This window comes from Kribbella sancticallisti (genome assembly GCF_039530625.1).
Lineage (GTDB): Bacteria > Actinomycetota > Actinomycetes > Propionibacteriales > Kribbellaceae > Kribbella > Kribbella sancticallisti.
This window is the reverse complement of sequence record NZ_BAAAOS010000017.1, coordinates 296,654-351,059: the sequence shown is the minus strand read 5'-3', so window position 1 is coordinate 351,059 and position 54,406 is coordinate 296,654. Positions and strand designations below refer to the sequence as shown.

General features: G+C 68.5%; 58 protein-coding genes (2 of these 58 cut by a window edge). 24 read left to right on the top strand and 34 right to left on the bottom strand.

Features of this window, described 5'->3' with window-relative positions; genetic code table 11:
• Positions 1-79: the 5' portion of a pyridoxal-phosphate dependent enzyme gene (locus ABD255_RS09360; protein WP_344211931.1), read on the bottom strand. 926 nt of this gene lie to the left of the window's left edge; 79 of the gene's 1,005 nt are visible here — the first part of the coding sequence; its start codon is at positions 77-79; its stop codon lies beyond the left edge, outside the window.
• Between the two features lie 3 nt (positions 80-82).
• The gene (locus ABD255_RS09355) at positions 83-424 is read right to left on the bottom strand and encodes a helix-turn-helix domain-containing protein (protein WP_344211929.1); all 342 of its coding nucleotides are present in this window, start codon (positions 422-424) and stop codon (positions 83-85) included.
• Positions 425-572: 148 nt separating this feature from the next.
• Here ABD255_RS09355 and ABD255_RS09350 point away from each other — a divergent pair, with 148 nt between their 5' ends.
• On the top strand, positions 573-1,151 hold the full coding sequence (locus tag ABD255_RS09350; protein WP_344211927.1) for a ClpP family protease: 579 nt from the start codon (positions 573-575) through the stop codon (positions 1,149-1,151).
• A 12-nt stretch (positions 1,152-1,163) separates the two neighbouring features.
• On the opposite strand, the gene ABD255_RS09345 is transcribed toward ABD255_RS09350, so the two are convergent.
• Complete coding sequence (locus ABD255_RS09345; protein WP_344211925.1) at positions 1,164-1,658, bottom strand: Lrp/AsnC family transcriptional regulator; 495 nt, start codon at positions 1,656-1,658, stop codon at positions 1,164-1,166.
• Positions 1,659-1,785: 127 nt separating this feature from the next.
• On the opposite strand from ABD255_RS09345, the gene ABD255_RS09340 reads away from it, so the two are divergent.
• Positions 1,786-2,940 (top strand): trans-sulfuration enzyme family protein, encoded by a 1,155-nt coding sequence (locus tag ABD255_RS09340; RefSeq protein WP_344211923.1) that lies wholly within the window; start codon positions 1,786-1,788, stop codon positions 2,938-2,940.
• A 180-nt stretch (positions 2,941-3,120) separates the two neighbouring features.
• Here the strand turns inward: ABD255_RS09340 and ABD255_RS09335 are convergent, their stop codons facing one another.
• The 3 genes from ABD255_RS09335 to ABD255_RS09325 form a co-directional block, all read right to left on the bottom strand.
• Positions 3,121-4,131: an LLM class flavin-dependent oxidoreductase gene (locus tag ABD255_RS09335; protein ID WP_344211921.1), complete on the bottom strand. Its 1,011-nt coding sequence runs from the start codon at positions 4,129-4,131 to the stop codon at positions 3,121-3,123.
• 141 nt (positions 4,132-4,272) lie between these two features.
• Positions 4,273-4,806: an NADPH-dependent FMN reductase gene (locus ABD255_RS09330; RefSeq protein ID WP_344211919.1), complete on the bottom strand. Its 534-nt coding sequence runs from the start codon at positions 4,804-4,806 to the stop codon at positions 4,273-4,275.
• Between the two features lie 48 nt (positions 4,807-4,854).
• Positions 4,855-6,111 carry a M4 family metallopeptidase gene (locus ABD255_RS09325; protein WP_344211917.1) on the bottom strand — a complete coding sequence of 419 codons (1,257 nt, stop codon included), beginning with the start codon at positions 6,109-6,111 and terminating at the stop codon, positions 4,855-4,857.
• A gap of 138 nt (positions 6,112-6,249) precedes the next feature.
• On the opposite strand from ABD255_RS09325, the gene ABD255_RS09320 reads away from it, so the two are divergent.
• The gene (locus tag ABD255_RS09320) at positions 6,250-8,496 is read left to right on the top strand and encodes a HelD family protein (RefSeq protein ID WP_344211915.1); all 2,247 of its coding nucleotides are present in this window, start codon (positions 6,250-6,252) and stop codon (positions 8,494-8,496) included.
• Here the strand turns inward: ABD255_RS09320 and ABD255_RS09315 are convergent.
• A complete protein-coding gene (locus ABD255_RS09315) occupies positions 8,493-9,053 on the bottom strand; it encodes a hypothetical protein (RefSeq protein ID WP_344211913.1) in 561 nt (186 codons plus the stop codon). The two genes, ABD255_RS09320 and ABD255_RS09315, sit on opposite strands and share 4 nt — an antisense overlap.
• Entirely contained in the window at positions 9,050-10,840 is a 1,791-nt protein-coding gene (locus ABD255_RS09310) for a PHP domain-containing protein (RefSeq protein WP_344211910.1), read from the bottom strand. Before ABD255_RS09310 ends, ABD255_RS09315 begins: the two co-directional genes overlap by 4 nt.
• A 175-nt stretch (positions 10,841-11,015) precedes the next feature.
• On the opposite strand from ABD255_RS09310, the gene ABD255_RS09305 reads away from it, so the two are divergent.
• Positions 11,016-11,783 (top strand): M23 family metallopeptidase, encoded by a 768-nt coding sequence (locus tag ABD255_RS09305; RefSeq protein ID WP_344211908.1) that lies wholly within the window; start codon positions 11,016-11,018, stop codon positions 11,781-11,783.
• Between the two features lie 17 nt (positions 11,784-11,800).
• Here ABD255_RS09305 and ABD255_RS09300 read toward each other — a convergent pair whose 3' ends face one another.
• The 6 genes from ABD255_RS09300 to ABD255_RS09275 form a co-directional block, all read right to left on the bottom strand.
• Positions 11,801-12,934: an epoxide hydrolase family protein gene (locus tag ABD255_RS09300; RefSeq protein WP_344211906.1), complete on the bottom strand. Its 1,134-nt coding sequence runs from the start codon at positions 12,932-12,934 to the stop codon at positions 11,801-11,803.
• Positions 12,897-13,508, bottom strand: coding sequence for a DUF4386 family protein (locus tag ABD255_RS09295; protein WP_344211904.1), 612 nt, complete (start codon positions 13,506-13,508; stop codon positions 12,897-12,899). The genes ABD255_RS09300 and ABD255_RS09295 overlap by 38 nt, the downstream gene beginning before the upstream one ends.
• Positions 13,509-13,580: 72 nt before the next feature.
• Positions 13,581-14,228 carry a response regulator gene (locus tag ABD255_RS09290; protein WP_344211902.1) on the bottom strand — a complete coding sequence of 216 codons (648 nt, stop codon included), beginning with the start codon at positions 14,226-14,228 and terminating at the stop codon, positions 13,581-13,583.
• Positions 14,225-15,379 (bottom strand): sensor histidine kinase, encoded by a 1,155-nt coding sequence (locus ABD255_RS09285; protein ID WP_344211900.1) that lies wholly within the window; start codon positions 15,377-15,379, stop codon positions 14,225-14,227. Before ABD255_RS09285 ends, ABD255_RS09290 begins: the two co-directional genes overlap by 4 nt.
• A 113-nt stretch (positions 15,380-15,492) precedes the next feature.
• Positions 15,493-15,858 carry a VOC family protein gene (locus tag ABD255_RS09280; RefSeq protein WP_344211898.1) on the bottom strand — a complete coding sequence of 122 codons (366 nt, stop codon included), beginning with the start codon at positions 15,856-15,858 and terminating at the stop codon, positions 15,493-15,495.
• A 205-nt stretch (positions 15,859-16,063) separates the two neighbouring features.
• Positions 16,064-16,294, bottom strand: a complete 231-nt coding sequence (locus tag ABD255_RS09275) for a hypothetical protein (protein WP_012924486.1) — start codon at positions 16,292-16,294, stop codon at positions 16,064-16,066.
• Between the two features lie 266 nt (positions 16,295-16,560).
• On the opposite strand from ABD255_RS09275, the gene ABD255_RS09270 reads away from it, so the two are divergent.
• Together ABD255_RS09270 and ABD255_RS09265 are read left to right on the top strand one after the other, a co-directional pair.
• Positions 16,561-17,118 carry a MarR family transcriptional regulator gene (locus tag ABD255_RS09270; protein WP_344211896.1) on the top strand — a complete coding sequence of 186 codons (558 nt, stop codon included), beginning with the start codon at positions 16,561-16,563 and terminating at the stop codon, positions 17,116-17,118.
• A gap of 131 nt (positions 17,119-17,249) precedes the next feature.
• Positions 17,250-17,615, top strand: a complete 366-nt coding sequence (locus tag ABD255_RS09265; protein WP_344211894.1) for a VOC family protein — start codon at positions 17,250-17,252, stop codon at positions 17,613-17,615.
• Positions 17,616-17,706: 91 nt separating this feature from the next.
• Here ABD255_RS09265 and ABD255_RS09260 read toward each other — a convergent pair whose 3' ends face one another.
• Both ABD255_RS09260 and ABD255_RS09255 read right to left on the bottom strand, forming a co-directional pair.
• Positions 17,707-18,528, bottom strand: a complete 822-nt coding sequence (locus ABD255_RS09260) for a DUF3152 domain-containing protein (RefSeq protein WP_344211892.1) — start codon at positions 18,526-18,528, stop codon at positions 17,707-17,709.
• Between the two features lie 101 nt (positions 18,529-18,629).
• Positions 18,630-19,385, bottom strand: a complete 756-nt coding sequence (locus tag ABD255_RS09255; protein ID WP_344211890.1) for an SDR family oxidoreductase — start codon at positions 19,383-19,385, stop codon at positions 18,630-18,632.
• A gap of 155 nt (positions 19,386-19,540) precedes the next feature.
• Here ABD255_RS09255 and ABD255_RS09250 point away from each other — a divergent pair, with 155 nt between their 5' ends.
• On the top strand, positions 19,541-20,530 hold the full coding sequence (locus ABD255_RS09250; RefSeq protein ID WP_344212340.1) for a LacI family DNA-binding transcriptional regulator: 990 nt from the start codon (positions 19,541-19,543) through the stop codon (positions 20,528-20,530).
• A gap of 2 nt (positions 20,531-20,532) precedes the next feature.
• Here the strand turns inward: ABD255_RS09250 and ABD255_RS09245 are convergent, their stop codons facing one another.
• A complete protein-coding gene (locus tag ABD255_RS09245; protein WP_344211888.1) occupies positions 20,533-21,300 on the bottom strand; it encodes an SDR family NAD(P)-dependent oxidoreductase in 768 nt (255 codons plus the stop codon).
• Positions 21,301-21,331: 31 nt separating this feature from the next.
• Positions 21,332-21,928 carry a TetR/AcrR family transcriptional regulator gene (locus ABD255_RS09240; RefSeq protein ID WP_344211886.1) on the bottom strand — a complete coding sequence of 199 codons (597 nt, stop codon included), beginning with the start codon at positions 21,926-21,928 and terminating at the stop codon, positions 21,332-21,334.
• Between the two features lie 127 nt (positions 21,929-22,055).
• On the opposite strand from ABD255_RS09240, the gene ABD255_RS09235 reads away from it, so the two are divergent.
• From ABD255_RS09235 to ABD255_RS09220, 4 genes are read left to right on the top strand one after another with little or no spacing between them, the layout of a single operon-like run.
• Positions 22,056-23,642, top strand: a complete 1,587-nt coding sequence (locus ABD255_RS09235; protein WP_344211884.1) for an ABC-F family ATP-binding cassette domain-containing protein — start codon at positions 22,056-22,058, stop codon at positions 23,640-23,642.
• A complete protein-coding gene (locus ABD255_RS09230) occupies positions 23,629-24,498 on the top strand; it encodes a virginiamycin B lyase family protein (protein WP_344211883.1) in 870 nt (289 codons plus the stop codon). The genes ABD255_RS09235 and ABD255_RS09230 overlap by 14 nt, the downstream gene beginning before the upstream one ends.
• A 58-nt stretch (positions 24,499-24,556) precedes the next feature.
• Positions 24,557-25,465, top strand: coding sequence for a UbiA prenyltransferase family protein (locus tag ABD255_RS09225; protein WP_344211881.1), 909 nt, complete (start codon positions 24,557-24,559; stop codon positions 25,463-25,465).
• A gap of 34 nt (positions 25,466-25,499) precedes the next feature.
• Positions 25,500-26,171, top strand: coding sequence for a 2OG-Fe(II) oxygenase (locus ABD255_RS09220; protein ID WP_344211879.1), 672 nt, complete (start codon positions 25,500-25,502; stop codon positions 26,169-26,171).
• On the opposite strand, the gene ABD255_RS09215 is transcribed toward ABD255_RS09220, so the two are convergent.
• Positions 26,168-26,623 carry a MarR family winged helix-turn-helix transcriptional regulator gene (locus tag ABD255_RS09215; protein WP_344211877.1) on the bottom strand — a complete coding sequence of 152 codons (456 nt, stop codon included), beginning with the start codon at positions 26,621-26,623 and terminating at the stop codon, positions 26,168-26,170. The genes ABD255_RS09220 and ABD255_RS09215 overlap by 4 nt on opposite strands.
• Positions 26,624-26,674: 51 nt before the next feature.
• Between ABD255_RS09215 and pip the strand changes: the two genes are divergently transcribed.
• Positions 26,675-27,637 (top strand): prolyl aminopeptidase, encoded by a 963-nt coding sequence (pip, locus tag ABD255_RS09210; RefSeq protein WP_344211875.1) that lies wholly within the window; start codon positions 26,675-26,677, stop codon positions 27,635-27,637.
• Positions 27,638-27,681: 44 nt separating this feature from the next.
• Positions 27,682-28,497, top strand: coding sequence for a phytanoyl-CoA dioxygenase family protein (locus tag ABD255_RS09205; RefSeq protein WP_344211873.1), 816 nt, complete (start codon positions 27,682-27,684; stop codon positions 28,495-28,497).
• Here ABD255_RS09205 and ABD255_RS09200 read toward each other — a convergent pair whose 3' ends face one another.
• Positions 28,498-28,992, bottom strand: coding sequence for a VOC family protein (locus ABD255_RS09200; RefSeq protein WP_344211871.1), 495 nt, complete (start codon positions 28,990-28,992; stop codon positions 28,498-28,500).
• 54 nt (positions 28,993-29,046) lie between these two features.
• Positions 29,047-30,012 (bottom strand): helix-turn-helix transcriptional regulator, encoded by a 966-nt coding sequence (locus ABD255_RS09195; protein WP_344211869.1) that lies wholly within the window; start codon positions 30,010-30,012, stop codon positions 29,047-29,049.
• Positions 30,013-30,101: 89 nt separating this feature from the next.
• On the opposite strand from ABD255_RS09195, the gene ABD255_RS09190 reads away from it, so the two are divergent.
• Both ABD255_RS09190 and ABD255_RS09185 read left to right on the top strand, forming a co-directional pair.
• Positions 30,102-31,076: an ATP-binding cassette domain-containing protein gene (locus ABD255_RS09190; RefSeq protein ID WP_344211867.1), complete on the top strand. Its 975-nt coding sequence runs from the start codon at positions 30,102-30,104 to the stop codon at positions 31,074-31,076.
• Positions 31,073-31,813 (top strand): ABC transporter permease, encoded by a 741-nt coding sequence (locus tag ABD255_RS09185; protein ID WP_344211866.1) that lies wholly within the window; start codon positions 31,073-31,075, stop codon positions 31,811-31,813. Before ABD255_RS09190 ends, ABD255_RS09185 begins: the two co-directional genes overlap by 4 nt.
• Before the next feature lie 47 nt (positions 31,814-31,860).
• On the opposite strand, the gene ABD255_RS09180 is transcribed toward ABD255_RS09185, so the two are convergent.
• From ABD255_RS09180 to ABD255_RS09170, 3 genes are all read right to left on the bottom strand, one after another.
• Positions 31,861-33,246 carry an erythromycin esterase family protein gene (locus tag ABD255_RS09180; RefSeq protein ID WP_344211864.1) on the bottom strand — a complete coding sequence of 462 codons (1,386 nt, stop codon included), beginning with the start codon at positions 33,244-33,246 and terminating at the stop codon, positions 31,861-31,863.
• Between the two features lie 114 nt (positions 33,247-33,360).
• Positions 33,361-33,792: an SRPBCC family protein gene (locus ABD255_RS09175; protein WP_344211862.1), complete on the bottom strand. Its 432-nt coding sequence runs from the start codon at positions 33,790-33,792 to the stop codon at positions 33,361-33,363.
• Positions 33,793-33,832: 40 nt separating this feature from the next.
• Positions 33,833-34,684 carry an AraC family transcriptional regulator gene (locus ABD255_RS09170; RefSeq protein ID WP_344211860.1) on the bottom strand — a complete coding sequence of 284 codons (852 nt, stop codon included), beginning with the start codon at positions 34,682-34,684 and terminating at the stop codon, positions 33,833-33,835.
• Between the two features lie 60 nt (positions 34,685-34,744).
• On the opposite strand from ABD255_RS09170, the gene ABD255_RS09165 reads away from it, so the two are divergent.
• The gene (locus tag ABD255_RS09165) at positions 34,745-35,317 is read left to right on the top strand and encodes a TIGR03086 family metal-binding protein (protein ID WP_344211858.1); all 573 of its coding nucleotides are present in this window, start codon (positions 34,745-34,747) and stop codon (positions 35,315-35,317) included.
• A 1-nt stretch (position 35,318) separates the two neighbouring features.
• Here the strand turns inward: ABD255_RS09165 and ABD255_RS09160 are convergent, their stop codons facing one another.
• Genes ABD255_RS09160 through ABD255_RS09150 form a run of 3 tightly spaced genes read right to left on the bottom strand, consistent with a single transcriptional unit; the run spans position 35,319 to position 37,600 of the window.
• Positions 35,319-36,176 (bottom strand): alpha/beta fold hydrolase, encoded by an 858-nt coding sequence (locus tag ABD255_RS09160; protein ID WP_344211856.1) that lies wholly within the window; start codon positions 36,174-36,176, stop codon positions 35,319-35,321.
• Between the two features lie 51 nt (positions 36,177-36,227).
• Positions 36,228-36,758 carry an anthrone oxygenase family protein gene (locus tag ABD255_RS09155; protein WP_344211854.1) on the bottom strand — a complete coding sequence of 177 codons (531 nt, stop codon included), beginning with the start codon at positions 36,756-36,758 and terminating at the stop codon, positions 36,228-36,230.
• Positions 36,755-37,600, bottom strand: a complete 846-nt coding sequence (locus ABD255_RS09150; protein ID WP_344211852.1) for an NAD(P)H-binding protein — start codon at positions 37,598-37,600, stop codon at positions 36,755-36,757. Before ABD255_RS09150 ends, ABD255_RS09155 begins: the two co-directional genes overlap by 4 nt.
• Positions 37,601-37,691: 91 nt before the next feature.
• Between ABD255_RS09150 and ABD255_RS09145 the strand changes: the two genes are divergently transcribed.
• A complete protein-coding gene (locus ABD255_RS09145; protein ID WP_344211850.1) occupies positions 37,692-38,633 on the top strand; it encodes an AraC family transcriptional regulator in 942 nt (313 codons plus the stop codon).
• A gap of 26 nt (positions 38,634-38,659) precedes the next feature.
• Here the strand turns inward: ABD255_RS09145 and ABD255_RS09140 are convergent, their stop codons facing one another.
• Positions 38,660-39,367 carry a dienelactone hydrolase family protein gene (locus ABD255_RS09140; RefSeq protein ID WP_344211848.1) on the bottom strand — a complete coding sequence of 236 codons (708 nt, stop codon included), beginning with the start codon at positions 39,365-39,367 and terminating at the stop codon, positions 38,660-38,662.
• Positions 39,368-39,520: 153 nt separating this feature from the next.
• On the opposite strand from ABD255_RS09140, the gene ABD255_RS09135 reads away from it, so the two are divergent.
• Entirely contained in the window at positions 39,521-40,597 is a 1,077-nt protein-coding gene (locus ABD255_RS09135; RefSeq protein ID WP_344211846.1) for an ABC transporter ATP-binding protein, read from the top strand.
• On the opposite strand, the gene ABD255_RS09130 is transcribed toward ABD255_RS09135, so the two are convergent.
• Positions 40,598-42,706 (bottom strand): galactose oxidase-like domain-containing protein, encoded by a 2,109-nt coding sequence (locus ABD255_RS09130; RefSeq protein ID WP_344211844.1) that lies wholly within the window; start codon positions 42,704-42,706, stop codon positions 40,598-40,600.
• A 282-nt stretch (positions 42,707-42,988) separates the two neighbouring features.
• Here ABD255_RS09130 and ABD255_RS09125 point away from each other — a divergent pair, with 282 nt between their 5' ends.
• Positions 42,989-43,387, top strand: a complete 399-nt coding sequence (locus ABD255_RS09125) for a RidA family protein (RefSeq protein ID WP_344211842.1) — start codon at positions 42,989-42,991, stop codon at positions 43,385-43,387.
• A gap of 33 nt (positions 43,388-43,420) precedes the next feature.
• On the opposite strand, the gene ABD255_RS09120 is transcribed toward ABD255_RS09125, so the two are convergent.
• Both ABD255_RS09120 and ABD255_RS09115 read right to left on the bottom strand, forming a co-directional pair.
• Complete coding sequence (locus tag ABD255_RS09120) at positions 43,421-43,828, bottom strand: hypothetical protein (protein WP_344211840.1); 408 nt, start codon at positions 43,826-43,828, stop codon at positions 43,421-43,423.
• A complete protein-coding gene (locus tag ABD255_RS09115) occupies positions 43,819-44,367 on the bottom strand; it encodes a DoxX family protein (RefSeq protein ID WP_344211839.1) in 549 nt (182 codons plus the stop codon). Before ABD255_RS09115 ends, ABD255_RS09120 begins: the two co-directional genes overlap by 10 nt.
• Positions 44,368-44,407: 40 nt before the next feature.
• On the opposite strand from ABD255_RS09115, the gene ABD255_RS09110 reads away from it, so the two are divergent.
• Complete coding sequence (locus ABD255_RS09110) at positions 44,408-45,118, top strand: MerR family transcriptional regulator (RefSeq protein ID WP_344211837.1); 711 nt, start codon at positions 44,408-44,410, stop codon at positions 45,116-45,118.
• 111 nt (positions 45,119-45,229) lie between these two features.
• Positions 45,230-46,555 carry a hypothetical protein gene (locus ABD255_RS09105; RefSeq protein WP_344211835.1) on the top strand — a complete coding sequence of 442 codons (1,326 nt, stop codon included), beginning with the start codon at positions 45,230-45,232 and terminating at the stop codon, positions 46,553-46,555.
• On the opposite strand, the gene ABD255_RS09100 is transcribed toward ABD255_RS09105, so the two are convergent.
• Entirely contained in the window at positions 46,552-50,397 is a 3,846-nt protein-coding gene (locus tag ABD255_RS09100) for a replicative DNA helicase (RefSeq protein WP_344212338.1), read from the bottom strand. The two genes, ABD255_RS09105 and ABD255_RS09100, sit on opposite strands and share 4 nt — an antisense overlap.
• A gap of 470 nt (positions 50,398-50,867) precedes the next feature.
• Here ABD255_RS09100 and ABD255_RS09095 point away from each other — a divergent pair, with 470 nt between their 5' ends.
• Together ABD255_RS09095 and ABD255_RS09090 are read left to right on the top strand one after the other, a co-directional pair.
• Positions 50,868-52,193 carry an MATE family efflux transporter gene (locus ABD255_RS09095; RefSeq protein ID WP_344211833.1) on the top strand — a complete coding sequence of 442 codons (1,326 nt, stop codon included), beginning with the start codon at positions 50,868-50,870 and terminating at the stop codon, positions 52,191-52,193.
• 137 nt (positions 52,194-52,330) lie between these two features.
• Entirely contained in the window at positions 52,331-53,059 is a 729-nt protein-coding gene (locus ABD255_RS09090) for a hypothetical protein (RefSeq protein WP_344211831.1), read from the top strand.
• An 83-nt stretch (positions 53,060-53,142) separates the two neighbouring features.
• Here the strand turns inward: ABD255_RS09090 and ABD255_RS09085 are convergent, their stop codons facing one another.
• Complete coding sequence (locus ABD255_RS09085) at positions 53,143-53,520, bottom strand: YrdB family protein (protein ID WP_344211829.1); 378 nt, start codon at positions 53,518-53,520, stop codon at positions 53,143-53,145.
• A 108-nt stretch (positions 53,521-53,628) separates the two neighbouring features.
• Here ABD255_RS09085 and ABD255_RS09080 point away from each other — a divergent pair, with 108 nt between their 5' ends.
• Positions 53,629-54,321, top strand: a complete 693-nt coding sequence (locus ABD255_RS09080) for a TetR/AcrR family transcriptional regulator (RefSeq protein WP_344211827.1) — start codon at positions 53,629-53,631, stop codon at positions 54,319-54,321.
• 27 nt (positions 54,322-54,348) lie between these two features.
• Here the strand turns inward: ABD255_RS09080 and ABD255_RS09075 are convergent, their stop codons facing one another.
• Positions 54,349-54,406, bottom strand: the 3' end of a protein-coding gene (locus ABD255_RS09075) for a DUF4913 domain-containing protein (protein WP_344211824.1). It continues 317 nt past the right edge of the window; only the last 58 of its 375 coding nucleotides appear in the window; its start codon lies beyond the right edge, outside the window — the gene reads right to left on this strand; it ends in the stop codon at positions 54,349-54,351.

Below are 54,406 nucleotides of genomic sequence, written 5' to 3'. Positions count from 1 at the left end.
TCTGGTGGAACGCCAGCACCTCGGCGGGCGCGGCCGTAGTACGCCAGGCCCTGGCAGTCGGGTTGTGGTGCCAGAGCACTACCTAGGCGACCAGCGCGAAGGCCTGCGCGGAGGTCGAGTAGGCCCCCGGCGAGGAGATCGTGCGCTGCGGCGCCGACTCGGTCACCCGGATCGACGAGGTCTGCAGGCGCAGCGGCAGCGTGGAACGGACCGCGGTGGCCAGGTCGAACTGCACCTCGGCCAGCAGGTCGGTCAGCTCCAGGTCCAGCGCCCGGCAGATCGCGGCGAGGATCTCCGAGGACGGCTCCTTGCGGCCGCGCTCGATCTCGGACAGGTACGGCACCGACACCTGAGCCAGCTCGGCCAGCTCGCGCAGGGTGATGCCCCGCTCGCGCCGCAGCCGGCGGAATACGTTTCCGATCACCTGGCGTAGCAACACGTCTGGCCCTCCCAGTGATGTCCTGGTCCGTTGTCCTGTACCGAGTGTGCCATCCCGGCCAGGTCTGCGGAGGGCAGATCTGCCACGGGCAGATTCCGGCGACTACCGGACGCCGCGCGGCCACGCTGGAGACATGAGCGAGACCACCGCACCGAATGCCCTCGACAACCACATCTACCAGCGCCTGCTCTGGCAGCGCATCCTCGTCCTCGGCGACGAGATCAAGGACGAGAACGCGAACGCGCTGTGCGCCCAGCTGATCCTGCTGAACGCCGAGGACCCGAAGGCGGACATCTCGCTCTACATCAACTCACCCGGCGGCTCGGTCTCGGCCGGGCTGGCGATCTACGACACGATGAACTTCATCAGCAACGACGTCGCGACGTACGCGATGGGGCTGGTCGCCTCGATGGGCCAGGTGCTGCTGAGCTGCGGTGCGCCGGGCAAGCGGTACTCGCTGCCGCACGCCCGCATCATGATGCACCAGCCGACCGGCGGGATGGGTGGTACGGCGACCGACATCAGGATCCAGGCCGAGCAGTCCATCCTGGCCAAGAAGGACCTGGCTCAGCTGATCAGCGCACGGACCGGCCAGCCGCTGGAACGGATCGAGGCCGACTTCGACCGGGACCGCTGGTTCACCCCGGACCAGGCGCAGGACTACGGCATCATCGACAAGGTCCTGACCCAGCCGGTGAGCGTGCCGGCTTAGGCGACAGGTGGTTCAAGGGCCGCCGCGGACGTGTTCGAAGATGAGGCTGGTCTCGGCGTGGCTGACCGCGGGATCCGCGGTCAGGTAGTCGAGGACGAACTCACGAAGCGCGTCGGGGGACGCGGCGGCCACGTGCAGCAGGTAGTCGTTGACGCCGGTCACGTGGAAGAGAGCCAGCACGCCCGGTAGACGTGGAGCGGCGGTCCGGAAGCGGTCGACCTCGTCGCGCGAATGAGCGCCGAGCCTGATCGCCACCAGCGCCTGGATCGGCTGACCGAGCGCGGCCAGGTCCACCTCCGCGTGGAAGCCGCGGATCACTCCCCGGTCGCGGAGCGCGCGGACCCGGGTCAGGCAGGTCGAGGGCGCGATCCCGGTCGCCTCGGCCAACGCGTTGTTCGGCATCCGGCCGTCGGCCGTCAGCAGCCGGACCAGCTCCAGATCGACCTCGTCGAGGGCAGCGGGTACCGGCCGCGGGGCCGGTCCAGGCGTCCGACGATCCTTCGGCATGACCCCACTGTAAGTGTCATCCACAGAATCCACAGCGTGTGGACAAGCCTGTGGACGAATTTTCTTCGGATCTATTGCACTCAATCTGCAGAAGATTCCATCCTCGCTGCAACCCGAGGAGGCCTGGATGACCCAGCTCGACACCCGCTCAGTGCACGCCGGCCGCGACGACCTGACCGCGCTGGGCGTCCACGTGCCGCCGATCGACCTGTCCACGACGTACCCGCTACCCGGTGTGGAGCGCGGCGGCGCCTCGTACGACCAACTGGCGCTCGGGAACGGGCCAGGCGGCGGCAGCCTCGTCTACCAGCGGCTGTGGAATCCGAACGTCGCCCGGTTGGAGGAGGCACTCGCCGAACTCGAACACTGCGATGGCGCGGTCGCCTTCGGTTCGGGCATGGCCGCACTCTCGGCCTGCCTGCTGGCGACCGTTGCCGCGGACCGCCCGCACGTGGTCGGCGTCCGGCCTCTGTACGGCGGTTCGGACCACCTGTTATCCACAGGCCTGCTCGGTACTGCGGTCTCCTGGGTGAGCCCGGGCGATATCGCTGACGCCATCCAGCCGGACACCGGACTGGTGCTGGTGGAAACCCCGGCCAATCCCACGGTGGAGCTTGTGGATATCGCCGACGCGGTACGCCAGGCGAACGGCGTACCGGTGCTTGTGGACAACACCTTCGCCACTCCGGTGCTCCAGCAGCCCGCTCTGCAGGGGGCCACGCTCGTTCTGCACTCGGCGACGAAGTACCTCGGTGGGCATGGCGATGTGATGGGCGGGGTGGTCGCCGCGAACACGGAGTGGACCGCGAGGCTTCGGCAGGTACGGGCGCTGACCGGCGGGCTTCTGCATCCGTTGGCGGCGTACGAGTTGCATCGGGGGCTGCAGACGTTGCCGGTGCGGATCCGGGCACAGCAGGCGTCGGCAGCGAAGGTCGCCGACTGGCTGAGCACTCACCCGGCTGTGGACAAGGTGTTCTACCCCGGCTTGCCTGAGTGCGACCCGCTCGGGTTGGTCGGCCGCCAGCAGGCGGGTCCGGGCGCAGTACTGGCTTTCACCACGAGCGGCGGCTACGAGGTGGCCGCCCGGGTGGCGGCGTCGCTGCGGCTGATCACGCATGCGGTGTCGCTGGGTGGTGTCGACACCCTGATCCAGCACCCAGCCGGCCTGACCCATCGCTTGGTAGCCGAGCACGCGAAGCCCGATGCCGGCCTTCTCCGCCTCAGCATCGGCCTGGAAGACCCAGAAGACCTCACGAACGACCTCACCCAAGCCCTCAGCTGATAACGACAGCGCCGTCACCCGACCACCACAACCGCGAGCTCACGTACCCAGCCACAGGCAAAGGATCAGACACCAAGAGGCACTGCCCCGGGATCTGGCTGTTGTTCTGATCGAAGTCTCTGGCTGGGTACGCGAGCTCGCGGGTGTGGTTTGGGTGGCGGTCTACAGACCCCTGCCGGTCTACAGGCCCCAGGCCTTGGCTAGTAGGGCGTAAGACTGGCGGCGTTCGGCTGGGTTGTGGATGTTGGTGGTGATGATCAGTTCGTCGGCGCCGGCGGAGGTGGCTCGGTGGGATAGGTCGGTGGCTACCTGGTCGGGGGTGCCTACTGAGGTGAGGTTGGCCCACTCCTCGACGGCTGCGCGTTCTGCGTCTGACCAGGGGTAGGCGGCGGCTTCCTCTGGGGACGGGAGCGGGCCGGGGCGGCCGGAGCGGAGGCGGAGCATGGAGAGTTGGTTCGCGAGGCTCAGAGCCTGGGCGCGTTCCTCGGTCTCGGCGACGATCGCGGACAGCGCGAGGATGGCGTGCGGCTCGAGCTGGTCGGGTGACGGCTGGAACTGCTCGCGGTACGAGCTGATCACACCGGCCGGGTCGAGCGTGCCGAAGTGCCCGGCGTAGGCGAAGCCCGTGCCGAGTGCGGCCGCCGCCTGGCCGCCGTACGCGCTGGAGCCGAGGATCCACACGGGCGGCAGCGGTACGTCGTCCGGCTGGGCCGAGATCGGGGCGAACGGGTGGCCGGCGGGGAAGCCCTCGGCGTACGCGCGCAGTTCGGTGTACTGCTCGGGGAAGTCGTCAGCGCCGAGCGCCTCGCGGCTACGGCGGAGCGCTAGCGCGGTCCGCTGATCCGTACCGGGTGCACGGCCGATGCCGAGGTCGATGCGGCCGGGGTAGAGCCCTGCGAGCACACGGAACGTCTCGGCGACCTTCAGCGGCGAGTGGTTCGGCAGCATGATGCCGCCAGAGCCGACCCGGATGCTGGACGTCGCGGCGGCAACGGCCGCGATCATCACCTCAGGGCTGCTGCTGACCACGCTGGGGATGTTGTGGTGCTCCGCCAGCCAGTAGCGGTGGTACCCCGCTGCCTCGGCGGAGCGGGCCAGCTCCAGAGTCTCGTGGAGCGCCTGGGACGGTCGAGTCCCCGTCGGCACCGGCGAAAGGTCGAGCACGGACAGGGGCATCGCTTCAGCACTCACGTACAACGCCAACTACCGCTGGCGCCGAGCTATTCCGAACACAGGTAGCTAGGGCGTGTCTCTCGATCCCGAGCAGTCGCGAGCAGGTGCGAGGTGCCGTGCCGAGTGTCGCGCAGCACGCTCGGGACCGAGAGACACGCCCTAGGCGGGGTACGGCGTGCTGCTGCGGGCCTCGCGGAGAGGACGGGCCCACCAGGCGAGCTGGTCGAGGAGTGCGGCGGCTGCCAGAGAGGTGGTGGGGTCGAGGGGGTCTCCGTCGGCGCCGAAGTGGTCGGTGGGCTGGTGGAAACTGAGGGTGTCGCGGGTGGTGACGGCGTGGAGCTCGCCGAAGACCTGACGAAGCTGCTCGGCCGCCCGCAGACCACCCGAGCGGCCGCCGTACACGATGAAGGCGATCGGCTTGGCGAACCAGGGTCGCCGTACTGCGTCGATCGCCGTCTTCAGGTCGCCGGGGTAGCCGTGGTTGTACTCCGGGCAGACGATCACCACCGCGTCCGCCCCCTGGATCCGGCGGGGCAGGGCAGTCAGCGGCGTGCTCTCGAGATCCACCAGGTCGAGTTTGAAGTCGTCCCGCTGCTCGACCTGCCGGGCGAACCAGTCGGCGGCCACCGTGCCGAACTTGCCGGGCTCGGTGTTGCGGACCAGCAGGACGAGTCGGAGCGGGTGAACTGTCACGTCGTGGGACGGTATTACCTCAACAAACCTTGAGGTCAAGCTCGCGGCTTAGCCCGGGTCGCGTGAAGGAGGGTCGGCGGCCGGGTTGGCCGGCGTGTCCGGGGTTGGTGCGTCCTCGTCGGCGGGGCCGGGCTCGGCGGGCGGCTCGGGCGCAGGCGGCGCGGACGCGGGTGGTGCCGGTGGAGTGGGCGTCGACAGCGCCGTCTTGGCAGCCCGCATCAACTCCACCGACTCGGCCGACTCCCCACCCGGCTCAGCCGGCGCGCCTTCTACTTCTTCGAGAGAGACTCCGACGGATTGCCAGGCGGTGGCTACCGCTTCCGCCTCCGAAGATGTCGGCCCGAAGAGCGTGACGGCCGCGGCGTGGGTGACCTGGGCGAAGTCAGGGAAGGTAGCGGTGGTGGAGAGCGATCCGGAGGTGAGCGTGGCGTACCAGATCTTGCCGGCGGCCCCGTAGGCGTTGCCGCCCAAAGCCGTGGCCACGAGATAGAACGCGTGGTTGGGGATGCCCGAGTTGATGTGGACGCCGCCGTGATCGTCCTCGGTCTCGACATAGGACGACATATGCGCCGGCTGCGGATCACGCCCGAGCCGAGGATCGTCGTACGCCGTACCGGGCGCCTTCATCGAGCGCAGGGCGACGCCCTGGACACCCGGCCGGAAGATCCCGGCCCCGATCAGCCAGTCGGCTTCGGCAGCGGACTGGCCGAGGTGATGCTGCTTGGCCAGCGATCCGAACACGTCGGAGATGCTCTCGTTCAGCGCGCCGGACTGGCCTTCGTAGACCAGATCAGCCGTGTACTGCGTGACGCCGTGGCTGAGTTCGTGCCCGGTCACATCCACAGACCCGGTGAAGTTTCCGAAGATCTCGCCGTCGCCGTCGCCGAAGACCATCTGCGCGCCGTCCCAGAAGGCGTTCGCGTAGCCGCGGTCGAAGTGCACGGTCGAACTGAGTGGCAGGCCCGCGTCGTCGATCGAGTCGCGGCCGAAGCACTCCTTGAACATGGTCCAGGTCGCGCCGGTCCCGTCGTAGGCCTGGTTCACCGCCTGATCGTCGACCTCGTCGTCGCCTTCGGACCGAACCACGACGCCCGGCAGCGAGGTGCCGTTCTCCGCATCGTGGACGACCCGTCGCGCACCTTCCCCGGCGGGTTCACGCTGGGTGGATGGTGCCGCGGCAGGGCGGGCTCGCAGTACGGCGTCGTGCTGCAGCGACTGGCGGTAGCGAGCGCGCAGGTTCGGGTCATCCGCGGTGCGCTCGAGGTGCTCGAGCAGGTACGGCGGGACGATGTGGTGGACCGTCATCCCCAGATCGTGCCTGCTGCGACGGGTTCCGCAAAGGGCGAAATGCGGTAAACTCGAGGATTTGTGGCTACTACCAGAGAAATAGCGGAAAACCACTCTGGGAACCGACGCGAGGCAGTTTATCACAAGGGGTTGGAATTGCAGAATCCAGTCCAGGCTGAACAGGTTTACCTGACAGCTTTCTATACGGCTCTCGACCGTGAGCGCGAGCGCACGGAGGGTCGTCGCCGCGACGAGCAGGTGGCGGGCACGCGCAACGCGCAGGCCCTGCACCAGCGGGACGGCCGGGTCCGCGACCTGAACGCGCGGCTGGCCCGGCTGAACGCGGCCGAGGGTGGCCTGTGCTTCGGTCGCCTCGACAGCGAGGCCGGCGAGATCCTGCACATCGGCCGGATCGGCCTGCACGACGACGACTACGAGTCCCTGCTGGTGGATTGGCGCGCTCCCGCGGCCAGGCCCTTCTACATCGCCACGGCGGTGGTGAACGAGGGCGTCGTGCGGCGGCGGCACATCCAGACCCGGCTCCGCCAGGTGGTCGACGTCCAGGACGAGCAACTGGACCTGGACCGGACCGCCGACGGCGCGTCACAGCCTGGCACCGGCGTGGTCGGCGAGTCCGTACTGCTCAACGCCCTGGAGGCTCGCCGGACCGGCACGATGGAGTCGATCGTGCGCACGATCCAGGCCGACCAGGACCGGATCATCAGGTCGGAACTGCCCGGCATCCTGGTGGTTCAGGGCGGTCCCGGCACCGGAAAGACGGCAATCGCGCTGCACCGCGCCGCCTTTCTTTTGTATACGCACCGCGATCAGCTCGAAAAGCGCGGAATTCTGGTTGTCGGGCCCAATCCGACGTTCTTGAAGTTCATCGGCCAGGTGCTTCCGTCGCTGGGTGAGGACGGCGTCCGGCTCGTCACCGTGGCCGAGCTCTATCCCGGCCTGACCGCGACCCGGCCCGAGCCGGCCGAGGTGACCGAGGTCAAGGGCCGCGCGGTGATGGCCGAGGTGATCGAGACCGCTGTCGCCGACCGCCAGTGGGTGCCGGACCGGCCGATCGAACTGACCGTCGACCGCACCGTACTGCGGCTGGATCCGTCCGTCTGCGACACCGCTCGCGCCAGTGCCCGCGCCCGCCGGCTGACGCACAACCAGGCCCAGCCATTCTTCGCCACCGACATCATCGACGCGCTGACAGCGCAGTACGCCGAACTGATCGGCGCGGACCCGCTCGGCGGCGAGAACCTGCTGGACGAGTACGACCTGGCCGAGCTGCGCAAGGAGGTCGTCGCCGAATCCGCGGTACAGGACCTGCTCTATCGCCTCTGGCCGGTGCTCAGCCCGCAGGATCTCCTGGTCGATCTGTACGGCGACGAGGCGCGGCTCGCCTCGGCCGCGCCGCAGCTCAGCGCGCTCGACCGCGAGCACCTCCTCCGGTACGGCGACGACTGGAGTCCCGCCGACGTCCCCCTGCTCGACGAGGCGGCCGAGCTACTCGGCGACGACGGGCAAGAACTGGCCCGGGAGCGGGCGGAGCGAGCTCGGGCGATCGCCTACGCGCAGGGTTCGCTGGACGTGCTTTCCGGATCGGGTTCGACCGACTGGGACGAGGACGACGAGGCGGAGATCCTCAGCGCGAAGGACATCCTGGACGCCGAGGCGCTGGCGGCCCGCTACGAGGCCGACGACGACCGGACGCTGGCCGAGCGGGCCGAGTCCGATCGCCGCTGGACCTACGGGCACGTGATCGTGGACGAGGCGCAGGAGTTGTCGCCGATGGCGTGGCGGGCGATCGGCCGGCGGTGCCCGCTTCGCTCGATGACGCTGGTCGGGGATGTCGCCCAGACAGGCGCCGCTGGTGGTGGGACGAGCTGGCAGCAGGCGCTCGGATCGTCGTTCGGGGATCGCTGGCGGCTCGCGGAGCTGACGATGAACTACCGGACGCCCGCCGAGGTGGCGGATCTCGCGGCCCAGGTGCTGTCGGAGGTCGACCCGACGGCGAAGGCGCCGCGCTCGGTGCGGTCCACCGGGGTCAAGCCGTGGCACGTGGACGTCCCGGCCGCCGAGCAGGCGTCGTACGTGAGCAAGGTGGCGCACGAGGAGCGGCAGCACGGGCAGGTCGGCGTGATCACCTCGCGGCATCGGCTCGAGCTCGTCCAGGAGTCGATCGGCGACGTACCGGACGTCACCGTGCTGACGGTGGCGGGGGCGAAGGGACTCGAGTTCGACTCGGTCCTGGTCGTCGACCCGGACGGCATCCTGATCGAGTCGCCCCGCGGTCTGCGCGACCTCTACGTCGCCCTGACCCGCTGCACCCAACGCCTCGGCGTCATCGGCCCCCTCCCCGACGTCCTGCAGAGCTCCTCAGCCTGGGACGAGCGACGTTAGTGGTCGGCGCAGCACTTCTGTTGGTGTTCGACCTCGAAAGGGATCAGTACTCCGCCCACGGCCGGCTGGACCAGGAGGGTGACCTGACCGTTGCGGCGGATCGGGCGGATGAAGTCGCGCGTGTCGATCAGCGTGGTGTCCTCGATAATGAGCCCGCCGAGGGCTTCTACCTGGTCGATTCCGCAGTGGGTGCGGAGCTCGGCCGCGGTGAGAACACCCCGGGCGTTCTCCTGACCGGGGAACGCGACCAGGCGGCCCGCAGTTCCGAGGGCTGTTTCCACGGCGGCCACATAGGCGCCGCGGACCAGTTGGCTCGGTCCTGCCACGACAGGCTCTGCCGCACCCGGGCGGATGATCGCGGAGCCGACGTCGTGGGTCAGGGCTGCCGGATCGAAGTCCGCCGGAGTACTGACCGAGACGGCGAGGTGCGGCCGGTCGCCGCCCGACACCACGTGGGTGCAGGCGACGACCGGACCTGGCACGGACTCCAGGAGATTGTGGAGGAGGTGTTCGGCCTCCACGGTGTCAGCGGAGTCCGCGTCGACGGCGATGATCACTTCGTCGGCAGAACCCAGATCGGGTTCGTGTAGAACCACAGGTCGGCCCACGGGTCGGCGTCACCGACGACGTCGAGCTTCGGACCGGCAGGGTCGATCGCCGCGCCGAGGTAACCCGGCTGGCTGCGGTTCCCGTCCGTACCGCGAACGCGCACGTAGAACGCCTCCTCCGCCTTGCCGAGCGGCAGCACCAGCTCGAACGTGCCGCGCTTGCCGGAGGTGTCCCACTGCCGGACCACCTTGGTGTCGGGCGCCTTGAACGAGTCCCGGTCGGTGACCGCGCCCTTCACCGAGCCACGGATCGCGTCCACCCGGTTCAGGTTGGGTACGAAGTTCGCCCAGTTCGGCATCGTCTGCGCGGTGATGCGAACCACCAGCTCAACCGCGCGCCCACGGCGTACGGGCAACGCGCCACCCAACGGCTCGCCGTACCGCTGCCCGCTCTCGCGGACCTCGACCTCGACGCCCTTGACCAGCGCGCCGTGGTCGACCCACATCCGGCCGTTGCGCAGGCCCTCCATCACCGACAGGTAGTCGCGCCGGTTCGCGCCGACATGGGTGCGGCTGTAGTAGCCCGGCCAGAAGTCACCCGCGCTCTTGTTCACCGCGTTGCCGTAGACCGGGTCCATGTAGCGGCCGTCGCGGTCGAACTGGGCCTGGTTCGAACCGTCCGGACGGCGCGCGGTCTCGTTCCAGTTCACATGGCTGTCGGAGTTCGCGCTGATCCACCACGGCTTGCCCTCGGCGAGCAGGCTGTCCCACAGGCCGCCCACGGTCGAGGTCATCCAGTCGAAGCCACCCCAGGTGCGGTAGCTCTCGGGCGGGTAGCCGGGGAACGAGTTCGCGCCCGGCGCGTTGCCGTAGAAGCCGCGCGCGGACCCGGCACCGATGGCGGCCGGCAGACCCGCGGCCTGGTGACCGGGAGCGCCCTCGAAGCCGACGGCGATCCGGGGGTCGGCGTCGCGCCAGTTGCGGATCTCGTGCGGGCTGTCGATGCCGTTGCGGGCCGGATGGTTGGCCAGGAACAAGGCGTCCTGGACCCGGCGCCGGTCGACCTGCCCGCCGAGCCACTGGATGCCCGACACGGCGAGCGCCTCGTTGGCCGGAGTGTTGCCTCCGGCCCCCTTCACGCCGCCGTCGTAGCTGTTCTCGAACTGCTTCAGTACTTCGACCTCCCGGCTGCCCGGCGCGACGAAGACCGTGCCGTGCTCGGCGGCCGGGATGTTCCACTCCAGCCCCTGGAAGATCAGCGTGTCCTTCAGCTCGGACCGGGCCGCCTTGATCTGCGGGTTGACCAGGTCGACGCCGATCCGGGCGTGGGTGGCGCCGCCGTGGTCGGTGATGACGAGCCAGTCGAGACCGTACGCGGCCGCGTGCCGGGCCTGGTCGATCACCCGGTACATGCCGTCCGAGCTCAGCTGGGTGTGAATGTGGTGGTCGCCCGCGAGCCAGACGTTCGGACGCTTGCCGGACTGGAAGACGGGCGTGCTCGGCGCGGTCGCGGCCGCGAACTGCGCGCCGGAGACGGCGAGCGCGGCGGTACCGCCGAGGATGCCGGCGGACCGGAGCAGGCCGCGGCGGGACAGCTCGGCCGGCGACAGGTCGCTGTCCGGGATCGACTCGTCCAGCGCCGTGGTGCTGGCGGCGTCCAGTTCGGTGTTCGGGTGGTGATGGTCGTGATCGTGGCCGTGACCGTGGCCGTGGCCGTGCCCATGACCGTGACCATGGCTGTGGCTGTGGCTGTGGTCATGGTCAGGCTCGTGGGAGTGATCGTGGGAGTGTCCCATCGTGCGTCCTCTCGGATGGCGGAATCCGCCGGGATCATCGCCTTTCCGGGTGACGTGAAGGTGTTGTCCGGATGAACCTCCGGCCCCGCCATTGGCCCGATCCGCCTTGTTCTGCGACGATGTCGCATTTGCCGCGCGGTTGGACAGGACCGCCCCAGGGCCGTTGAATGGCGCGATGAGACGTCACGTCTGGGCAGCAGTCCTCGCGACCGTGCTGGTCGCGGCGGCGGGAGGCGCGGTCGCCTACGTCTCCGGCCGGGATGCCGACGACGCTCCGGCGGGTACTCCGCTGGCGCGGCCGGCCACGAATCCGCCGGCTCAGCCGCAGCCGCCCGGACAGGGGACCGAGCCGACGCAGTCGGCCGGCCCTCGCGCCACACCCGGGCAGAGCGGATCGCGGACGACCCAGGCCCGGCCGGTCACGTACGTGTTCCCGATCGGCGGCTGCAAGGCGTCGGCGTCGCAGAGTCACCACGACTACCCGGCGTCGGACATCTTCGCCGACAAGGGATGCCAGTTCGTCTCGCCGGTGGACGGCCAGGTCGACGAAGTGATCCGGGTGGACAGCTGGGATCCGGAGACCAACGTCGGCAAGGACCGCAGCGGCCTGTCCATCTCGGTGGTCGGCGTCGACGGCGTCCGGTACTACGGGTCGCACCTCTCCGCGATCGGCGCCGGGATCGAGCCCGGCGTGAAGGTACGAGCCGGGCAGACCCTCGGCCTCACCGGCAACACCGGAAGCGCCCGGCCCACGCCACCACACCTGCACTTCGGCATCAGCTGGCCGACTCCGCCCGGCAAGTGGTGGATCCGTCGCGGGTCCGTACCGCCGCAGGCGTTCTTGAACAGCTGGCGAAAGGGCGGCTCGCTCTCCCCTGTCACCACCGTCGCCAAGGCGAAACGCGCCTACGGCACCGACCGCGGCTGCCGCTCCTACTGCTGAGCCACAGATGTGAAGGGTCAACGCAGGGGCCGGAAGAAAGTCCGGATGTCTTCGGTGAGCAGGTCGGGAGCCTCCAGCGCCGCGAAGTGCCCACCACGCGAGTACTCCGCCCAGTGGCTGAGGTGGTGTTCACGCTCGAGGATGTGCCGCATGGCCGGGTCCGTCGGGAACACCGCCACCCCGGTGGGGACGCGACTCGGGCCAGGAGCGGGCTCGGCGGGCTGCCGGTTCTCGTAGTACAGGTTGGCCGAGGTCGCGCTGGTGTTGGTGAACCAATAGATGGAGACGTCTGTCAGCAGGTGGTCCAGGTCGACCGCGTCCTCTGGCAGCGGCCGCACTGGGTCGGTCCAGTCGTGGAACTTCTCCAGGATCCACGCAAGCTGCCCGACGGGTGAGTCGCTGAGCCCGAACGACACTGTCTGCGGCTTGGTCGACTGGAGCTCGGCATATCCCGTCCCGGTCGCCCGCACGTGCTCTGCTGCCGCGAGCTTCGCCTGATCCCTCGCGCTGAGGTTGTCGAAGTCCCCCGGTTGAGCCGCGGGAAAGGCCAGACCGCCATTGAGGTGTACGCCGACCACGTGGTCCGGGTCGATCCGGCCGAGCAGAGGCGATACCACCGAGCCCGTGTCACCACCTTGAGCGCCGTACCGGGTGTAGCCGAGGCGGCTCATGAGCTCGGCCCAGGCGCGGGCGATGCGGAGGTGGTTCCAGCCAGGCTCCTCCAGCGGTACGGAGAAGCCGTGGCCGGGGACGGAGGGTGCCACCACGTGGAAGGCGTCGGCCGGGTCGGCGCCGTACGCGCGGGGGTCGGTCAGCGGGCCGAGAATCTCGAGGAACTCGGCGATCGAGCCGGGCCAGCCGTGCGTCAGGATCAGCGGTAGCGCAGCCGGCTCGGGCGAGCGCGCGTGCAGGAGGTGGATCCGCTGACCGTCGATGCGGGTGGTGAACTGCTCGTACTCGTTGAGCCGCGCCTCCCAGACCCGCCAGTCGTACTCGAGCCAGCGCTCGACCACCCGCTGCAGATACTCGACCGGTACTCCGCGCTCCCACCCCGCGGACGGCAGCGCGGCCGGCCAGCGGGTGTTCCTGAGGCGTTGATGGAGATCGTCGAGGTCAGGCTGCGGGATGGCGATCTGAAACGGCTCGAGCATGCGACCTCCGGTTCGACGGACTCGTCCTCGCCAGCGGAACCATCGCCAGGAGCAGCGCCAGACCACCGAGCGGCATCAGGTCCAGGTTCGCAGAGATCAGGACGAAGCCGGCGACCAGCAGGATCGGTGACCAGACGGGCAGCAGCCGCGCGCGGGTGAGCAGGATCGCCAGGGTGAGGAGCCCGGCCAGGAACAGCAACGGACCGGCGGTGTAGAGCACGTCGTAGACGCCGAGATTGCCGGGCCAGCGGTCGTACTCGTCGCCGACACGGGACTTGTCCGCGTGGTCGACCGCACGGAAGCCGACGATCAGGTCGATCACGGTCACCCGGACGAACGCCGCCACGCCGACGAGCCCGGCGATCACCGCCGCCAGGCTCAGCCCGCGCGCCCGGGTCAGCAGACCGCGGAGAGCAACCAGCGTCACGGCGTACAGGAGGAAGCCGATGAGGAAGAGGAGGTGCCCGGTGGTCCAGGCGAGACCGGGGCCGTGCTCGCCGTCGATTCCGTCGAGCAGCCGGATGATGCCGTAGGCAATGAAGAGGGCCGGAGCGGCCAGGAAGACTTTGTTCATGCCTTCCATGGTTCGGTCCCGGCGGCCGGCGCACATCGCCGACGAGGACCAACTCGGCGGGCCGACTGGTCCTTACGCGGGGGTGATCAGCCCGGTTTCGTAGGCGGCGATGACGGCCTGGACCCGGTCCCTGAGGCCGAGCTTGGTCAGGGTGTTGCTGACGTGGGTCTTCACCGTGTGCTCGCTCAGGGTCATCGCCGTGGCGATCTCGGCGTTGGACAGGCCGCGGCCGAGCAGGAGCAACGTCTCGCGTTCGCGAGAGGTGAGTACGTCGAGGCCGGCGGCGGGGCCGTTGCGGGGCCGGTTGCGGGTGAGGTCGGCGATCAGGCGGCGGGTGACGCTGGGCGCGAGCAGCGACTCTCCGGCCGCGACAACCCGGACGGCGTGGACGAGATCGTCGCGGCGGACGTCTTTCAGCAGGAACCCGCTGGCGCCGGCGTAGAGCGCGTCGTAGACGTAGTCGTCGGAGTCGAAGGTGGTCAGCATGATGACCTTGGTGTCAGTGCCCGCACAGATCGTGCGGGCAGCCGCCAGACCGTCCGTGCGGGGCATCCGGACGTCGAGCAACGCCACCTCGGGCCGCAGCGCGCGCACCAGTTCGACCGTCTCGGCGCCGTCGCCCGCCTCGCCGACCACCTCGATGCCGTCCTGCGCGTCGAGGATCATCGCGAACCCGCTCCGGACCAGCTCCTGGTCGTCGGCCAGCACTACCCTGATCATCGAACTCCTTCTCCACAAGGCAACCTGGCCCGTACTTCGAACCCGCCGCCCGGCCGCGGCCCGGCTTCCGCAGTACCGCCGCAGGCCGCGGCACGTTCCCGGATCCCGACCAGTCCGTGGCCCCCGGCAACAGTTACCACCGACCCCTGGCCGTCATCGGTCACCGATACTTCCAGCTCGTCGGCCGACCAGTGCAGCCGTACTGCGACATTCTGGGCGCCGGCATGCTTCACCGTGTTGGTCAGCGCCTCCTGCACGATCCGATAGACCGCGATCTCGGTGTCCGCCGGCACCGGCCGCGGCTCGCCGATCACTTCCAGCGTCGCCGTCTCGCCCACCAACGCGGGCAACTCCGCCAAGGTGGGTTGTGGAAGTCGCTGCGTCTCGTCCGCCTTCAGCACTCCGAGCAGCCGCCGCAGTTGCGTCATCGCATCCCGCCCGGCGTCGGCGATCGCGTCGAAAGCCCGCTCCGCCCGCTCCGGATCAGTCCGTACGACGACGGGCCCGGCCTCGGCCTGCACCACCATCAGGCTGACGGCGTGCGCCAGGATGTCGTGCATGTCCCGGGCCACCCGGGCGCGTTCCTCCGCAGCGGCGCGGGCGGCCTCGGCGAGGCGCTCGCGTTCGAGTTGCTCGGTGCGTTCGCGGAGAGTCTCGGCGTGCTCGCGCCGGGTTCGCTCCAGCGAGCCCAACAGAAACGCGGCCAGTGGGAGCAGCAGGGTGAACATGAACTCGTCGAGGCTGTTGTCCTTGATCAGCAAGGAGGCCGGCGGGAAGGTGATCAGGATGACCACGAGCACGCCGATCCGCTGCCAGCGCTTCCGCCCGAGGCTGGCGACCGTGTAGATCGCCAGCAGCCCGGCGTACTGGAGATTCTGGCCGGGCCGGTGGTACGCCGAGACCGCCGTCGCCGCCACGCCGACGATCACCATCACCGCGAAGGGCGCTCGCCGCCGCCACAACAGCGGGACGATCGTGCAGAGATTGAGCAGCACCCCGAGCGCGGTGACCCCGCCCGGCTCCGGGGCGACCAACGGCACCGCCGACGCGACGGCGACCGCGAGCACCAGCCCGACGTCGATCGCGCGGTCGAGGGGCCGCGGCCCGGGAAGGCCCAGCCGCGCGACCCACTCGTCGATCACTCCGCCCACGCCCCCAGTCTGGCCCACGGCGGGCTCGGCCACCTCGCTCGCACGAGCGAGTTCCCGGCCGTCTCTCACCCCGCCAGCCGAGCGGGACCCGGCGTTGGCAGCCGGCCCTGGCGCTACTTGTTGGCGTAGTACTCCGGCTTCATCTGGATCAGTTGGACGTAGTTGCCGTCCGGGTCGACCATCGTCGCGAACCAGCCGACGCCACGGTCCTCCGGTTCGGCCAGCCACTCGACATTCAGGGTGCGCAGGTGCGCGGCGGTCTCCTGGATGTCCTCGACGGCGAAGTTGATCACGAACCGGCCGGGCTCGGCCGTCGTCGCGGCGACGTCGTCCCGCTTCTCGATGACGAGACCGAAGTCGCCGAGGTCCAGGTTTCCGTAGCCGTCGACCTTCGCGTGGAAGCCGTCGCGGTACCAGGATTTGAGACGGTCGGGGTCGGTGCTGCCGAGCAACATGCTGTTCAGTACTGGCCTGGCCATTGATTTCGTCCTCCTCCGAGCTGCCGATCAGCTCACGACCGGTACGTCGGAGCGGCCACCGGCGGCTCGACATCGGTTCTCCCGGACAACGAGAACGTCCGCACCGAGGACCTCGCGGTCGCGGTGCGGACGGTGAAAGTTCTCGCAGGCGCTTACTTCGATTGCAGGTGTTGGCACATCAGGCGCATTGCCGCCGATCAAAGGGTCAGCGGGGTGCTACGTCCCACATGCGCTCGCCGGGCAGGGGATCGGGGAGACGGTCGACGGCCGGCATCGGGTCGTTGGTGACCCGCAGACCGGCGAAGCGACGGCTCATGGCGTGGGCGTACCGCTCGGCCAACGCCGGCTCGGCGTTGTAGTCGGCGATGACGTGCTCACCGAACCAGACACGTACGCGTCGGCGCTCAGACGTCTGGGTGGCGGTGGCGGTTGTCACTTGTCCTCCTGGCAGTTCGAGGGGCTGTCGGCCTTGAGTCGCGGGCGAGCGCGGTGCCGGTGCGCCGTGTGTTCACCGTCACGTCAGATCCAACGGACGAGGCGAACGTAAGGTCACGCCCAATTTCTGACCAATCGTCCAGACTTCAACCGGCCGCTGCTCATCGGCTTCGAAGCGGTGTTCGATTACGTCGGGAGACCTAATTCATAGGGTTTCCTCAGGTACGACACGCCGAGCCGGCGTTGCCGCCTCCGTAGGCTGGACAGGTGACCATCGAAGACGCTGGGACCAAGGCTCTGGCGGTTCCCGACCAGGTCGTCAGACCGACCGGGATCGCCACCGTCCAGACCGAACAACTGATCGGGGACATCAGTGACTCGCTGCGCCTGCTCGACGCGGTGGAGCGAGTCCGCGGGCACGCCCATCCACTCATCCTCAGCCTGCAGGACGCGGTCGGCATCAAGATGCCCGCGGCGCTGGTGCTGAGCGCGATCTCCAACGGGCGGGACACGGCCGAGACGGTCGCCGCGCAGGTCGGCACCACCACCGGCGAGGCCGAGTTGGCGATCGAGGAACTCGCCGGGCTGGGCCTGGTCCGCACCTCCCCCAAGCTGAGCGTCACCGGGATGGGCCAGGCCCGGCTGGCCCAGCTGGACGGCCTGACCGTGCGGGTGCTCGACGTGATCACCGGCATCCTCGGCCCGGCGGACGCCGCTCAACTGGTGCGACTGCTCCACACCGTGGCCGATGGCCTGGAGTCGGCCGGGACCACCCCCGCGCCGGACAGTGACCAGCTCTTCCCACCGGCGCTCCTGCACAACTGAACAAGACCCGCGCCGCCTCAGTACGGCGTACTGGGCGGCGCGGGCTCCTTTTTGTCGAAGCCGAGCGGGCGGCGACGACGTACCGGGTGAGAGGCACCACCCCGGTGTCTCGGACGGCAAGGAGAGAAAAGATGTTCAAGGCAACCAAAGCGTTCAGTGGCTTCTCGGTGGACGACCTCGCGGTGGCCCGCGACTTCTACGCCAACACCCTCGGCCTCGACGTGACCGAGGAGAACGGCCTGCTCGGGCTCCAGATCGCCGGCGGCATCCCGATCCTGGTCTACCCCAAGTCGGATCACACGCCGGCCGAGTTCACCGTCCTGAACTTCCCCGTCACCGACATCGAGGCGACCGCGCGCGACTTGGTGGCGCGCGGCGTCACCTTCGAGCGGTACGGCGACGACCAGGACGAGCTCGGCATCCACCGGGGCGAGGGCCCGCTGATCGCCTGGTTCAAGGACCCGGCCGGCAACGTGCTGTCGATCATCCAGGAGTGAGACTCGTCGAGGGGCGGGACGAGCGCGAGTTCGCCGGGCTCAAGGTAGGGCTCGAAACTCTCGCCGCCCACCTTCGCCCTTCGACGAGCGACTAATTGGTTGGCAGGGAGTCGTTGTACTGGCCGAGGCGGCCCTTGTAGCGCTCGCCGTTGAGGTAGGGCCAGGAGTACGCAGTACAGCCGTGCAGGCCGAGGGTTTGCTGCTCCATCACGGGCGCGGGCTGGCCGGGACCGGGGCAGAGTTCGTGGCCGCGGCCGAGGCGGTGGCCGGTCTCGTGATTGATCATGTACTGCCGGTACGCCGCCAGCGGGGCTCCATAGTTCGGCACTCCCTGGACCCAGCGCGCGACGTTCAGGACGACGCGATCGCCGATCCGGCAACTCGTGTACTGGTCGAAGCCGCCGCCGCAGACGGAGTCGCGGGTCGCGGGGGTGACGAGCATGAGCTTGAAGTCGGCCGGTTGGCCCGGTCCTACCTGACGGAAGCGGTACAAGCCGCCGGATGCCCAGCCTTGGGGAGCGCTGTAGGTGTCCCGGACGAAGCGGGCGAAGGCTGCGCGGTCGACGCCCCTGATGCCGCCTTCGATCGCGATCTGGAAGGTGAACAGCTTGCCGCCGGTGCCGATCGTCGCGGGATCACCGGGGAGCACGGAGTAGCCACCGGTTCCGCGCACTGGGTAGGTGATCTGCGGCGCGGGACGGCCCGGGGCCGCGTTCGAAGCCGCTGGTGTGCTCTGCACCCTGGGCTCGGCGGGGTTGTTCTTGGCCGACTCGCCTGTGGTGGAGTCTGTGGAGGTCTGGGCGACCGGTCGCTGCGGGTAACCCTGCTCGAACGGGCTGGCCGGCAGTTGGACCAGCGCTCCGACCAGCGCCGCCGCCGCGAGTCCCAGGCCGACGACTCTCAACCTACGCATCAACAGGCTCCCTACAGCGCACTCGGGTTGAGCACGTCCTCAGTACCTACTTGCCTGGAGGTGCCGAAACCCTTCTCGCCTGTGCCCGCTTCGCGGCCGAACTATCCACGGGCGGCCAGGAAGTCCTCCCAGGTGTGCCTGCCGACGGCCTGGGTGGGGGCGAGGTTGATGCCGGCGCGGAAGCTCTTGGCGGCCTTGCCGGGAAGGAAGAGCGGGACCAGCAAGCGGCGCCGGTTGGTGGCCTTGAGGTAGGAGCGGACGAGGTCCTTGAGGTCGTAGATCTTGGGACCGGCGATGTCGGGGACCAGGCCGGAAGGTTCGCCTTGGGCGAGTTCGACCAAGCGCGCAGCCACGTCCCGGGTGTCGATGGGCTGGACACGGAAGCCGGCGGGGACCGGGACCACCGGAAGCTTGCCGAGAGCCTGCGCGAGGGTGAGGACCAGGTCGTGGAACTGGGTGGCCCGGACCGTGGTCCACGGCAGGCCCGAGTCGGCGATGACCTGCTCGGCGCCGCGCTTGAAGGCGAAGTACGCGAAGGAATCGTGCTCGGCGCCGACTACGGAGATGTAGACGATGTGCGGGGAACCCGCCTCGCTCGCCGCCTTGACCAGCGTGCGGGCCTTGTCGTCGTCGCCCTTGGCGTCGCCGGCCAGGTGCACGATGGTGTCGACTCCGGCGACGGCGGCGTCGATGCCCTCGCCGGTGGCGAGATTGCCCACGAAGTACTCGATGCCCTCCTCGGGCTGTCGGCTGCTGCGGCTGAGCACTCGGACCTTGAGGTCGGATTCGCGGAGCATCGGGACGACGTGGCGTCCGAGGGTGCCGGTGCCGCCGGTGACGAGGACGGTTGACGTCATGGTGTGACTCCAGTTCTGGGAGGTTCGAACGGTCTACTGGTCCGACTCCCGGCCGCGCACGAATGTGACTGGCCGCTGGACGAGAGACAGGTCACGTCGCCGCCGGGAGCGCGGGTGGCAGCCCGGCCACGGGGGAGAATGACACCGTGGTGAAGATGGCGGATGTGGCCCGGCGAGCCCAGGTTTCGGTGACGACCGTCTCTCACGTACTGAACGAGACGCGCTTCGTGGCGCCCGCCACCCGCGAGGCGGTTCTGGCCGCGGTCCGCGAGACCGGCTACGTGCCGAACACGATCGCTCGATCCCTGGTGATGTCGAAGACCGACACCATCGGCCTGGCCCTGTCGTCGATCTCGAACCCGTACTTCGGGGAGTTGGCGCACCACCTGCAGGCCGAGGCCGAGCAGCGCGGTTACTCGATCCTGATCGCGGACACCCGCGACGACCCCGAGCGTGAGCTCAAGGTGGCCCGGGACCTGCACGAGCGCCGGGCCGACGGCATCATCCTGGCGGCTTCCCCCACACCGGGCCCAACTTTGGAGTACCTGGCGCAGCGCAACGTCCCGGTCGTCCTGGTGGATCGGATGATCGGCACCGGCCTGGACGAGGTCGGCACCGAAAACATCGAGGCCACCTCCCACCTGGTCGAACACCTGGCCAGTCGCGGCCACCAGCGGATCGCCATGGTCAGCGGCCTGGCAGGCCTGGCCACCACCGAGGAACGCGTCGCCGGCTACCGCCTCGGCTTGGAGCGCGCCGGCCTCCCGTACGACGACGAGTTGTTGCGCGGGGGTGCGTCCGACGCGGAGCCGGCTTGTGGCACGACCGCCCAGCTGCTGCAGATGCCCGAGCCGCCCACCGCGCTGGTCGTCGGCAACAACCAGATGACGATAGGAGCCATGCGCGCCCTCCGCGAGGCAGGCTTGTCAGTCCCGGCAGACCTGGCCCTGGTCGCCTTCGACGACTTCGACTGGGCCGATCTGTTCGAGCCCCGGCTGACCACGATCGCCCAACCCCACCAGGAACTGGCCGCCCAGGCCGTCGACCTGATCGTCACCCGGATCGCCGACCCCGACCAGCCCGCCCGCAGCCTGCGCGTCACCCCCACCCTCGTCCACCGCAACTCGTGCGGCTGCAACAACTGAGCTCAGGCGTAGCGGATGCCGAGCCCGCCGTCGACGGACCAGTTGGCGCCGGTGACGAAGGCGGCGGCGGGCGAGGCGAGGAAGCAGACGACCTCGGCGACGTTCTCGGGGGTGCCGATGCGGCCGAGGGGGTGGACGGCGAGGGCGGTGTCGCGGGCGCCGGGGATGGTGTCGAAGAACTCTTCGAGCAGGTCGGTGGCGATGAAGCCGGGGCTGACGGCGTTGACCCGGACCTGGTGCGGGGCCACGTCCAAGGCGAGGCTGCGGGTCATGCCGACCAGGCCGGACTTGGCTGCGGCGTACGGGAACATGCCGGCGGTGGTGAGGTGGGAGTGGATCGAGGCGATGTTGACGATCGCGCCGCGCCGGGCCGCGATCATCTCGGGGAGCACGGCCCGCGCCATCAGCCAGGCGCCCTTGAGGTCGACGTCGAAGACGCTGTCCCACTCGGCCACCGTCATCTGGGTGGCGTCGGCGTAGGCGTTCTTGCCGGCGTTGTTGACGAGCACGGTGATCGGCTTGCCGAGGTCGGCGGTCAGCTCGGCGACTGAGCGGCGTACGGAGTCCTCGTCGGTGATGTCGCCGACGGCGGAGGCGATCGTCGCGCCGGTCTGCTGCAGCTCGGCGGCGGTGGCGGCGAGCTCATCACCCAGTACGTCGACCAGCGCGACCGCGGCACCTTCCTCGGCGGCTTTGGCGGCTATCGCGCGGCCGATCCCCCGGGCGGCCCCGGTTACCAGCACGACCTCGTCGCTCAGACGTCCAGCCACTGCGCCCTCCTTCATCGGTGTAGAGGGAACCCTAGCCGTGAAGGATGCCGACTTTCGCTGCCTCGGCCGCATCGTGGGCGTAGCGGGTTGCGAGCTTCGCGGACATCGGCTGCCGCAGCAGGACGAGTTGGTGGTAGAGCGGAGCCGTCGCCAGCATCAGGACGCGGTGGGCGTCCGTGCCGGCTGGGATCTCACCGCGCTCGACGGCGCGGGTGACGACGACCGCGCTGCGTTCGTAGCGGTCGACCCAGAAGCGCCGCAGGGCCTCGGCGGCGTCGGGCGTGCGGAAGGACGCCGCGATCACCGCGACCGTGACGGACGGCAGCACGGTCAGCGCGGATCGGATCTCCCGGTTGAGCTCAGCCAGGTCACCCGCCAGCGAGCCGGTCTCCGCAGGCGTCCAGTTGTCGTCGGCGCCCATCGCGAGCAGATCGACCAGCAGGCCGTCGACGGTCCGCCAGCGGCGGTAGACCGTGGTGCGGTGGACGCCGGAGCGCGCCGCGACACCGTCGATCGTGAGGCCGTCGTAGCCGCGCTCGGCCAGTTCGGCTTCGACGGCCGCCATCACGTCGGCGCGGACCCGGGCGGTGCGTCCACCCGGCCTGCTTGCGTTCTCCCCGGAGGTCATGGCATGATCTTAACGCAACATCCGTCGCATTAACTGGAGGTAGCAGTGATCTTCTGACCCCGCCGTCGAACCGGCCGTCACCTGTTGTGGTGCGTGCCGTCCGTTCCAGCGAGTCAGGAGGACACGTATGTCTACCCAGTTGTCTTTGCACGAACTCACCAAGTCCTACGACCACCGCGTGGTGCTCGACCAGGTCAACTGCGCGTTTCCACCCGGCCAGGTCAGCGGGCTGATCGGCGAGAACGGGTCCGGGAAGTCGACGCTGCTGCGGCTGCTCGCCGGCCAGGAACAGCCAACCGACGGATCGGTCGTGGTGGCCGGAAGCCTCGGCTTCCTTGCCCAGGACAACCCGTTGCCGTTGCACCTCGACGTCACGGCCGTCGCGGACCACGCACTGGCGGACCTGCGGGCGATCGAGGCCAGGATGCTCGCGCTCGAGGCATTGCTTGCTGAGGGCAACCTTAACGTGCTGGACGAGTACGGCGAGCTGCAGACCGCGTTCGAAGTACGCGAGGGATATGACGCGGAGGCTCGGTTTCAGCGTGCCCTGTCCGGGTTGGGGTTGAGCAACCTGCCGGGAGATCGGCGGTTGTCCTCGCTGTCCGGCGGCGAACTCGCCCGGCTGCATCTGGCCGCAGTACTGGCGTCGTCACCGGAGGTGCTGCTGCTCGATGAGCCGACCAACCACCTCGATCTCGGCGCGACGGTTTGGCTGGAGAGCCACCTGCGGTCGAGAGCCGGTACTACGGTCGTCGTGTCGCACGATCGCGCCTTCCTCGAGCAGGTGGCATCGACGTTGTTCGAGGTGGACGGTGACACCCACCGGGTGACTCGCTACGGCAACGGCTACGCGGGATATCTCACGGAGAAGGCGGCCGAGCGGGCCCGGATCGCGCAGGCGCGGCAGGAGTGGGAGGACGAGGTCGCGGCGATGCGTGTCACCGTCCGCACCACGGCCGATCGTGTCGCCTACAGCCGGCCGATGAAGGACAACAACAAGGTCGCCTACGACCGGGCGACCGGTCGCGTCCAGGAGGCGGAGTCCAGCAAGATCCGCAACGCCAAGGAGCGGCTCCGTCGGCTGGAGGCCGACCCGCCGCCGGTCCCGGCGAAGCCTCTGCAGTTCACGGGCGCGCTGCGCACATCTGCCGCCGTGCAAGGAGATCTTCTGCTTGATGCCGTGGGCGTTTCGGTGCGGGATCGGCTGTCGGCGATCTCCGTGGAGGTGCCGGCGGGCGGGCGGCTGCTGATCACCGGAGCGAACGGTGCCGGCAAGTCCACGTTGCTGGACGTGTTGGTCGGGACGATGGCGCCTGACTCGGGGTTCGTCGATCGGCACGGGCGGATCGGCTATCTGCCGCAGGAAATCGTCGAGGCTCGCCCGGACAACACGCTTCGGCAGGAACTCGCGCAGTACCGCGGGGCGGCTGGGCTGGGGTTGTTCCGCGCGGATCAGTTCGGTACGCGGGTCGGGGCGTTGTCGACGGGTCAACGTCGGCGGCTGGCTCTGGCTCGCTTGCTGAGTACGCCGTACGACCTGCTCGTTCTGGATGAGCCCACCAACCATCTTTCGCTGGTGCTGGTGGAAGAACTGGAGGCCGCGCTGGATGCCTATGACGGAGCGCTGGTGGTGGTCAGTCACGACCGCCGCTTCAACTCCCGTTGGCGTGGCGAAACCCTCGAACTGAAGGAGAAGTCCCTTGCCAGTCAGTGAATTCGCGGTCGCGGCAGCAGGCGAAGGCCCGTACGGCGTCGCCGTCGCGGGGACAGCGGTGTGGACGACCTTGGTACATGCGGGCGTCGTTGCGCGGAAAGCAGATGACCTGGTGGAACGGTTCGATCTCGCCGCACCGGGCAGCCGTCCGAGCGTGATCGTCCCCGGTCCGGACGGTGCGGTCTGGTTCACCCGGAACGGCGATGACCGGATCGGGCGGATCGCACCCGACGGGGTGGTGTCGTCTGTGGAGGTGCTCAGCGCGGGCGGTTCGCCGTACGGATTGTGTGTGGGGCCGGACGGGGCGCTGTGGTTCACCTTGATGGGTGTGGATCGGATCGGGCGGGTGAGTGTGGACGGGGAGGTCTCGGAGTTCCCGATCGGTACGAGCGGCGGGTTCCCGGCGATGATCACGGCGGGCGAGGACTTGTGGTTCACACTCAACCAGGGGAACGCGATCGGGCGGATGACCGTGACCGGCGAGGTGACGACCTACCCGTTGCCGACCGAAGGCGCCGGACCGGTGGGAATCAGCGCCGGCCCAGACGGTGTCTGGTTCGTCGAGATCCTGGCAGGCCAGGTCGGCCGGATCGATCGTGACGGAAAGATCGAGGAGTTCCCGCTGCCGGATCGCGCCTCGAAGCCGCACGCGGTAGTGGCGACCGCGGACGGGGGTTGCTGGGTCACCTTGTGGGGCTCGGCTGAACTGGTCCGGCTGGATGCCGCGGGATCAGTTGCCGAGCGCCATCATCTCGGCGAAGGTACGGAACCGCACGGGCTGGCGGTCGCGCCGGACGGAAGCGTCTGGGTGGCGTTGGAAACCGGTGTTCTTGCGCACATCAACGCCTACGGGTGAGGTGATTCACCCGGCCGAGGGAGGCCGGTGAAGCGGCGGCAGGAGCAGTGTGGATTTCGTGACCACACTGGTGCAGACGCCGCAGGTCAGGGCGCGAGTCAGGGATGTGCTGGCAGTTGGGCGCCCGGCGTTCTGGGTGGTGTCGGTGGTGCCGTACTACGTGGGCATCCTGCTGGCCACGCACCGTCTCGTGCCGCCCACGCAGGACTGGCCCCGGCTGGCGGTCGGCGCCGTGGTGATGGGCCCGCTGCTGTGGCTGGCGGTGCTGGCGATCAACGACGCGTACGACCTGCCGGGCGATCTGCTGAATCCGCGGAAGGCGAAGTCGCCGCTGCTCGACGGTCGCGTGACGCTGAAGGGCGCCAAGCAGATCGCGGCCGGTGCGGCCCTGGCATCGATCGTGGTCAGCCTGTTCGTGGGTTCGGTCTTCACCCTCGGGGTGGTTTTCGCGCTCGCCCTCGGCTGGGCCTACAGCGTTCCGCCCCTGCGGCTGAAGACCCGGGCCGGCTTCGACGTCGCGGCCAATTCCCTTGCCTTGGGCACCTTCGGACCGCTGGCAGGCTGGGCCGCGGTGACCCCGGACCTCAGCGACTTCCCCTGGTTGATGGCGTTGCAGGGCACGCTCGCGGCGATCGGGCTCTACCTGCCGACCACGTTGGCCGACCTCGAGGCGGATCGCGCCGCCGGCTACCGGACGATCGCGGTCCGCCTCGGCGCGCGGGCGACGTACCGGCTGGGCTTCGCGTTCTGGATCGCGGCGGCCGGGCTGTCCGTCGTACTGGCGGCGCTCGACGCGGTGATCCCGCGGAGCATGCTCACGCTGGAGATCGTGATGGTGCCGGTGCTCGTCGCGGCGTACCGGCGGTTGATCGGTCCGGGGATGACGTTCCGGGGTGTCGTCATCCTCGCGTCGCTCTTCCTCTTTCCCTGTGGCGCGTTCGCGCTCACCTACACCGGCGTCCTCTGACTCACATCTCCGCTCCCCCAGCCGTTCCACAGGTATGAACTGGCAGACAGAACTCGACGACCACGGCTGTGCGCTGACCCCACCTCTGCTCACCCCGGAGCAGTGCCAGGAGATCTCCGCCCTGTACGGCGAAGTCGAGCGCTTCCGCTCCACGATCGACATGGCCCGGTATCGCTTCGGCTCCGGGCAGTACCGGTACTTCGACCACCCACTCCCCGCCGTCGTCGCCGAACTCAGGGAGACGCTGTATCCGAAACTGCTGCCGATCGCGCGCGACTGGGCTGAGCGCCTCGGCTGGCCCGCGCCCTGGCCGGACACACTCGGAGAATGGCTCGAGGCGTGCCACGCGGCGGGCCAGACCAAGCCGACGCCGATCCTGCTCAGGTATCAGGCGGGCGACTGGAACGCCTTGCACCGCGACCTGTACGGCGACCTGGTGTTCCCTCTGCAGGTGGTGATCGGTTTGGATCGGCCGGGCGTGGACCACGAGGGTGGTGAGTTCCTGCTGGTCGAGCAGCGGCCGCGAGCGCAGTCGCGCGGGACGGTGGCGATGTTGCCGCAGGGGCGCGGGCTGATCTTCACCACTCGCGACCGGCCGGTGAAGTCGGCGCGCGGGTGGTCAGCAGCGCCGATGCGGCACGGTGTGAGCACGGTCCGGTCGGGCATCCGCCACACCCTGGGCTTGGTGTTCCACGACGCCGCCTAGGAATGGTCGGCGATCCGCTGCTGAAAGGAACGGCGTTCGACTGCGGTGATGATCTCGTCGAGGAGTTGGCCGAGGGGGGCTGACAGTTCGGCGTCCAGATCCGCCAGCGCCGCGGTGGTTGCCTGCCATTCGGCTTCGATGGTGGGCAGCAGATCGCGAGTCTTCTTCGTGAGGTGGACGATCCGCTGCCGGGCGTCGCTCGGCCCCGGCTCGAGGGTGACGAAGCCCGCCTTCGAGAGTTGGGCGACCGTCTGGCTGGCGGCCGAGTGCGTCACGCCCACCGCCTTGGCCAGGTCCCGGATGGACAACGGGCCATCGGCAACCAGCGTGCGGACGATCGGCGAGAACCTCGGCCGGTACTCCGGCAGCCCGAGATCGAGATAGACCTTCGCCACATCCCGGTCGAGCAACTCGAGCACGTGCCTCAACCGGGTACCGATCGCGCCTTTCATGGCTGTACTCTAACAGCGCTGTTATATATCCAGGCAACGGAGGCCAGAACCATGTACCCGGCAGAGATCGAGCCCTACGACCACGGCATGCTCGAGGTCGGCGACGGCCACCGCCTCTACTGGGAGGTCTGCGGCAACCCCGACGGCAAACCCGCGGTCGTGCTCCACGGCGGGCCCGGCTCAGGCGCCACTGCGTACTGGCGCCGCTACTTCGACCCGGCGAAGTACCGGCTCGTGCTGTTCGACCAGCGCAACTGCGGCCGCAGTACGCCGGATGCCGCCGAGCCGGAGGTGGATCTCAGCACCAACACCACTTCCCACCTGATCGCGGACATCGAGATGCTCCGCAACCACCTCCAGATCGAGAAGTGGCTCGTTCTCGGCGCCTCCTGGGGAGCCACCCTCGGCTTCGCGTACGCCGAGCAGCATCCGTCGTCGGTCTCCGAACTCGTCCTGTTCAGTATCACCAACACCACCCGGCGCGAGGTCGAGTGGATCACCCGGGAGATGGGCCGCGTCTTCCCCGAGGAGTGGGCGCGCTTCCGCGACGGCGTACCGGAGTCGGAGCGGGACGGGAATCTCGCGCTCGCGTACAGCCGACTGCTGCACGACCCCGACCCGGCCGTGCGGGACCGGGCGGCCAAGAACTGGTGCGACTGGGAGGACACGCACGTCGCGACGCACCCCGGATACCAGCCGGACGAGCGGTACCAGGATCCCGCGTTTCGGCTGCGATTCGCCCGGCTGGTCTCGCACTACTGGGGTCACGCGGCTTGGCTGGAAGAGGGCATCCTGCAACGGAACGCGGGGAAGTTGGCCGGCATCCCCGGCGTACTGATCCACGGGCGGCTCGACTTCAGCAGTCCGTTGGAGGCCGCCTGGAAGATGGCGCAGGGCTGGCCCGACGCCGAGTTGCACGTGGTCGAGGTCGCCGGCCACGGTACGGGCCTGGGCGATCTCGTGCTGGCAGCCGTCGAGCGATTCGCCGATCAATCGTTGGAACGAAAAAATTGAATGCTCACCTTTACATCGATTGATCTCCCCGGGACCCTGTGTGGATGACGCTTACCCGCTCTGAGCTCGAGCTCGACTACAGCCTGGACAGGGCTTCGATCGCCGCTTTCGCCGAGCACGGATTCGTCAAGCTCAAGCGGGTGCTGTCGCCGGCCACTATCGCGGCGTACGAGGAGGAGATCACCAGCAAGGTGATCGAGTTGAACACCCAGCACCTGCCGCTGGAAGAACGCGACACCTACGGCAAGGCGTTCCTGCAGGTGATGAACCTGTGGCAGGACAGCGAACCGGTGCTGGAGTTCGTCTCGTCGCCACGGCTCGCGCGGATCGCGGCACAGTTGCTCGGCGTACGGTCGGTCCGGCTGTACCACGACCAGGCGCTCTACAAGGAGTCCGGCGGTGGGGTGACGCCGTGGCACGCGGACCAGTACTACTGGCCGTTCGCGACGGATCGCTGCGTGACGGTATGGATCCCGCTGCAGGAAACGCCGTTGGAGATGGGCCCGCTGGCCTTCGCCGCCGGGAGCCACGCGTTCGAGCACGGGCGCGATCTCCCGATCAGCGACGAGTCGGAGCGCGTGCTCCAGGCGGCCCTGGCCGAGCGGGACTTCCCCGAGGTGGTCGAGCCGTACGAACTGGGCGAGGTGAGCTACCACCTGGGCTGGACGTTCCACCACGCGGCGCCGAACAACACCGACGTACCGCGGCGGGTGATGACGATCATCTACGTGGACGCCGCGATGGAGATCGCGCCGCCGGCGAACTCGTTCCAGGAGTCCGACCTGGCCGACTGGATGCCAGGCAACGCGGCCGGCGAGCAGATCTCCTCACCCCTCAACCCCGTCCTGTACTCGACCTGATCAGACCCGGCTGCGCATCTCGGTGTCGAAGGATTCCTGCAGGGCCTTCATCGCGGCTGCTTCGGCGGGGTCGGCGAAGAGTGCGGGGAGGGTCGACGGGTCGACGTCGTACAGGTGGGTCTGCAGCCACCAGATGTTGCCCTGCGAATCCTTGATCCGGCAGCCGCGATCGCCCACGATTCGCGACGTCGTCAGCTCGGTGACCACGCTGGCTCCTGCCCCCAGCGCACGGGCGAGCACCCTGTCCACGTCGTCGACGTACACGCTCAGCAGGCTCGGCGTGTCAGGCCACTCGGGCCGGGCGTCGAACGCCATCAGCACCGAGTCGCCGACGGTGATCTCCGCATGCCCGATGGTCCCGTCCTCGTTCCGCACCCGGAACGCCTTCTCGGTCTCGAACGTGTACTCCACGAAGTCGAGCCACCCGTCCGCCCCACGCACCGAGACGTACGGCGTCACAGAGCCCTTGCCGGCAGGATTCTTCGTCGTTGTCATGTCTTCATCCTCCCGAAGGTAGCGGCCAGGTTCTGTCCGCTTCTCGATCAAAGATCAGGCCGAGGTGTAGCGGGCGGCGAGGTGGTTGGCGGCTTCCTTCAGTTCGGGCGGGCCGGCGAACTCCAGGTCGCACTCGAACATGCCGAACGAGGCAGCCAGGCCGGTCCAGGACCAGGCGTTCATCGTGAGGCGGCAACTGGTGGGAGTGACCTCCTCCACCAGGGCGTCGCGGCCGGCCCAGCGGGCGATGTCGGCGGCCTTCGCCTGCAGGATCGCCGTACCGCGGCACGGCCACTGACTCTGGCTCTGGAAACGGCTCGAGATGTACGTCGAGACGTCGGGCGTGGGGAGTTCGCGCGGGGTGAAGCGTGGGCCGGTCGGTGTCTTGGGCAACATCCGGTCCACCCGGAAGGTCCGCCAGTCGTTCCGCTCGAGGTCCCAGGCGACCAGGTACCACCGGGCGCCCCAGGTGACCAGGTGGTGTGGTTCGACCCGGCGGGGCGGCACGAACTCGTCCTCCGACGAGGCACCCGGTGACGCGTAGTCGAAGCGGAGTACCTCGCGGGCGCGCAGCGCGGTACCGATCGCGATCAGGTGCTCCGAGTTCACCTTCGCCCGAGACGATCCGGCGTACCGGTCGACCGTGGTGACCTGGAGGGCGTCGACTCGCTGGCGCAACCGCGCGGGCATCACCTGGCGGACCGTGGCGAGCGCGCGCAGGGCGCCTTCCTCGATCCCGGTCACGGTGGTGGTGGCGGTCTGCAGGGCGACGGCGACCGCGATCGCCTGGTCGTCGTCGAAGAGCAGCGGCGGCAGATCGGCGCCCGCGTCGAGGCGATAGCCGCCGTCCGGTCCCTTCGACGCGCGGACCGGGTAGCCGAGGTCGCGCAGCCGATCCACGTCGCGGCGGACCGTGCGCGGGCTCACCTCCAGCCGTTCGGCCAGCAGCGCGCCCGGCCAGTCGCGGCGCGCCTGGAGCAGGGACAGCAGCGAGAGAAGTCGAGCCGAGGTTTCGGACATGACCTCAGATTGCCAGAGGTAACGGTCAGAACCTGTCCTCTACTACTGGAAATGTCTGTCTCAACAAGCCCCGATGAAGGAGACATCCCGTGATCAGCACCCGAAAGCTCACGAAGGACTTCGTGGTGAGCCGGACCGACACCGTGCACGCGGTCCGCGGCATCAGCCTGGACGTCGAACCGGGCGAACTCGTCGCCGTGCTCGGCCCGAACGGCGCCGGCAAGACCACCACGCTGCGGATGCTCACCACCTTGATCGCGCCGACCTCCGGTACCGCGACGGTCGCCGGGTACGACGTGACCACCGATCCCGGCCGGGTCCGCCGGCAGATCGGGTACGTCGGCCAGGGCAACGGCGCGGGTCACTCCCAGCGCGTCACCGACGAACTGTCCGGCCAGGGCGTGATCTACGGCCTGGACCGGCGCGCGGCGAAGCGCCGGGCCGAGGAGTTGCTGGAATCGCTCGAGCTGAAGGACCTGGCACAGCGCAAGGTGTCGGACCTGTCGGGCGGCCAGCGCAGGCGGCTCGATGTCGCGATGGGGCTGGTGCACGCGCCGGGTCTGCTCTTCCTGGACGAGCCGTCGACCGGCCTCGACCCGCAGAACCGGGCGAACCTGTGGGACCACATCCTGCGGATGCGCGAGCAGTACTCGATGACGATCGTGCTCACCACGCACTACCTGGACGAGGCGGACTCGATGGCCGAGCGGGTGGTCGTGGTGGACCACGGCGAGGTGATCGCCGACGACACCGCCGACGCGCTGAAGGCGAAGCTGGCCGGCGACCAACTGATCGTGACCGCTGCCCCAGGGAACCTGCCGGAGCTGGCCCGGTTGGCGGAGAAGTTGCTTGGCGCAAGAGAGGTGGTTGCCGACTGCGACCGGCTCAGCCTGCGAGTCGCCGATGGCCCGGCGGCTCTACCCGAGCTGATCGGCAGCGCCCAGCAGTACGCAGTACCGGTTGCGACCGCTCAGGTGATCCGGCCGACCCTCGACGACGTGTTCCTGAACCTCACCGGCCGCACCCTGCGCGAGGCCGACTCCACCGGAAAGGCCGCAGCATGAGCACCCTGACTCTCCCGACCGGGACCGACACCGGCAACCGGAGCCTCTTCCGCGACACCGGGATCGTGATGACCCGAGAGCTGAAGCCCGTACTCCGGGACCCGTTCTCGCTGCTCTTCGGGATGATCCAGCCGCTGATCTTCCTGGGGTTGTTCGGGCCGGCGATCCTGGTGATGACGACCTTGTTCGGCACCTCCGCGACCGGAGCGAACCTGCTGTTCGAGTTCCAGACCGGCGCGCACGAGCGAATGATGGTGACGCCGCTGAGCCGGTCGTCGCTGCTGATCGGGCGGGCGCTGAAGGAGATGGTGCCGCTGTTCGGGCAGGCCGTGATCGTGATCGCGGTGATGGTGCCCTTCGGCTTCGACCTGCACCTGGACGGGGCGATCATCGGGCTGGCGCTGCTCGCCGTCTTCGGGGTCGGGCTGGGCGCGTTCAGCTACGCGCTGGCACTCGCGGTCCGCAAGCAGGACTGGATGTTCTGGGTGGTCCAGCAGACCTTCCTGTTCCCGCTGATGATCCTGTCCGGGATGCTGCTGCCGCTGGAGACCGGGCCGGAGTGGATGCGGGTGGCGTCGAAGTTCAACCCGCTGTCCTACCTGGTCGACGCCGAGCGGACGCTGTTCGCCGGTGACGTGACGTCGACCACCGTGCTGTGGGGCTTGCTCGCCGCCATCGTCACCGCCGCGCTGGGCCTGTTCGTCGGCATCCGGATGATGCTCCGCTCGGCCGCCTGACCCATCGAAAAGCGGCGCCCCTCGATCGGGGCGCCGCTTTCGTGGTCCTACCTGAGGTGAGCCGCGGTGACCTTGTTGAGGTGGATCAGCAGGTCGTACGACGGAGCCAGCGCGATCTGCGAGTCCGGGAACGGGTAGGCGGTGCCGATGTGCCGGGTCGGCCGTTCGACCTCGAGCCACGCTTTTGTTGCCCGCGGCAACTTGCGGAGGTCGACGAAGTAGTCCCGGTAGGGCACCTTGTCGAGCGTCGGCTCGTTGTTGCCGGGCGCCGCGGAGCCGATCGTGAAGGCCTTCATCGCACCGGCCGGGTCCTCGATGTTCCGGGCGTTGAACGAGCCGTGGTCGAACGACAGCCCGACGTTCAGGTAGCGCTTGCCGAGCTGTTCGCGGAGGAACTCGCCCTGCACCTTCGGGTACTGCGACGGCATCCCCGACTTGTAGGTGATGTGGCCGTTGTGCGCCGAGAGCAGGACCTTGTCACCGGTGGTCTTGGTCCACCACGCCACGTTCGCCGCCATCACCTCGTCGCGGAACCGCATCGCCTGCGGCAACACCTTCGGGTCCTGCAGGTCGAACGAGTAGAACTTCGCCACCTGCCAGACCGCCCGCGCGTTCTGCACCGCCCAGGTCCGCTCGGAACTCGCCGGCAGACCCTTCACCAGTACTTCGGCCCGCCGCGCCGCCGCTTCGAGGTTCTGCCGCTCGGCGAGAGGCTTGCTCAGGTAAGCCTCGGACCACGGAGCCGCCTCGGCCTGGGCCGGCAGGCCGGAGTACAGGCGGGTGATCTCGGGGAGCAGGGCGGGCTTGGTCGCGCGGACGTAGCTGGTGACGCGGTTGGTCGTCTCGGGCCCGACGTAGCCGAGGTCGTCGCCGACGAAGCGCAGCTTGCGGGTGTGGGTCTGGTTGTACGACCGCATCCACTCGATCAGGTCGAGGTACTCCTGCACGTTCCAGAACTCGTACGAGCCCTGGAACTCGCGGCTCATGATCGCGCGCGGATCGCCGATGCCGTCGACGACGTACCGGTCGAGGGACAGGCCGGTGCTCCAGGCACCTTCGAGCGCGAAGGCGGTGAAGCCCTTCTGCTCGACCAGGGCCTGGAAGATGCGGTGCTTGACGCTGAAGAACTCGCTGGAGTTGTGGGTGGCCTCGCCGATTCCCACGACGCGGGCGTCGCCGACCATCCGGACCAGCGGGCGTAGGTCTCTCAGCTGACCCGCCGGCTTCGTGCTCAGCAGCGGGTGAGCGGCGCGGGTCAGCGCCGGTACCGGGTCCTGCGTGGAGACGGTCGCCTGAGAGGACACGGCCGCCGACGGAGCTGAGGTGGGGGCGGGCGCGGCGGTGGCATTAGCGAGGGGCAGCACAGCCGCGGTGGCCAGGGCAGCCGAGGTGGACAGGGCGGCAGCCGCCAGCAGCAGACTGTTTCGCTTCATCGGAATCCTCCGGAAAGGGTCGGAATCTAGTGACTCCAACCCTTCCGGGATCCCGCCGCGCACCCCATCCCGTCAGTGCCCGACCTGATGGTGGTGCCAGCACCACCCTCCGCACTACAGCTTCTGGAGCGCCTCGCGCATCCCCTGCTCGGCCTCGTCACCGAGCTTCTTGAACTGCCCCTTGAACAGCGGCTCGATCAGCCGGGTGACGCCCTTGAACTCGAACTCGGCCCGGTACGTCACCTCGGTGCCGCCGTCGGCCGCGCGGAACGTCATCGTGTCGAGCGCGGTGACGGTCTTGTTCTCCCCCCGCAACTGGAAGACCCGGCCGGCGTCACGCTGCTGCACGACGTACTCGAGCTCGGTCTCGCGCCCGGCGAACGACGAGGTGTTCTGGTACCTCGTGCCCGGGCCGCCGTCGCCTTCGACCTTCACCGTCGACACTGTGCCCGGGTCCCACTCGGTGGTGGTCTCGAAGTCGGACAGGTAGGCGAAGACGGTCTCGACGGGTTTGTCCACGGTGACTACGCGCTCGATGGTGATCACCTTGGCCAAACTACCGGGCGCACAAGTTTCACCCGACCGATCAGTACCGTTCGGCGTACTTCGTCGGCGATTCGCCGATCAGGCGGGTGAAGTCGCGGACGAAGTGCGCCTGGTCCGCGTAGCCGAGCTCGGCGGCCAGCGTGGTCCAGTCGACCTTGGTGCCGGCTGCCATCCGTTCGGTGGCCTCCTCGAGCCGGCAGCGCCGGATGGTCCAGTTCGGGCCGACGCCGACGTACTCGGCGAAGAGTCGCTGCAGTTGCCGCGGTGTCGTACCGAACTGTGCGGCGAGGGGGTCGAGCCGCTTGATCGCGGGCTGGGTGGCAATCCGGTCGAGCAGCTGGCAGACGAGGTCGAGCTTCGGGTCCGGCGCCGGCAGCTGAGCGCGGATCATCGTCTCGACCACGTCGAGGCCCGGCTCGGCCGGCGCGCCCGGCTCCGCCGGCTCGGCCAGATCGGCCAGATCGGCCAGATCGGCCAGATCGGCCAGATCGGCCAGATCGGCCAGATCGGCCAGATCGGCCAGAGCGGCCGGACCGCCCGGACCGCCCGGGAAGATGGTTGCCGCTGGCACGGACCGGTCCGTGATCGAACGAACCGGAGCGCCCAGGAACGGCCGGAAGCACCCAGGCCTGAACTCCACACCCAGCACCCGCCCACTTCCCGCGAGTTCCTGGACCGTGTGAGCGCTCGTCACGCCGTGCACCTGCGCGCGCCCGTCGCGGAAAACCAGCTGGACGCTGAGGCTGGGCCGAATCAACTGCCGGTACGGACGCTCGTAGCCCCAGCTGACGATCCAGTACCTGTTGACGTACCCCGCGAGGTCCGCGGACGGCTCGACGTACTCATGGCGCTGGAACCGCCGCCAGTCCAACTCCCGATCATCGCGCCTCACCAGCCGAGTATGTCGCGATTGTTCAAGACACCGAATCGCCACCACTCCTACGGTGTCGGCATGACCGCAGAACACCTGATCAGCCGGGCCGGCGCTCCCCTCCTCACCGTGGTGGGCCAGGTGCGGCCCGACCAACTCACGTCCCCGACCCCCTGTACTGGATACGACGTCCGCCAGTTGATCAACCACCTGCTGTTCTGGGGACCTTCGCTGGAAGGGGCGGGCAACAAGGAAGCCGTCCCGCCGCCGGCGGAGGCCGAGTCCGCGATGGACCTGACCAAGGGTGACTGGTCCGGCGACCTCGCCACCCAGGTACAAAGAACGATCGCCGCCTGGACGACCTCTGAAGCGTGGCAGGGCACCACCCGCATGGCCGGACCGGACGAACTCCCGTCCGCTCTGATCGGAGGCATGGTCGCGACCGAACTCGTGGTGCACGGCTGGGATCTAGGGACGGCGACCGGTCAGCAGCCGAGCTGGGACGACGAAGTACTCGAGTATGTGCACCAGGAGGTCGCCGGGCACGCCGAGTGGGGGCGGCAGGTCGGGAGCTACGGCCCGGAAGTCCCGGTCGCCGCCACTGCCCCGTTGCTCGACCGCATCCTCGGCCTGACGGGACGGGCGGTGAGCTGACTCAGGACGCCGTGATGGCCTCGATCTCGCGGAGGACGACGTCCCAGGTCGGCTCGGGGAGTTCGTGACCGGCGCCTTCGAGCAGGACGAGGCGAGCGCCCGGTACTTCGCGGGCCATCGCCTCGGCGTGTCCGGGCGGGAACAGCGGATCCTCGGTGCCGTGCAGAACCAAGGCCGGTACCGCGATCTCGCCGAGCCTCTGGCGGACCGGCTCGCCGCCCTCGAGGATCCAGTGGTTCGTCATCGCCGAGGCGAGGTTCTTGGTCCGCGCCATCATCGCGCGGTTGAACCTGCGCCTCGCCGGTTCGTCGTACGGAAGGGTGCCGGCGAACAGCCGCTCGGCGTCGATCAGCGCGTCCAGCGCCGCCTCCGGATCGGACCAGTCGGTCTCGGGGGCGTCCTCGGAGAAGGCGGCCCGAATCTTCTCCGACGCCGGCGGCAGATCCGGGTTCGACGGTCCGCCTGGACCGCCCGGGCTGGTGGTGGCGAAGGTGACCGAGGCGACCCGGTCGGGGTGGTCGAGCACCAGCCGCTGGGCGATCCCGCCGCCCATCGAGATCCCGACGACGTGCGCCCTGGCGATCCCCAGCGCGTCCAGCACTCCGATCGCGTCGGCGGCGAGATCCATCCCGTCGTACTGCGGCTTGCCGGGTTCGTAGCTGACCGACTGCCCGGTGTCGCGGTGGTCGTACCGGATCACGAACCGGCCGGCCGCGGCCAGCCGCTCACAGAACGGTGTCTCCCAGAAGTCCATCGAGGCGGCGGCGCCGTGAATCAGCAGCACCGCCGGATCGGCCTGGCTGCCGAAGGTCTCGACACACAACTCGACCCCGTTCGCCTGCACCATCTGCTGCGTCATCTCGCCACCTCCGCCTCGCCGAACCGCCACCGTAACCAGCACCCGGGGTCCTCAGTAGCGTTGGACGCCGTCCCACGATTGACGGGCCTCCATGCCAGTGTTCTGATTCCCGGACCCGCTCGCCAGCGCCAGGCCGAAGGCGAGGACGGCCAGGGCACAGGCGATGGCCCGGACATTGTTCGTCGGGTTCCACTTGGCCAGATAGTTCTGCCACTCGGCGGCACCCGCCGCCGAGGCCGGATCGACCGCGGCCAACTGGTCGTTCAGCGGGATGTTGACCGCGAAGCTCAGCACGATCACCCCGACCAGGTAGAGCGCCGACCCGGCCAACAGCCACCACTTGCCGGGGCTGTCCCGCACGAATCCGAGGACCGCGAGCGCCAGGCAGACGAACGCAGTGCCGACGAAGAAGAGCAGGAACAGCGGGTTCTGGATCCGGACGTTGATCAGGTTCATCGCGGCGGCCCCCTGGCCGGCCGGCATTCGCTGCAGCGAACCCATCACCGCGGTCCCGAAGGCGAAGAACAAGCCGCCCATCAGCGCCGTTCCGACCAGTGCCGCCAAGGTGAGGACCTTGGTCATACCGACCACACTCCTGTCTTCGCGGTCTCCCGCGCCCAGTCGGCGAAGTCGCGCGGCGCCCGTCCGAGCACCTGCTGGACTCCGTCCGAGACGTACTCCGAACGGTGGTTGCGGATCACCGCGAACAGATCGCGGACGGCCTCGGCGTCCTCCTGCGTCAGGCCGAACCCGACCATCTCCGCCACGTGCTCCTCCGGCTCGAGATCGACGTAGCTGATCGGCCGGCCGCTGGCTGCCGACAGTTCGGCCGCGACCTCGGTCAGAGTGAGCGTGCGCGGTCCGGACAGCGAGTACGTCTCGCCGGTGTGCCGCTCGTCGAGCAGCGCGGCCGTCATCACGTCGCCGACATCGTTGGTGTCGATCCACGCCTCGGCGCCGTCGCCGGCCGAGAGCCGGATCTCCCCGGCCATCACGTAGTCGTACATGAAGTCCTCGCTGAACCCCTGCGCGAACCACGCGGGCCGGATGATGGTCCAGTCGGCGCCGCTGTCCTTGACCGCGTGCTCCAACTCGAGGCCGCTCTCGTAGACGGCGAACTCGCGGCCCGGGCTGCCGACGCCACGGCCGGACAGCAGAACCACCCGGCGCAGGCCTTCGGCGGCCGCTTGCTTGATGAACTCCCCGGCGGCCGCCAACCCGGTCGGCCCGACCGGCGGAGCCAGGTACGCCGTCTCGGCGCCGGCGATCGTCGCGGGCCAGGTGCTGTCGTCGTACCAGTCGAAGCGCTGTTCGCTGGACCGGGAAGCCAGCCGGAACGGGACGCCGCGTGCTTCGAGTTGCTCGGCGACGCGGCGGCCGGTCTTGCCTTTACCACTGAGGATGAGAATCGGTGTCGTTGTCATGGCTCAAGTTCATCGCGATTCAGTGAGACAAACCATGGTTGTCTGGCGCAATTCGATGTCTGTGCGTCTCAGCTCGGGGTAGCATGCAGGCATGGACGTGCTCGACGACCTGCTGGCCGGCACCCGTGCGCGGGGCGGCGTCTTCAACCTGACGATCATGGATCCGCCCTGGGCGCTGCACATCGTCGACGAGGCGCCGCTAGCTCTGGCGACCCTGGTCCGCGGCTCGGCCTGGATCGTCCGCGACGGCATCGCCCCGGTCCGGATGGAGCAGGGCGACATCGCCGTACTCCGCGGCCCCGAACCGTACGTCGTCGCCGATGCCCCCGGCACCGAGCCGCAACTGCGGATCCACCCGGGCGGCATCTGCGAACCGTTGCCCGGCGCACCGATCGACTACAGCGCCCGGCTCGGCGTCCGGACGTACGGCGGCCGGCCGGAGGGCGAGGCGATGGTTGTCAGCGGCACCTACCAGTTGGAGGGCGACGTCAGCCGCCGGCTGCTCGCGGCACTGCCCCCGGTGCTCGTGGTGCCGGCCGCCGACGTCGCCGGGCACGTGATGGACATGGTGCTCAGCGAGATCCAGCGGGACGAGCCGGGCCAGCAGTCGGTGCTCGACCGCTGGCTCGACCTCGCGCTGATCACCACCTTGCGCGCCTGGTTCGCCCGGCCGGAATCGCACGCACCGGGCTGGTACCAGGCGCAGAGCGATCCGGTTGTCGGACAGGCTCTGCGCCTGCTGCACGAAGACCCGGCGCATCCGTGGTCGGTCGTCGAGTTGGCCGATCGGACTGGCGTATCGCGCGCGAGTCTGGCCCGCCGGTTCAGCGGACTGGTCGGCGAGGCCCCGATGGCTTACCTGACCGGCTGGCGGATCACCCTGGCCGCGGATCTCCTCCGGGAGACCACCGACACGGTCGAGTCGATCGCCCGCCGGGTCGGCTACGCCAACGCCTTCGCCCTGAGCGTCGCCTTCAAACGAATCCGCGGCACCAGCCCCACGGCCCACCGCCGCTCAGCCACCGCCGCCTAGGGCCCGAGGCTCCAAGCACCACTGGATCAGGCGGTGGTTGCGTCAATGAAGGCGAGCGCCTGCGGCCAGGCAAGCTGGAAGGCGTCCGCGTTCACCGCCTTGTCGTGCCGCCCGCGGTCGGAGAAGCCGTGGTCGGCGCCGGGGAAGAACTGCGTAATGGTGGCGCCGGTGGACCTGGCCTGCAGCGCGGTCTGTAGGGCCTCGAAGTCAGCCACCGGTACGCGGGTGTCGGCGCCGGGGTAGCTCACCAGCACCGGTGCGGTGATCCCTCCCACTTCGGCGATCGTGTCGTACGAGTGCTGCGGCGCCAACTCGGACGGGGTGGTCGGATGGAACGCGACCACCCCCGTCGGCCGGTGATCATGGGCTGCCAGCAACAGGGCGAACCGCCCACCCAGGCACCAGCCGATCACGCCCGCCTTCGCACACCCGAGTTCACCGAGCAGGTGATCGAGAAGGGCGGCCTGCTCGTCCAGCGCGGTGTCGTCGTCCTTCTTGAGCAACAGCCCCGACAACTCGTCCACCGTGGAGTTGTCGGTACTGCGGCCCTTGAACGGGTCCCACACCAGTGCGGTGATCCCGCGACCGGCGAGCTCATCCGCCCATTCACGGATCTGCTCCCCGATCCCGGTGATCATCGGCAGCAACAAGATCCCCGGACCGCCCCCGGAGCCCTCCGGCTTCGCCAGGTATGCCCCGAGCTCTCCCACCCGCACCGTCGCCGTCTCGATCATGGCCCGCACCCTAACCCCTCACCGAGTCCTCGACCGGTTTTGTTGATACATCACCAAAGCGAAGTACCATCGTTGTAGACACCCACTCCTGGGAGCCTTTGCTACGGATCGTCCGGCACGTACCTGCCGGCGAAGGAAAGAAGGAAGCGCGACATGGCAACTGTCTCGTTCAAGGGAGCCACCCGGGTCTACCCCGGCACCGACACCCCCGCCGTCGACAAGCTCGACCTGGACATCCAGGACGGCGAGTTCATGGTGCTGGTCGGACCGTCCGGCTCCGGCAAGTCCACCGCCCTGCGGATGCTCGCGGGACTGGAGGAAGTCAACGAGGGATCCATCTACATCGGTGACCGCGACGTCACCGACCGGCCGCCGAAAGAGCGGGACATCGCGATGGTGTTCCAGAACTACGCGCTCTACCCGCACATGACGGTCGCCGACAACATGGGATTCGCCCTCAAGATGCAGGGCATCCACAAGGACGAGCGGGCCAAGCGCGTCGCCGAGGCGGCCAAGCTGCTCGGCCTGGAGGAGTACCTCGAGCGCAAGCCGAAGGCCCTGTCCGGCGGACAGCGTCAGCGCGTCGCGATGGGCCGCGCGATCGTCCGTGACCCGCAGGTGTTCCTGATGGACGAGCCGCTGTCGAACCTCGACGCCAAGCTCCGGGTCCAGACCCGCACTCAGATCGCCGAACTCCAGCACCGGCTGGGCGTCACCACGGTCTACGTCACCCACGACCAGATCGAGGCGATGACGATGGGCGACCGGGTCGCGGTCCTGAAGGACGGGCTGCTGCAGCAGGTCGACACCCCGCTGAACCTCTACGACGCCCCGAAGAACCTGTTCGTGGCGGGCTTCATCGGCTCCCCCGCGATGAACCTGATCGAGGCCGAGATCGTCGACGGCGGCGCGAAGATCGGCGACTACGTGGTCCCGATCGAGCGGAAGTTGCTGGCCAAGGCCGGAGCCGACAAGACCCTGATGCTCGGCATCCGCCCCGAAGCGTTCCGCCTCGCCGACGAGGGGTTGCCGGTGAAGGTCGCTGTGATTGAGGAACTCGGCTCCGACGCCTATCTCTACGGCAGCGCCGAGCACACCACCGGTCAGCAGATCATCGCTCGCATCGGAACCCGCATGCACAGCGAGAAGGGCGCCATCGTCCACCTGGCCCCCCAGCCCGACAAGCTCCACCTCTTCTCCACGTCCACCGAAGAACGCCTCACCGCCTGACTAGTAGCGGAACACCTGTGTCGGCGAACTGTTGCAGTTGGCGAGGGTGACCTGCTCAGCGTTGGTCTTGCCGGCGGCCGAGAGGCAGAGCTTCGGTTTCGTGGTGGACTTGATCCTGCCGTCGGTGCCGATGGTCCACTTCTGGGCCGGATCGGTGCTGCTGCAGATGTCGGTCCGCAGCGGGGCGCCGACCTTGAGGTTGCCTCCCGGTACGTCCGCGCAGACCCCGAGCGCGCGCAACGTTCCGTCAGCCGGATGCGTCCAGCGCTGCGCCTGGGTGCCGTTGCAGTCCCACAGCTGGATCTTGGTGCCGGGCAGGATCGAGCTGTGGTCGATGTCCAGGCACCTGTCGCCCGGTCCGCTGACGGTGAGCCGGATCGGCGCCGGTGCTGCTGGGGCCGTCGCGGTCAGCCGTACCGTCCGCGCCACCGACGGCACACCGTTGCTGTCGACAACGAACAACATGTAGTAGCCAGGTGGGGCGAGGTTGACGCCGGCGGGTGAGCTGATGGTCAGCGTCGTCCCCGCGGCACTGAACGAGAGCGGCACGTAGCGCTGCCCCTGATCGTCACCATGGGTCGGCGCACCTAGCCCGACCAGCCCTGCCTTGGCGATCGAACCGGCCTCCGGCGAGGTCACCGAGAACGTGCTCCCGTACGACGCGGTCGCCGGAGCCGACGTGATCGCCGGACGAGCCGCGGGCTGCCCGTCGGCGCCGTACAGGTAGGGCGGGGTGAAGTACTCGATGTTCTTCTCGAGATAGCCGACCCGCTGGCATTCGCCGCAGATGCCGCCGCCACCGGTCATGACCCGGCCGTCGGGCAGCAGGAGCGCGGTCGAGTGGTACTGCCGGATCCGGTTCGCGGCGCCGAGGGTGCGCCACGTCCCCGTCTCGGTGTCGTAGAGCTCAGCGGCGTACACGGGACTCGCCAGGTTGACGCCGCCGTCGGTCGTCACGGCGGACATGCCGCCGGTGGCCAAGGCGTCACCGTCGGCGAGAACCGTCAGGTTGTGCTGCCGCCGTCCGGTCGACATGGATCCGGTCGGCAGTGCCAGCGTCGGACCGTTGGAGTCCACGATCACCGCCGTGCGAGTAGGTACGCCGACCTTGCCGTCCTCGGCGACGATGCCGCCGCCGGCCACCAACGTCTTGCCGACCCGGACGGTGGCGAAGCTGGCGTAGTCGCGGTTGATCAGGTCTCGGACGGACGTGCCCAACTGGGCGCCGGCCGCGCTCGTCTGGAGCGTGCGCATGACCGCGCCGGTCCCGACCAGGTCGACGTTCCCGTCCGGTCGGACGGTGAGCAGCGGGTACAGCCGGCTGGACGGTGTGGTGAACCCGGTCAGCAGCCGGATCCACTGGTTGGTCTGCTGCACCTCGGCGTTCTCCGGTCCACCGCCCTGGATCAGGGCTTCCTGGTTCGGCAGCGCCGTCACCGACGGGTACCAGCGCTCGGCGGCCATGTCCGGGCCACGTCGCCAGGTCTCGGTCCGCCAGTCGAACAGGTGGGTCTTCCGGATCCCGTTCAGCGACGTATCGCGGTTGCCGCCGGCAACGAGGACGGTACCGTCGGACAGTTGCGCGTAGCCGGCGCAGAAGATGTTGTAGCCCTGTACGTCGACCCGCTTGCTGGTGTTCGTCACCGGGTCCCACACCGCGGCCCGGGTGAACGACTGGTCGCTGTACGACTCGGCCGGCCCCTCGCCGACGGAGTCCCACATGAGCACCTTGCCGTTCGGCAGCGTGGCGTTGAACACCGGCACCACGGGGGAGTCGATCACACCGCTCCAGGCACCGGAGACGGCCGGGTCGGCAGCCGCGGCGATCGCATCGGCCACTGCCTGCTCCTTCGGCGACCGGCGGCCGGGGCGCTGCCCGGTCTGCCGGGTGACCTCGTCGGACCGGGCCTTCGCGGCGCGCTCGATCTCGTTCATCGGCACTCCGACGAGGTCCTCCGCCGCGTGATCGTGGTCATGGCTGTGATGGTCGTGCGCGGCCGCTGTCGGAGGCGGATCCTGTGCGGTTGCCGGTGCGGCCACGGCGAGAGCCAGCACCAGCGGTACGACGGCGGCGACGGCCGCCCGGGCACGCGAAATCCGTGAGTGCATGACAGGTTCCCCCCTGCAGCAGACGCGATCATGGCGAACGATCACTGCGGTCAGCGTCTGCCATCCGCGGTACGCCGTCAATCCTTGGTGAGATCACGATCCGCGACCGTCACGGCCCGGGTCGCAGTGCTCACCCGGCGTACAGCGAAGATCCGATGACCGAGAGTGAGAGGTGTTCTCGGCTTTGGCGTCGTCTCGCAGGCCGGCGCCACCCTCGAGCACGACGAGCACAGCGAGATATCCGTTTGACCGCCTGCCGCCCGGTCGCGTTTGCTCGGGTGGGTGACGATCGACCGCACCAACCCCCCGGCTTTGCATGCCACGCCCGGCTACCACCACGTGACCAAGGTCCAGGCCGACCACTTGATCTTCCTGGCCGGCCAGTGCCCGCTTCAACCGACCGGAGAACTCGCCGAGGGCGGGCTCGCGGGTCAGACGGATCAGGTCATGCAGAACATCCTGATCGCCCTCGAAGCCGCCGGCGCCGGCCCGGGCGACGTAGTACGGACGGTCATCTACGTCGCCAGTCCGGTGCGTGAGGATCTCGCCGCGGTCTGGACTCAGCTGAACGAGTCGCCGCTCGCGCCGGCGTTCACCTCCGCGAGCACTTTGCTGGGTGTCGCGCAACTCGGCTTCCCTGGTCAGTTGGTCGAGATCGACGTGACCGCTGCCTTGTCCTAGCCTCCCTACGGCCTGCGCTGGTCCGCGGGCCGGCTACGCGGTGATGAGGCCGATGCCGAGGGTCAGCACACCGACAGCCAGGGACAGCGCACCGAGCCAGAGGACCCAAATGAACTGGTTCGGCTTGGTGCGGTCCTTGCCGGCGGACGAGGCGAAGAAGCCGCCCGACATCACGATCGCGGCGATCGGGATGGCCAGCCGGCCGACCCACAACCAGAAGCCGTCGAGGCTGGTCGAGTCGACGTAGAGCAGGCCGACCAAGCTCAGGATCACCAGGACGCCGGCATGCCCGTGCCCGGCGCGGGCGAACGACTTCTGGAAGTCCGTCATCGGTACGTCACCGCGGACGATCTTCGTCAGGAACCAGCCGCCGAACTGGATGGTGACGATGGTGAGCAGGATCGCTCCGGCGATGCTCCGGGACGGGTCGCTCAGTTCCATGAGTGCTCCTTCTTCGAGGGCTTGTTCTTCGAGGGGATGGCTGCGGCGAGCGCGCGGCGTACCGGCGTACTGTCTGCTGATCTGGCTGCCCACAGCGCGACGCCGATGTAGAGAATCTGCTCGGGGATCCGCTGCCAGAGCGGGCTCGGCGCCTGGCCGTTCGCGAACGACACGTCGGCGACGGCCTCGTAGATGTTGGCCGGCAGCATGACGACGAAGAGCGCAGTGAGGCCGATCCCGGCTGCCCATCTCGTTGCCGTCAGCACCAGACCGAGCGCGCCCAGCAGTTCCAGTACGCCGGTCAGGTAGACCAGCGTGTCCGGGAACGGCAGGAAGGGCGGCACGATCCGGACCATGTCGGCGTGGTTCGGCATCACGGTGACGCTCGCCGGGACGAAGTGCGCGCTCGCCGTCAGCAGCAACATGACCGCCATCCCGTGCGCGGCACTCACCGGCCAACTCGCGAATCTACGGACGCCGAGCGCACCGAGCGCCCGGAAGCCCAGCGTCGCGATCACCAGGACCAGAACGACGATCATCAGCTTCCCTCTCTTGTATGGATAGTGCGGGTATCCGTTTATGGATACTGCTACTATCCATCACAGTCGAGGGGAAGGCAAGCGAGATATGCGGATCGCTGAATTGAGCCGGGTCTGCGGAGTTCCGGTGCCGACGATCAAGTACTACCTGCGGGAGAACCTGCTGCCCCCGGGCAAACTGACCAGCCCGAACCAGGCGTCGTACGGCGAAGCCCACGTCCGCCGGCTCCGCCTGATCCGTGCCCTGGTCGACCTCGCGCAGGTCCCGGTCGCACGCGTGAAGGAGGTGCTGGAGGGCCTGGACTCGGACACCATGTCGCTACACGACCAGATCGGCCGCGCCCACCGCGCGATCACCCCGCAGCGCCAACTCACCTCGACCACCGACGCCCAGGAAGCGGCCGCCGCCCAAGTCCAGGCGCTGATCGAGTCACGCGGCTGGTCGATCCACCCCGACGCCCCCGCCCTCACCACCCTGGTGGAGACGATCGCCGCCCTCCGCACCCTCAACCAGGACCACCTGGCCGGCTTCCTCGACTCCTACGCCGACGCCGTGGAGAAGTTCACCGAACTGGAGGTAGCAGCCGTAACCTCACGCCCCGACCACACCACCCCGGACCAGATCGCCGAAAGCGTCATCATCGGCACCATCCTCGGCGAAACCCTCATCTCCAGCCTCCGCCTCCTGGCCCAAGAATCCATCTCCGCCAAACGCTGGAGCGCTGCTTCGACAGACACCCCACCGCACTAGGCGACGGGCCGCTGGAGAGACTGACCCCTTATGAGACTCATCTGTCAGTCATCCCGGACGAAGAGCTATCCAGGTGAGAGCTGGCTGTGGCAGGGTCCGAACAACTTCCGGGTGGTGGTGGACCTCGGGCACCGCGAGGTCGACCTCGGCTTACAAGCGTCCTCTTTCGAGCCAAACGTTCTCGTGTTGACCCACGACGATGCCGACCACGTCGGTGGAGCGACCGCGTTCTTCGGTGCGTACCGTCATCTGGCTGGGACTCACCGCACTGCAGTGAACCCGCCCGAGGTGTGGCTTCCGCTCGATTGGTTTCACGTTGTGCAAGCGCTCGCGCGACTCACTGAACGCCCGAACCGGCGGGAAGACGAAATGCGTCGTAGCCAGGTCGAGGCGGCCACCTCCGAGGCAGGACCGATCGACGAAGACACCGGCGCTCTGCGGATGCTGCTCGGCGACGCACATGAGCGCCGCAATCCTCCGGCGTCTGAGGAGCCCATCGCGCAAGGGCTGTTCGACGAGGTCGACCAGTATCCCGAGGTCCTCGGATTGCCCGAAGAGATTGTCTGGGGTGTGACAAGGTGGTTCGAGCACGAGCGCGGAGACATCCGTCCCTGGGACGAGAAGTTCCGCCCCACGCAGTTCCGTGGGGAAGCACGTGACCGGATCAGCACCAGGGTCGAGCCAGTGATCAAGGCCCATCGAAAGGTCATCTCGGCCGGCCGTCAGGGTGCGGGCAAGGACAGTTGGCTTGGCTCACACGGCGCGGTTGCGCAACGCGTCGCCGAGTCGGCGGAACGAATCGCCGGCATTGTGCTCGCCGCCGATGAGATTGGCTGCCGGTTTCGTTGGTTCGACGTCGATCTGGCGAGCGCCCGTCGATTGCCCTGCTGGCCCTCAGAGGGACGCCCCGGCCTGGTCACCATCCTCAACGCGATCGAGGTTGAGCCTCCGCCACCACCTCCCACGGACCCGGCGTTGGCACTGACGCTCGCCGCCCGGCTTTCTGTTCAGAACCGCCGCGCGCTCGTGACCTATCTCTGGCCGACGGCGCCCTCGCCGTACGACCCGTGGGATCAAACCAGCGGAACGGATGGAGTGCTCATCTGGAGCGATGCCGAGGGATCGGTCGCCGGATGTGAACCGACGACGGGCATGGTTCCGTGGCGGACGGTTTCGGTGATGTCCGCACCTCATCACGCCTCGTCGGTCTCAGCCCACGAGGCCATCTGGCGTCATCGACCACCGAATATCAAGGTCATCCTGAGCAACAACAAGGAACCAGACAGCCCGTACTTCCTGAGTCTCCCCACGGCGCTCCGCGACTGCACGCACTGCGGGGCGCGGCGACACGACACACCAGTCGGCGGGGAGTCGGCGAGTTGGCCCCCGGCTGATGGCGTACTGCTCGCCGGTGTGTGCTCCAGCACCCATCGCTAGCCGTCGTGGGCCATGTCTACGAAGCGGGAGTAGTGGCCTTGGAAAGCTACGACGATGTCGGCGGTGGGGCCGTTGCGGTGTTTGGCGACGATGAAGTCTGCTTCGCCGGGGCGGGTGGACTCGCGTTCGTAGGCGTCCTCACGGTGGAGGAGGATGACGACGTCGGCGTCCTGCTCCAGCGAGTTATGGGTGGCGATTCCTTCGGCGACGAAGTTGTGGGTGCCCATCACTGTGGCGTCATAGACCTCTTGATCGCCAAGGCTCTCGATCGAGGTGATGGTGTCCCAGAAGATGTCGTTGGTGGCGAGGACCTCGAGGTCGGCGCTGTCCAGGACCGCGGCAACCTTGGCCAGGCGTTGCCGGCTCGGCGCGCGCTTCCACGTCGTGGAGCCGCAGAACTGGGTTCCCATCGCCGCTGCGAACTCGCGATGCGTCATCTTGCGCTCGGTCAGAACCTCACGAACCTCGGACCAGACGTCCCTGGGAATCGTGTCGAGGTTCGTGTTGCTCCGGACTCCGCGCAGGGCGGTGGCAACCTCCAGCGCCTTGAGCCCACGCAGGCCGTGCACTCCGATCTCGTCGCAGAAGCGCAGTTGGTTCTCGACTCCGTAGATGTACAGGTGGTACGAGTCCCGGTAGCCAGTCTTCTTTGCCGTCTTGATCCGGCTGAAGATGTTGTAGCGAAGGAGGAGGCGGGCCAAATCGTCGACCAAGCGGCGGCTGGTGGAGGCGTAGTAGATGCGGCCCTGGCCGGCCTTGGAATCCCAGCGGACTGAACCGTCGGTTGCCCAGAGGTGGCGGATAAAGGCGCCGACCTGTTCCTTGGGGAGGCTGAAGACGCCTTCGGGGATGAACTTCTCGTGGTTGCGCAGACCGAACAGGCCGAACTCATCGAGCCAGGCGGCAATCGGGTTTCGCTTGCCGCGGGCGAGACGGTACGGCGCCGGCAGGCGAAGGGTCGTCACCCGGGCAGCGGCATACTCGTCGCGGACCGGATTGATGCCGAAGCGTCGCTGAGCCGCTGACGCCACGGCAGAGAGGTTTTCCTCGTCGATGCTCGCGTACCGGATCGGCTGACCCTTCACGAATGAGCCGTCACCGAGCATGTGCGCCAGCAGAGTGACCTCGTCGTTGTCCCATGGCTTGAGGTTGAGCGGCGGCGGGATATGACGAAGCGAACCCAGCCGCGTCCCCGGAACCAGTTCACCCAGCGGCTTCCATCCGTCGTACGTGAGGAACGGATGGTTCGCTGTCGCCTTGATCTCACGCCCGGAGGCAAGCTTCAGCCTGAAGACCTCCTTCACGCCGCTCGGGAAGACATGCGTCATCGTCCGCGGAACCAGCTTGAGGCGATCGTCGAGCGACCAGACCGGAATGTCGCGAGCATCGCCCGCGAGCAGCTCGCCGAGGGAGATCTCGGCGCCGGTGTCCGCCCGCATCAGCCGCGTGTCCGCGGTCAGGCAGCCTGACTCGCGGAGGTCGGAGGCCATCGGGCGCTTGTCGGAGCGTTGCTCGGAGCCTCGGTTCAGCTGGCAGATGGCGATGACGGGGACTTCGAGTTCCTTGGCCAGCAGCTTGATCGAACGGGAGAACTCCGACACCTCGAGCTGGCGGGACTCGACCTTCTTGCCCGACGTCATCAGCTGCAGGTAGTCGATCACGATCAGCTTCAGGTCATGGCGCTGCTTGAGCCGGCGGGCCTTGGCCCGGATCTCCATCATGGTGAGGTTCGGCGAGTCGTCGATGAACAGCGGCGCCTCGGACACCTCGCCCATCTTGCGGGCCAGCCGGGCCCAGTCCTCGTCCGTCATCTTGCCGTTGCGCATGTGGTGCAGCGGCACCTTCGCCTCTGCCGAGAGCAACCGCATGGTGATCTCGTTACGGCTCATCTCCAGCGAGAAGACGCACGACGTCAGCCCGTGCTTGATCGACGCCGACCGCGCGAAATCCAATCCCAAAGTGGAGTTGTGGGTCGGAACCATCGATCGACCGGCCAGATACAGGTGATCGTCGTTGGTCACCTCGACGCACCGAACCGGCACGCTGTCGATCCGCCGGACCTTCTTGATCAGCCTATTGCCGATGCGGATCGTCGAAGCGGGACGACGCTCCTTGTGGGTGATCATCTTGCGGGACAACTTGAACACGTCGTCGACTGTGCTGAAGGTGAGAACGTGACCGATCGATGACTCGGCCGTCCTGCCGTTCACGACTCGCGTCCGGTGACCACACTTGTAGCCGAGGCTGACGATCAACTCGTACACGTCGAGCGCCAGCCGCTCGTTGGTCAGGGTGATCTGGCAACTTCCGGTCGGGTTGACCGTCCCGTCCGTGTCGAGCAGGCCCGCGAGCAGCTCACGCCGCTGCGATTCGGACGACCGCAGATACTCGGCCGGAATATGCTTGTCGCCGAGCACGCCGAGCTTCCGCAGTACGGCCTGGACTGTGCCGTGGTCACTGTGACAAGCCTGGCAGCGGGCTCCGCCGGCGTACGCGTTTCCGCAGTCAGGACAGGTCGAGGCGGGGACGGGCGCGGACAGGAACCGCGCCTTGCCTCCACAGCTTTGACCGCAGCTACGAACATCCTTGGTCTGCGGCAGGAACGTCTGCCCGCAGACGACGCATGAACGCCGAGCTCGCTCCTCCCTCGGGAACTGCAGCGAGTAGTTCAGGCCACTCTGCTGACGCACCACCAGGCCCGTCGACTCGACGAACAGAGCGACCTCTGGATCGGCCGAGGTGAACCGAGCGCTGGCTGAATGGCCGTCGCCGAGCCAGACACCCAACGCGTACGGAGGCAGCGGCAGCTGAGCCACGGGCAAATCGAACGCGGCCGCGTTGTCGATCGAGTGGTTGACCCGCTGCTCAGCCCCCGGGCAATGCACGGTCTCAGCGATCTCGGCAGTCGTCCTGATCTCTGCGAACCGCGTCTGGTTACGGTGCCGGCGGTACCCGGTCTCGGCGTTCCAGCGGGACTTGCGGGAGGCGCGCGTCTCGGTCAGCCACTGGTGCTCGGCGTCTGCGACGAGGGTGCTGCCGTCGGAGAACGTCAGCTCGAAACACGGGCGGTCATGCATGACGTCGGTGGCGGCGACGACCTTCGTGGGCCGGCCATCGGCGCCGATCAGCTCGTCACCTACGGCGACCTCACCCATCGTGGTCCAGCCGGTAGGCGTCGGCAGCGGGGTGTCGAGCGCCAGCGCCTTCCCCATGGCCGGACGGGCCGCGACGATGATCATCTGGCCGGGGTGGAGGCCGTTGGTGAGTTCGTCGAGGTCGGTGAAGCCGGTCGGTACGCCGACCATCGCGTCGCCGCGGGAGTCGATCGCCTCGATCTCGTCGAGGGCGCCCTCCATGATGTCCTTCAGCGGCGCGTAGTCCTCGGTGGTGCGCTTCTCGGTGACCGAGTAGATCTCCGCCTGCGCCTGGTCGACGACGTCGTCGACCTCGCCCTCGCCGGCGTAGCCGATCTGGACGATCTTGGTGCCGGCCTCGACCAGGCGGCGCAGGATCGCCTTCTCCCGGACGATGTGCGCGTAGTACCCGGCGTTGGCGGCCAGCGGGACGGAGGCGACCAGAGTGTGCACGTACGGCGCGCCGCCGATCCGGGCCATCTCGCCGCGCTTGGTCAGCTCGGCGGCGACGGTGATCGCGTCGGCCGGCTCACCCCGGGCATACAGGTCGGTGACCGCGTCGAAGACGATCTCGTGCGCCGGCCGGTAGAAGTCGGTGCCGCGCAGCGTCTCGATGACGTCGGCGATCGCGTCCTTGCTGAGCATCATCGCGCCGAGCACGCACTGCTCGGCGGCCAGATCCTGAGGTGGGGTGCGATCGAAGCCCATCTCGGGGTTGCGCTCTTCGTTCCCGCCGCTCTGCCCCCCGCGGAACTCCGCAACGCTCACTCGTCCGACCTCCTCGTCCCACGACCCGCACCGACAACCGTACCGACAGAACCGCCTGAAATCGAACACCTGATCGAACTGTAACCAGCGCCTCCGACACTTTCGCTGGCAGCATCCGCAGGCAAACTCGCCCCCGAGACTGCGGGCGGACGGTGTCAGTCACGCGACCGTACGCCCGTTGCACCGAACCCCGGTAGCCGGTCGTCCACACCCCCTGTGGAAGAGCTGTGGGAAACCCCGCGATCGGGTGTGCACAGGTTGGGCATATCCCTGTGGATATCTGCGGAAAGAGTTCCACAACTGGGCTCTGACCTGCGGTTTTGTCTTCCCCACACTGTGGAGAAGAAAAAGATTCGATACCCACAGGTCCGGCTGCCTGTGTACCGGCGTGGCCAGGCACAATGAAGCCCATGCCCCTTACCAGCAGCTGGGCGCGAGGACAGGACCGCGAGATCCTCCGGCTGGCCGTTCCGGCGTTCTTCGCGCTGGTGTCCGAACCGCTCATGCTGTTGGCCGACTCGGCGATCATCGGCCACCTCGGTACTCCGCAACTCGCGGCGCTCGGCGTCGCCGGCACGATCCTGCAGACGATCGTCGGGATCTGCGTGTTCCTGGCGTACGGCACCACCTCCGCGGTGGCCCGGCGGATCGGCGCGGGCGACCATCGGGGAGCACTCACGCAGGGGATCGACGGACTCTGGCTCGCGCTGCTGCTGGGCGTAGTACTGGCTGTGGCTGGGGTCCTGTTGGCACCGCTGGCTATTGCCGGGTTCGACCCGTCACCTGATGTCGCGGACCACGCAGTGACCTACCTGCGAATCTCCTGCTTCGGCATCCCGTCGATGTTGCTGCTGCTCGCCGCGACCGGCGTACTGCGTGGTCTGCAGGACACCAAGACCCCCATGGTGGTCGCGATCTCCGCGAACCTGGTCAACATCGGCCTCAACCTCCTCCTGGTCTACGGGCTCAACCTGGACATCGCCGGCTCGGCCCTCGGCACAGTGCTCGCGCAGACGGCCGCAGGAGTCGCCCTGGTCTGGGTAGTGGTTCGCGGAGCGCGCAGGGACGGGGCCAAGCTGCGCCCGGACCGCCCGGGCATCCTGGCCTCGGCCCACGCCGGGATCCCGCTGATCGTGCGCACGCTGACGTTGCGGGTGGCAATCATCCTGGCGACGTTCGTAGCCACCTCACTCGGTACTACGTCCGTCGCGGCGCACCAGGTCGCCTTCACGCTCTGGTCGTTCCTCGCGCTGGCGCTGGACGCGATCGCCATCGCCGCGCAGGCCCTGACCGGCCGGGCGCTGGGAGCCGGAGACGTCGCGGGGACCAAGGCGATCACGCGGCGGATGATGTGGTGGGGCCTGGTCTCGGGATTCGTGAGCGGGCTCGCGCTGTGGGGGCTGCGGGACCTGTACGTGCCGTGGTTCACGTCCGACCCGGAGGTCCGGCACACGCTGGCAGCGATCCTGCTGGTCGCCGCGATCTGGCAGCCGGTGAACGGAGTGGTCTTCGTCCTGGACGGCGTACTGATCGGTGCCGGTGACGGGCCCTACCTGGCGATCGCGGGCGTGATCGCGCTGGTGCTGTACGCGCCGCTCGCGCTCAGCGTGCTCTGGTTCGACGGCGGCGTGGTGGCGCTGTGGTGGGCCTTCGGCGGATTCATGCTGCTCCGCCTGCTCACCTTGCTGACCCGCGAACGCCGCGACACCTGGATGGTCACCGGCGCGGTCCGCTGAACCCTGCCCGAACCCTGCATAGCACCCCGCACAGCACCCCACACGGCGCCGTGAACGGGCGCCTCGCCCGGCGGTGGACGGGGGCTACGCTCTGACCCGCTTTTGCGGCATCGTGGAGGCGGAACGGAAGGAGCCGCATGGCCGACACGGACGACGAGCAGACTGCCGAACTGGGACCCGACGACCGCGCCAAGGGCGAGGACGAGGGCGCACCGGGCGCGGAGGCCGCCGGCGAGGACCGCCGCGCCAAGGAGTGGGAAGCGGGCGCCGACCAGGACGGCGCGGCACTGGCCGCAGGTCTCACGGAGGACGAGGAGGAGGCTGCGGAGCGGGTCGAGCGCAAGCAGCAGCGGCTCCGCGAGGAGATCGAGCAGGACGCCCGGGAGGAACGCGAACTCGCGGACAGCCGGTACCGGCATGACGTGAACCAGGCGAACGCCGACATCGCCAAGGCGATGCGGCTGGCCGAGATCGCCGAGGGCAACCGCAATGACCTGCGTCGCGAGGCAGCCGGTGAGCGTCGACTGGCCCGCAACGACACGGCCCATGCCGCGCATCTGCGGGCCGGCGCGGCCGGTCGGGACGATCCTCAGGCGGAGGCCGATCGGAGTGCTGCCGACCGGGCCCAGGCGTCGGCGAACTACCAAGACCGGATCGCGAACTACGACGACAGCAAGGCGGACTGGTACGACGCGGAGAGCCGGGCTCAGCGTCGGGAGGCGGCGCAGGTGCGGCGGCCTGAGCAACCGCCGGCGGCTGAGGCGGTACGTACTCCGCCGAAGGAGGCGCCGCGGGCTCGGAAGAATCTGAAGCAGCAGCGGCGGCGTAAGACGAAGGAGCTTCGGGACTTCGGCTTGGGTGAGTAGGAAGGCTCGGGCCCCGGCCCGCCGAGGTCGCGAGCAAGCTCGCAGCTGCGGTTAACCTGGCGGAGCCGGTTGCTGCTGGTGAGTTAGCTAGGGAACTTGCTGGTTAGGGCCTGGGTGTCCGGGGTGAGGTTGCCGGTGCGGATGACGACGACGTTTGCGGCTACGACCAGGACGAAGGTGGCTGCCAGGAGGCGGTGGTCCAAGGACCACAGGGCCAACGCGGCCAGGGCTAGGAAGGTGAGTTTCACCGTGGCGGTCACCGCGGGGCTGCCGTAGTTGGCGGTGGGGGCGGCGAAGAGGCCCCAGATGGTGGCTGCGAGCACGGGCAGGCCGATCGCCAGCAGCAGGCTGATCGCGGTGCTGTTGCCGGTGCGCCAGCCCCACCACGCGAAGATCGCAAGACCTGCCAGCTCCAGCAGGAACGCCAGCCCCAGGTTGCTCCAGCGCCAGACTTCGAACATCGGCCCACCCTCTCGATTTGCGAGAGCACCGCTCTCTCTTGTCGCCAGTGTGCGCGATCCGCGCGGCAAAAACAAGAGCACTGCTCTCGTATATGCGATGATGGTCCAGTGACCGAGACCCCGAGGCAGCGGCAGCATCGCCAGACGATGGCCGACATCCTGCGGATCGCCCACGTGCAACTCGCCACTGAAGGCAGTGCCGGTTTGTCGCTGCGAGCGATCGCCCGCGAACTGGGTCTCGTCTCCTCGGCGATCTATCGCTATGTCCCGAGCCGCGACGAACTGCTCACCCTGCTCATCGAGGAGTCGTACAACGCGCTCGGCGACGCGGTGGAGACCGCGGAGGCTCGCTGCCGCCGCGACGACCTAGGCCGCCGCTGGCTGACCATAGGCCGAGCCGTACGCCGCTGGGCCGTCGCCAACCCGGCCGAGTGGGCCCTGCTCTACGGCAGTCCGGTGCCCGGCTACCAGGCGCCTCCTGAGCGGACCACACCCGCAGGCAGCCGCGTGGCCTTCCTCCTGCTCGGCGTGCTCGCCGACGCCGACCTCAAGCCGTCCCAGGACGATCCACCGATGACTGCGGCCCTCCACCGCGAGTTGGAGCGGGTCCGGCCAGGCCTACCCGGCGATCTCTCTCCAGAGGTGCTCTCACGCGGCCTGCTGGTCTTCTCGTCGCTCTGCGGCCTGGTGAGCCTGGAACTGTTCGGCCAGTTCACCAACACCGTCACGCAGTTCCCCGCACACCTCGACCACCAATTAGCCCGCCTGGGCGCCCTCATGGGCCTGCCAGAGCCAGCCTGAGCCCTCCCGGGGCCCGCACCGCCTGACTCAGATGCCCCGGAGGTTCGGCTGACGCTGGTCGAAGAACAGCCCCGCCGGAGGCTCC

Excerpts from the sequence above, each read along its gene's own strand:
- ABD255_RS09350 (WP_344211927.1), top strand. The coding sequence starts at position 573 with ATGAGCGAGACCACCGCACCGAATGCCCTCGACAACCACATCTACCAG.
- ABD255_RS09345 (WP_344211925.1), bottom strand. The coding sequence starts at position 1,658 with ATGCCGAAGGATCGTCGGACGCCTGGACCGGCCCCGCGGCCGGTACCC.
- ABD255_RS09340 (WP_344211923.1), top strand. The coding sequence starts at position 1,786 with ATGACCCAGCTCGACACCCGCTCAGTGCACGCCGGCCGCGACGACCTG.
- ABD255_RS09325 (WP_344211917.1), bottom strand. The coding sequence starts at position 6,111 with ATGACGGTCCACCACATCGTCCCGCCGTACCTGCTCGAGCACCTCGAG.
- ABD255_RS09310 (WP_344211910.1), bottom strand. The coding sequence starts at position 10,840 with ATGGGACACTCCCACGATCACTCCCACGAGCCTGACCATGACCACAGC.
- ABD255_RS09305 (WP_344211908.1), top strand. The coding sequence starts at position 11,016 with ATGAGACGTCACGTCTGGGCAGCAGTCCTCGCGACCGTGCTGGTCGCG.
- ABD255_RS09300 (WP_344211906.1), bottom strand. The coding sequence starts at position 12,934 with ATGCTCGAGCCGTTTCAGATCGCCATCCCGCAGCCTGACCTCGACGAT.
- ABD255_RS09295 (WP_344211904.1), bottom strand. The coding sequence starts at position 13,508 with ATGAACAAAGTCTTCCTGGCCGCTCCGGCCCTCTTCATTGCCTACGGC.
- ABD255_RS09290 (WP_344211902.1), bottom strand. The coding sequence starts at position 14,228 with ATGATCAGGGTAGTGCTGGCCGACGACCAGGAGCTGGTCCGGAGCGGG.
- ABD255_RS09280 (WP_344211898.1), bottom strand. The coding sequence starts at position 15,858 with ATGGCCAGGCCAGTACTGAACAGCATGTTGCTCGGCAGCACCGACCCC.
- ABD255_RS09265 (WP_344211894.1), top strand. The coding sequence starts at position 17,250 with ATGTTCAAGGCAACCAAAGCGTTCAGTGGCTTCTCGGTGGACGACCTC.
- ABD255_RS09260 (WP_344211892.1), bottom strand. The coding sequence starts at position 18,528 with ATGCGTAGGTTGAGAGTCGTCGGCCTGGGACTCGCGGCGGCGGCGCTG.
- ABD255_RS09255 (WP_344211890.1), bottom strand. The coding sequence starts at position 19,385 with ATGACGTCAACCGTCCTCGTCACCGGCGGCACCGGCACCCTCGGACGC.
- ABD255_RS09250 (WP_344212340.1), top strand. The coding sequence starts at position 19,541 with ATGGCGGATGTGGCCCGGCGAGCCCAGGTTTCGGTGACGACCGTCTCT.
- ABD255_RS09240 (WP_344211886.1), bottom strand. The coding sequence starts at position 21,928 with ATGACCTCCGGGGAGAACGCAAGCAGGCCGGGTGGACGCACCGCCCGG.
- ABD255_RS09235 (WP_344211884.1), top strand. The coding sequence starts at position 22,056 with ATGTCTACCCAGTTGTCTTTGCACGAACTCACCAAGTCCTACGACCAC.
- ABD255_RS09220 (WP_344211879.1), top strand. The coding sequence starts at position 25,500 with ATGAACTGGCAGACAGAACTCGACGACCACGGCTGTGCGCTGACCCCA.
- ABD255_RS09215 (WP_344211877.1), bottom strand. The coding sequence starts at position 26,623 with ATGAAAGGCGCGATCGGTACCCGGTTGAGGCACGTGCTCGAGTTGCTC.
- pip (WP_344211875.1), top strand. The coding sequence starts at position 26,675 with ATGTACCCGGCAGAGATCGAGCCCTACGACCACGGCATGCTCGAGGTC.
- ABD255_RS09205 (WP_344211873.1), top strand. The coding sequence starts at position 27,682 with ATGACGCTTACCCGCTCTGAGCTCGAGCTCGACTACAGCCTGGACAGG.
- ABD255_RS09200 (WP_344211871.1), bottom strand. The coding sequence starts at position 28,992 with ATGACAACGACGAAGAATCCTGCCGGCAAGGGCTCTGTGACGCCGTAC.
- ABD255_RS09195 (WP_344211869.1), bottom strand. The coding sequence starts at position 30,012 with ATGTCCGAAACCTCGGCTCGACTTCTCTCGCTGCTGTCCCTGCTCCAG.
- ABD255_RS09185 (WP_344211866.1), top strand. The coding sequence starts at position 31,073 with ATGAGCACCCTGACTCTCCCGACCGGGACCGACACCGGCAACCGGAGC.
- ABD255_RS09180 (WP_344211864.1), bottom strand. The coding sequence starts at position 33,246 with ATGAAGCGAAACAGTCTGCTGCTGGCGGCTGCCGCCCTGTCCACCTCG.
- ABD255_RS09165 (WP_344211858.1), top strand. The coding sequence starts at position 34,745 with ATGACCGCAGAACACCTGATCAGCCGGGCCGGCGCTCCCCTCCTCACC.
- ABD255_RS09160 (WP_344211856.1), bottom strand. The coding sequence starts at position 36,176 with ATGACGCAGCAGATGGTGCAGGCGAACGGGGTCGAGTTGTGTGTCGAG.
- ABD255_RS09155 (WP_344211854.1), bottom strand. The coding sequence starts at position 36,758 with ATGACCAAGGTCCTCACCTTGGCGGCACTGGTCGGAACGGCGCTGATG.
- ABD255_RS09150 (WP_344211852.1), bottom strand. The coding sequence starts at position 37,600 with ATGACAACGACACCGATTCTCATCCTCAGTGGTAAAGGCAAGACCGGC.
- ABD255_RS09145 (WP_344211850.1), top strand. The coding sequence starts at position 37,692 with ATGGACGTGCTCGACGACCTGCTGGCCGGCACCCGTGCGCGGGGCGGC.
- ABD255_RS09140 (WP_344211848.1), bottom strand. The coding sequence starts at position 39,367 with ATGATCGAGACGGCGACGGTGCGGGTGGGAGAGCTCGGGGCATACCTG.
- ABD255_RS09135 (WP_344211846.1), top strand. The coding sequence starts at position 39,521 with ATGGCAACTGTCTCGTTCAAGGGAGCCACCCGGGTCTACCCCGGCACC.
- ABD255_RS09130 (WP_344211844.1), bottom strand. The coding sequence starts at position 42,706 with ATGCACTCACGGATTTCGCGTGCCCGGGCGGCCGTCGCCGCCGTCGTA.
- ABD255_RS09120 (WP_344211840.1), bottom strand. The coding sequence starts at position 43,828 with ATGGAACTGAGCGACCCGTCCCGGAGCATCGCCGGAGCGATCCTGCTC.
- ABD255_RS09115 (WP_344211839.1), bottom strand. The coding sequence starts at position 44,367 with ATGATCGTCGTTCTGGTCCTGGTGATCGCGACGCTGGGCTTCCGGGCG.
- ABD255_RS09110 (WP_344211837.1), top strand. The coding sequence starts at position 44,408 with ATGGATACTGCTACTATCCATCACAGTCGAGGGGAAGGCAAGCGAGAT.
- ABD255_RS09100 (WP_344212338.1), bottom strand. The coding sequence starts at position 50,397 with ATGGGCTTCGATCGCACCCCACCTCAGGATCTGGCCGCCGAGCAGTGC.
- ABD255_RS09095 (WP_344211833.1), top strand. The coding sequence starts at position 50,868 with ATGCCCCTTACCAGCAGCTGGGCGCGAGGACAGGACCGCGAGATCCTC.
- ABD255_RS09090 (WP_344211831.1), top strand. The coding sequence starts at position 52,331 with ATGGCCGACACGGACGACGAGCAGACTGCCGAACTGGGACCCGACGAC.
- ABD255_RS09085 (WP_344211829.1), bottom strand. The coding sequence starts at position 53,520 with ATGTTCGAAGTCTGGCGCTGGAGCAACCTGGGGCTGGCGTTCCTGCTG.